The sequence below is a fragment of the Urinicoccus massiliensis genome, assembly GCF_900120405.1.
Lineage (GTDB): Bacteria > Bacillota > Clostridia > Tissierellales > Peptoniphilaceae > Urinicoccus > Urinicoccus massiliensis.
Genome location: NZ_LT635493.1, coordinates 955,314 through 1,011,982, shown reverse-complemented (window position 1 = coordinate 1,011,982; position 56,669 = coordinate 955,314). Strand labels below are relative to the sequence as shown.

The 56,669-nt window shown below is 46.3% G+C and carries 55 protein-coding genes and 1 tRNA gene (2 of these 56 cut by a window edge); 9 read left to right on the top strand and 47 right to left on the bottom strand.

From position 1 onward, the window contains the following. The 5 genes from BQ7400_RS09385 to BQ7400_RS09365 all read right to left on the bottom strand — a co-directional run. Positions 1 to 1,542 carry the 5' portion of an ABC transporter ATP-binding protein/permease gene (locus tag BQ7400_RS09385; protein WP_072470293.1) on the bottom strand. Its footprint begins 177 nt before the window's first position, so the window shows 1,542 of its 1,719 coding nt (coding positions 1–1,542); it begins with the start codon at positions 1,540 to 1,542; its stop codon lies off the left edge, out of view. Beyond that, positions 1,535 to 1,909 carry a YbaN family protein gene (locus BQ7400_RS09380; protein WP_072470292.1) on the bottom strand — a complete coding sequence of 125 codons (375 nt, stop codon included), beginning with the start codon at positions 1,907 to 1,909 and terminating at the stop codon, positions 1,535 to 1,537. The genes BQ7400_RS09385 and BQ7400_RS09380 overlap by 8 nt, the downstream gene beginning before the upstream one ends. 315 nt (positions 1,910 to 2,224) lie before the next feature. Next, positions 2,225 to 3,139 carry a DMT family transporter gene (locus BQ7400_RS09375; RefSeq protein WP_072470291.1) on the bottom strand — a complete coding sequence of 305 codons (915 nt, stop codon included), beginning with the start codon at positions 3,137 to 3,139 and terminating at the stop codon, positions 2,225 to 2,227. A gap of 105 nt (positions 3,140 to 3,244) precedes the next feature. Further along, complete coding sequence (locus tag BQ7400_RS09370) at positions 3,245 to 3,658, bottom strand: PaaI family thioesterase (protein WP_072470290.1); 414 nt, start codon at positions 3,656 to 3,658, stop codon at positions 3,245 to 3,247. Positions 3,659 to 3,667: 9 nt separating this feature from the next. Continuing rightward, on the bottom strand, positions 3,668 to 4,708 hold the full coding sequence (locus BQ7400_RS09365; protein WP_083553325.1) for a DNA polymerase IV: 1,041 nt from the start codon (positions 4,706 to 4,708) through the stop codon (positions 3,668 to 3,670). Between the two features lie 159 nt (positions 4,709 to 4,867). On the opposite strand from BQ7400_RS09365, the gene BQ7400_RS09360 reads away from it, so the two are divergent. Both BQ7400_RS09360 and BQ7400_RS09355 read left to right on the top strand, forming a co-directional pair. Beyond that, a complete protein-coding gene (locus BQ7400_RS09360) occupies positions 4,868 to 5,482 on the top strand; it encodes an HAD family hydrolase (protein ID WP_072470288.1) in 615 nt (204 codons plus the stop codon). Between the two features lie 61 nt (positions 5,483 to 5,543). After that, positions 5,544 to 5,619, top strand: a tRNA-Thr gene (locus BQ7400_RS09355). Positions 5,620 to 6,137: 518 nt separating this feature from the next. On the opposite strand, the gene BQ7400_RS09350 is transcribed toward BQ7400_RS09355, so the two are convergent. From BQ7400_RS09350 to BQ7400_RS09205, 30 genes are all read right to left on the bottom strand, one after another. Then, a complete protein-coding gene (locus tag BQ7400_RS09350) occupies positions 6,138 to 6,569 on the bottom strand; it encodes a type II toxin-antitoxin system HicB family antitoxin (RefSeq protein WP_072470287.1) in 432 nt (143 codons plus the stop codon). A 31-nt stretch (positions 6,570 to 6,600) separates the two neighbouring features. Continuing rightward, positions 6,601 to 6,795 (bottom strand): type II toxin-antitoxin system HicA family toxin, encoded by a 195-nt coding sequence (locus BQ7400_RS09345; protein WP_072470286.1) that lies wholly within the window; start codon positions 6,793 to 6,795, stop codon positions 6,601 to 6,603. Positions 6,796 to 6,898: 103 nt separating this feature from the next. Next, entirely contained in the window at positions 6,899 to 7,891 is a 993-nt protein-coding gene (locus BQ7400_RS09340; protein ID WP_072470285.1) for a hypothetical protein, read from the bottom strand. Between the two features lie 45 nt (positions 7,892 to 7,936). Then, positions 7,937 to 8,563, bottom strand: coding sequence for a metal-dependent transcriptional regulator (locus BQ7400_RS09335; protein WP_072470284.1), 627 nt, complete (start codon positions 8,561 to 8,563; stop codon positions 7,937 to 7,939). Between the two features lie 116 nt (positions 8,564 to 8,679). Beyond that, positions 8,680 to 9,513 carry an ATP-binding cassette domain-containing protein gene (locus tag BQ7400_RS09330; RefSeq protein WP_072470283.1) on the bottom strand — a complete coding sequence of 278 codons (834 nt, stop codon included), beginning with the start codon at positions 9,511 to 9,513 and terminating at the stop codon, positions 8,680 to 8,682. Next, positions 9,506 to 10,444: an ABC transporter ATP-binding protein gene (locus tag BQ7400_RS09325; RefSeq protein ID WP_245759431.1), complete on the bottom strand. Its 939-nt coding sequence runs from the start codon at positions 10,442 to 10,444 to the stop codon at positions 9,506 to 9,508. Before BQ7400_RS09325 ends, BQ7400_RS09330 begins: the two co-directional genes overlap by 8 nt. After that, entirely contained in the window at positions 10,444 to 11,289 is an 846-nt protein-coding gene (locus tag BQ7400_RS09320) for an ABC transporter permease (protein WP_072470282.1), read from the bottom strand. The genes BQ7400_RS09325 and BQ7400_RS09320 overlap by 1 nt, the downstream gene beginning before the upstream one ends. 5 nt (positions 11,290 to 11,294) lie before the next feature. Then, positions 11,295 to 12,224 carry an ABC transporter permease gene (locus BQ7400_RS09315; protein ID WP_034437792.1) on the bottom strand — a complete coding sequence of 310 codons (930 nt, stop codon included), beginning with the start codon at positions 12,222 to 12,224 and terminating at the stop codon, positions 11,295 to 11,297. 76 nt (positions 12,225 to 12,300) lie between these two features. Further along, positions 12,301 to 13,845 (bottom strand): ABC transporter substrate-binding protein, encoded by a 1,545-nt coding sequence (locus BQ7400_RS09310; RefSeq protein ID WP_072470281.1) that lies wholly within the window; start codon positions 13,843 to 13,845, stop codon positions 12,301 to 12,303. Continuing rightward, positions 13,832 to 15,061, bottom strand: coding sequence for a M20 metallopeptidase family protein (locus BQ7400_RS09305; RefSeq protein ID WP_072470280.1), 1,230 nt, complete (start codon positions 15,059 to 15,061; stop codon positions 13,832 to 13,834). Before BQ7400_RS09305 ends, BQ7400_RS09310 begins: the two co-directional genes overlap by 14 nt. Further along, positions 15,043 to 15,807, bottom strand: a complete 765-nt coding sequence (locus tag BQ7400_RS09300) for a gamma-glutamyl-gamma-aminobutyrate hydrolase family protein (RefSeq protein WP_072470279.1) — start codon at positions 15,805 to 15,807, stop codon at positions 15,043 to 15,045. The genes BQ7400_RS09305 and BQ7400_RS09300 overlap by 19 nt, the downstream gene beginning before the upstream one ends. Before the next feature lie 360 nt (positions 15,808 to 16,167). After that, positions 16,168 to 16,890, bottom strand: a complete 723-nt coding sequence (locus tag BQ7400_RS09295) for a DUF6612 family protein (protein WP_072470278.1) — start codon at positions 16,888 to 16,890, stop codon at positions 16,168 to 16,170. A 144-nt stretch (positions 16,891 to 17,034) separates the two neighbouring features. Beyond that, entirely contained in the window at positions 17,035 to 17,280 is a 246-nt protein-coding gene (locus BQ7400_RS09290) for a hypothetical protein (RefSeq protein WP_144019933.1), read from the bottom strand. A 138-nt stretch (positions 17,281 to 17,418) separates the two neighbouring features. Continuing rightward, on the bottom strand, positions 17,419 to 18,681 hold the full coding sequence (gene murA / locus BQ7400_RS09285; protein WP_034437788.1) for a UDP-N-acetylglucosamine 1-carboxyvinyltransferase: 1,263 nt from the start codon (positions 18,679 to 18,681) through the stop codon (positions 17,419 to 17,421). A gap of 166 nt (positions 18,682 to 18,847) precedes the next feature. Beyond that, positions 18,848 to 20,194, bottom strand: a complete 1,347-nt coding sequence (locus tag BQ7400_RS09280) for an S-layer homology domain-containing protein (RefSeq protein ID WP_072470276.1) — start codon at positions 20,192 to 20,194, stop codon at positions 18,848 to 18,850. A gap of 165 nt (positions 20,195 to 20,359) precedes the next feature. After that, on the bottom strand, positions 20,360 to 21,046 hold the full coding sequence (locus BQ7400_RS09275; protein ID WP_034437786.1) for a V-type ATP synthase subunit D: 687 nt from the start codon (positions 21,044 to 21,046) through the stop codon (positions 20,360 to 20,362). A gap of 1 nt (position 21,047) precedes the next feature. After that, positions 21,048 to 22,448, bottom strand: coding sequence for a V-type ATP synthase subunit B (locus tag BQ7400_RS09270; protein ID WP_034437785.1), 1,401 nt, complete (start codon positions 22,446 to 22,448; stop codon positions 21,048 to 21,050). Then, complete coding sequence (locus BQ7400_RS09265; RefSeq protein WP_072470275.1) at positions 22,441 to 24,213, bottom strand: V-type ATP synthase subunit A; 1,773 nt, start codon at positions 24,211 to 24,213, stop codon at positions 22,441 to 22,443. The genes BQ7400_RS09270 and BQ7400_RS09265 overlap by 8 nt, the downstream gene beginning before the upstream one ends. Before the next feature lie 11 nt (positions 24,214 to 24,224). Next, positions 24,225 to 24,533, bottom strand: a complete 309-nt coding sequence (locus tag BQ7400_RS09260) for a V-type ATP synthase subunit F (RefSeq protein ID WP_072470274.1) — start codon at positions 24,531 to 24,533, stop codon at positions 24,225 to 24,227. Continuing rightward, on the bottom strand, positions 24,526 to 25,536 hold the full coding sequence (locus BQ7400_RS09255; protein WP_072470273.1) for a V-type ATP synthase subunit C: 1,011 nt from the start codon (positions 25,534 to 25,536) through the stop codon (positions 24,526 to 24,528). Before BQ7400_RS09255 ends, BQ7400_RS09260 begins: the two co-directional genes overlap by 8 nt. An 8-nt stretch (positions 25,537 to 25,544) precedes the next feature. Then, a complete protein-coding gene (locus BQ7400_RS09250; RefSeq protein WP_034437781.1) occupies positions 25,545 to 26,099 on the bottom strand; it encodes a V-type ATP synthase subunit E in 555 nt (184 codons plus the stop codon). 8 nt (positions 26,100 to 26,107) lie between these two features. Beyond that, positions 26,108 to 26,587: a V-type ATP synthase subunit K gene (locus BQ7400_RS09245; RefSeq protein WP_072470272.1), complete on the bottom strand. Its 480-nt coding sequence runs from the start codon at positions 26,585 to 26,587 to the stop codon at positions 26,108 to 26,110. Between the two features lie 18 nt (positions 26,588 to 26,605). Further along, a complete protein-coding gene (locus tag BQ7400_RS09240) occupies positions 26,606 to 28,519 on the bottom strand; it encodes a V-type ATP synthase subunit I (protein ID WP_245759430.1) in 1,914 nt (637 codons plus the stop codon). Positions 28,520 to 28,533: 14 nt separating this feature from the next. Continuing rightward, on the bottom strand, positions 28,534 to 28,860 hold the full coding sequence (locus BQ7400_RS09235) for a hypothetical protein (protein WP_144019932.1): 327 nt from the start codon (positions 28,858 to 28,860) through the stop codon (positions 28,534 to 28,536). A gap of 94 nt (positions 28,861 to 28,954) precedes the next feature. Next, a complete protein-coding gene (locus BQ7400_RS09230; RefSeq protein ID WP_072470270.1) occupies positions 28,955 to 29,188 on the bottom strand; it encodes a hypothetical protein in 234 nt (77 codons plus the stop codon). A 147-nt stretch (positions 29,189 to 29,335) separates the two neighbouring features. Then, complete coding sequence (locus BQ7400_RS09225; RefSeq protein WP_034437776.1) at positions 29,336 to 30,178, bottom strand: 3-hydroxybutyryl-CoA dehydrogenase; 843 nt, start codon at positions 30,176 to 30,178, stop codon at positions 29,336 to 29,338. Positions 30,179 to 30,222: 44 nt separating this feature from the next. Then, positions 30,223 to 31,002 (bottom strand): enoyl-CoA hydratase-related protein, encoded by a 780-nt coding sequence (locus BQ7400_RS09220; protein WP_072470269.1) that lies wholly within the window; start codon positions 31,000 to 31,002, stop codon positions 30,223 to 30,225. Between the two features lie 35 nt (positions 31,003 to 31,037). Then, complete coding sequence (locus BQ7400_RS09215) at positions 31,038 to 32,222, bottom strand: acetyl-CoA C-acetyltransferase (RefSeq protein ID WP_072470268.1); 1,185 nt, start codon at positions 32,220 to 32,222, stop codon at positions 31,038 to 31,040. A gap of 379 nt (positions 32,223 to 32,601) precedes the next feature. Then, positions 32,602 to 35,172 (bottom strand): ATP-dependent chaperone ClpB, encoded by a 2,571-nt coding sequence (gene clpB / locus BQ7400_RS09210; RefSeq protein ID WP_072470267.1) that lies wholly within the window; start codon positions 35,170 to 35,172, stop codon positions 32,602 to 32,604. Between the two features lie 14 nt (positions 35,173 to 35,186). After that, complete coding sequence (locus BQ7400_RS09205; RefSeq protein WP_034437772.1) at positions 35,187 to 36,122, bottom strand: J domain-containing protein; 936 nt, start codon at positions 36,120 to 36,122, stop codon at positions 35,187 to 35,189. A 196-nt stretch (positions 36,123 to 36,318) separates the two neighbouring features. On the opposite strand from BQ7400_RS09205, the gene BQ7400_RS09200 reads away from it, so the two are divergent. Next, a complete protein-coding gene (locus tag BQ7400_RS09200) occupies positions 36,319 to 37,245 on the top strand; it encodes a nitronate monooxygenase (protein WP_034437771.1) in 927 nt (308 codons plus the stop codon). Positions 37,246 to 37,308: 63 nt separating this feature from the next. Here the strand turns inward: BQ7400_RS09200 and apt are convergent, their stop codons facing one another. The 7 genes from apt to gap are packed head-to-tail and all read right to left on the bottom strand — an operon-like array spanning position 37,309 to position 44,043. Continuing rightward, positions 37,309 to 37,821: an adenine phosphoribosyltransferase gene (gene apt / locus BQ7400_RS09195; protein ID WP_034437770.1), complete on the bottom strand. Its 513-nt coding sequence runs from the start codon at positions 37,819 to 37,821 to the stop codon at positions 37,309 to 37,311. 8 nt (positions 37,822 to 37,829) lie between these two features. Then, positions 37,830 to 38,246: a SixA phosphatase family protein gene (locus tag BQ7400_RS09190; RefSeq protein ID WP_072470266.1), complete on the bottom strand. Its 417-nt coding sequence runs from the start codon at positions 38,244 to 38,246 to the stop codon at positions 37,830 to 37,832. Continuing rightward, positions 38,243 to 39,523, bottom strand: a complete 1,281-nt coding sequence (gene eno / locus BQ7400_RS09185) for a phosphopyruvate hydratase (protein ID WP_034437768.1) — start codon at positions 39,521 to 39,523, stop codon at positions 38,243 to 38,245. Before eno ends, BQ7400_RS09190 begins: the two co-directional genes overlap by 4 nt. After that, entirely contained in the window at positions 39,520 to 41,022 is a 1,503-nt protein-coding gene (gene gpmI, locus BQ7400_RS09180) for a 2,3-bisphosphoglycerate-independent phosphoglycerate mutase (RefSeq protein ID WP_342741521.1), read from the bottom strand. The genes eno and gpmI overlap by 4 nt, the downstream gene beginning before the upstream one ends. A gap of 7 nt (positions 41,023 to 41,029) precedes the next feature. Beyond that, positions 41,030 to 41,791, bottom strand: coding sequence for a triose-phosphate isomerase (tpiA, locus tag BQ7400_RS09175; RefSeq protein WP_072470264.1), 762 nt, complete (start codon positions 41,789 to 41,791; stop codon positions 41,030 to 41,032). Continuing rightward, positions 41,784 to 42,974 (bottom strand): phosphoglycerate kinase, encoded by a 1,191-nt coding sequence (locus tag BQ7400_RS09170; RefSeq protein WP_072470263.1) that lies wholly within the window; start codon positions 42,972 to 42,974, stop codon positions 41,784 to 41,786. The genes tpiA and BQ7400_RS09170 overlap by 8 nt, the downstream gene beginning before the upstream one ends. Positions 42,975 to 42,984: 10 nt before the next feature. After that, positions 42,985 to 44,043, bottom strand: a complete 1,059-nt coding sequence (gene gap, locus BQ7400_RS09165) for a type I glyceraldehyde-3-phosphate dehydrogenase (protein ID WP_034437764.1) — start codon at positions 44,041 to 44,043, stop codon at positions 42,985 to 42,987. 249 nt (positions 44,044 to 44,292) lie between these two features. Here gap and BQ7400_RS09160 point away from each other — a divergent pair, with 249 nt between their 5' ends. From BQ7400_RS09160 to BQ7400_RS09150, 3 genes are read left to right on the top strand one after another with little or no spacing between them, the layout of a single operon-like run. Next, entirely contained in the window at positions 44,293 to 45,012 is a 720-nt protein-coding gene (locus tag BQ7400_RS09160; protein WP_034437763.1) for a hydrolase, read from the top strand. A gap of 12 nt (positions 45,013 to 45,024) precedes the next feature. After that, positions 45,025 to 46,125, top strand: coding sequence for an AI-2E family transporter (locus tag BQ7400_RS09155; RefSeq protein ID WP_072470262.1), 1,101 nt, complete (start codon positions 45,025 to 45,027; stop codon positions 46,123 to 46,125). Positions 46,126 to 46,179: 54 nt separating this feature from the next. Beyond that, on the top strand, positions 46,180 to 47,202 hold the full coding sequence (locus BQ7400_RS09150; RefSeq protein WP_072470261.1) for a polysaccharide deacetylase family protein: 1,023 nt from the start codon (positions 46,180 to 46,182) through the stop codon (positions 47,200 to 47,202). A 47-nt stretch (positions 47,203 to 47,249) separates the two neighbouring features. Here BQ7400_RS09150 and BQ7400_RS09145 read toward each other — a convergent pair whose 3' ends face one another. Continuing rightward, positions 47,250 to 47,855 carry a hypothetical protein gene (locus tag BQ7400_RS09145; RefSeq protein ID WP_072470260.1) on the bottom strand — a complete coding sequence of 202 codons (606 nt, stop codon included), beginning with the start codon at positions 47,853 to 47,855 and terminating at the stop codon, positions 47,250 to 47,252. Positions 47,856 to 48,071: 216 nt separating this feature from the next. Between BQ7400_RS09145 and BQ7400_RS09140 the strand changes: the two genes are divergently transcribed. Next, positions 48,072 to 50,591 carry a DNA-directed RNA polymerase subunit alpha C-terminal domain-containing protein gene (locus BQ7400_RS09140; RefSeq protein ID WP_072470259.1) on the top strand — a complete coding sequence of 840 codons (2,520 nt, stop codon included), beginning with the start codon at positions 48,072 to 48,074 and terminating at the stop codon, positions 50,589 to 50,591. Positions 50,592 to 50,646: 55 nt separating this feature from the next. Here BQ7400_RS09140 and BQ7400_RS09135 read toward each other — a convergent pair whose 3' ends face one another. Continuing rightward, on the bottom strand, positions 50,647 to 51,969 hold the full coding sequence (locus BQ7400_RS09135) for a sodium-dependent transporter (RefSeq protein ID WP_072470258.1): 1,323 nt from the start codon (positions 51,967 to 51,969) through the stop codon (positions 50,647 to 50,649). 230 nt (positions 51,970 to 52,199) lie between these two features. On the opposite strand from BQ7400_RS09135, the gene BQ7400_RS09130 reads away from it, so the two are divergent. Next, on the top strand, positions 52,200 to 52,865 hold the full coding sequence (locus tag BQ7400_RS09130; protein ID WP_034437755.1) for a response regulator transcription factor: 666 nt from the start codon (positions 52,200 to 52,202) through the stop codon (positions 52,863 to 52,865). Then, entirely contained in the window at positions 52,855 to 54,153 is a 1,299-nt protein-coding gene (locus tag BQ7400_RS09125) for a sensor histidine kinase (protein ID WP_072470257.1), read from the top strand. The genes BQ7400_RS09130 and BQ7400_RS09125 overlap by 11 nt, the downstream gene beginning before the upstream one ends. Positions 54,154 to 54,221: 68 nt before the next feature. Here the strand turns inward: BQ7400_RS09125 and BQ7400_RS09120 are convergent, their stop codons facing one another. The 3 genes from BQ7400_RS09120 to BQ7400_RS09110 form a co-directional block, all read right to left on the bottom strand. Next, the gene (locus BQ7400_RS09120) at positions 54,222 to 54,743 is read right to left on the bottom strand and encodes a GNAT family N-acetyltransferase (protein WP_072470256.1); all 522 of its coding nucleotides are present in this window, start codon (positions 54,741 to 54,743) and stop codon (positions 54,222 to 54,224) included. Between the two features lie 273 nt (positions 54,744 to 55,016). Next, positions 55,017 to 55,601: a uracil-DNA glycosylase family protein gene (locus BQ7400_RS09115; protein WP_094230618.1), complete on the bottom strand. Its 585-nt coding sequence runs from the start codon at positions 55,599 to 55,601 to the stop codon at positions 55,017 to 55,019. A gap of 27 nt (positions 55,602 to 55,628) precedes the next feature. Beyond that, positions 55,629 to 56,669 carry the 3' portion of an NCS2 family permease gene (locus tag BQ7400_RS09110; RefSeq protein ID WP_034437748.1) on the bottom strand. Its footprint extends 285 nt past the window's final position, so the window shows 1,041 of its 1,326 coding nt (coding positions 286–1,326); its start codon lies beyond the right edge, outside the window — the gene reads right to left on this strand; it ends in the stop codon at positions 55,629 to 55,631.

Sequence of the window (56,669 nt, the reverse complement as noted above, 5' to 3'; positions counted from 1 at the left end):
GATAATATTCGTATTTTTCTTTAACTTTTCTAAAAGCTCCAGAATGATTTCTTCACTTTCTGCATCAATGTTGGAAATAGCTTCATCTAAAACTAAAATCCTGGCACCTTTTAAAAGAACTCGAGCAATTGCGAGTCGTTGTTTTTGTCCTCCAGATAAGTTGCTGCCACTTTCACTAATTTTTGTATTTAAGCCTTCTTGTTCTTCGAAATAATCAGCTAAGCAAAGTTGGTCTAAAACTTTCCATAATTCATCTTCACTGGCATTTGGTTTAGCTATTCTCAAATTATAAGCTAGGCTTCCTGTGAAAAAATAAGGAGTATTATCTACATAGGCAAGAGATTCTAGAAGATCTTGGTTTTTTGGATTCGTCTTTTCTCCATAGTAAATTTCTCCTCCTTTCGCCTCAATTTGACCCATAACCAGCTTAGCTATCGTTGATTTTCCAGATCCTGACCTTCCAACCAGGGCTGTAATGGCATTTTTCTTAAAGTTTAAGTTGAGTTTGGTCATAAATGTTTTTTCCGTATAAGAAAAATCTAATCTTTCAAATCTTACCCCTAGCTCACCTGCCTCTAAATGATTTTCGCCATCTCTTTTTTCTTCCATTTCTAGAACAGTGTAGAGATCTTCTGCCGCTGATATTCCTGTCATAGCCACATGAAAAAGGGACCCTAGTTGGCGTAAGGGCGTAAAAAATTCTTGTGATAGAAGAATGAAAATCAAAGAATTCCGTAAATTCATTTCCCCTTTTAAGAAAGCTAAAATAGATAGAACAATTCCCAGACCCGTTCCTAAATATGCCACCAAATCCATTGCTGTAATATTATTAAGTTGAACTACTAAGAGCTTCATCGTCTTTTTACGAAAATCTTCTGCCAAACTGTTTAGTCGTTGATTTTGATCCTCATCTACTTCAAAAATTTTTAACGTTGTCATCCCATAAAGAAAGTCAATAAAAACTTCTGCTAAGTTTGTGTAGGATTTCCAATACGATTTAACAACCCTAGAAGCTAAAGCTTGCACTAAAAGAATTGCTAGAGGAATTGCCGGTATAACAGCTAAAAGAGTTAAAGAAATACTTTTATTCATGGGATAAAGAAGCATAAATAGCAAAAGGGGAGCTAGGATGGAATAAACAACTTGAGGTAACATCTCTGCATAAAAAAGATTCAGTTGTTCAATTCCTTCCACGCTGGTCTGTATGACCTTGGCTATAGACACTTTTTGACCAAAATTTTGTTTAAATCCATAAACTTTTTCAAAAAGAGCCTTACGCAATTTCCCCTTGATTCGAATAGATACAAAATAAGAAACATAAGAATACAAACGAGTAAACAGATAACCAGTTAACATTATGACAACCACTTTACCTGAAAAAACTAAAAATTCTTCTTGTCCCTGAGTTATTTGCATCACAAAATCAGCTAGGACAAAAATTAAGGCAACATTTAAGCCTAAAATTCCTAACTTAAGCATACACAGAATAAAGATGAGTATTTTTTCTTGATCAATTTCTTTTAAAAGTCTTCGATTAAACATACTCTTCCTCCGTTCTTGTTTTCACGCAAAAAAGGAAGTAAACATAATGAAAAATGAGCACCAAAATAAGAGCCAACCTAGCATGAAAATGGTTGACAAAATAAAATGAAATGCCTAAAAAGAAAGTTACCATCGCTAAAATTTTTATCTTTTTTTTGCGAGTGAACCCCTCTTTATTTTTAAGGGGCTCTATGTTTTTTTTGTATAAATTTGTAGATTTAAACCACTGATCAAATTTTTTAGATCCTTTGGAAAAGCAACCTGCCGCTAATAGGAAGAATGGTGTTGCGGGTAATAGGGGTAAGTAAACACCAAGAATCCCTAGACCCATAAAAATAAATCCTAAACAAACAAAAATAGGTTTCACAAAAATCTCCTTTCTGCCGGGTAGACAGAACCTATTTTGCTTTTATTATAGCAAAGAAGATTTTTTATGTAAAGAATTTTGATTCCTCCTATCACTTTAAGACCATTTTATTTTTTGACTTCTACCCAAGCATAGGATATATTTATCCTCTATACTATCACCTGCTCATCTTAACATGACAGGATGTGGTATGTTTTATCCATACAATCCGCATAGAACGAATGTTATGTAATAACAAAATCGAGCAAGCGAAATGCTTACTCGATTAGGTCCAACTTTATGGGGTCACTCTAAAAACGGGTAGTTATGGTTAGCTTAATTTAGCTTGCCAAGCTTCTTTTTTTCAGGAACTTGGGCATAGACAATGGCCGCCATCATAATGGCACAGCCAATGAGCTCTCTTGGAGTCATTCTCTCGTGGAGGTAGATGGCTCCGGAAATAGCTGCAAAGACACTTTCCAGACTTAAAATCAAGGATGCCACCGTAGGGTCTGTGTCCTTTTGGGCCACAATTTGTAGGGTGTAGCCAATTCCTGAGGACAGGATCCCCACATAGAGAATGGGAATAGCTGATTCTAAAATGTTGGCAAAAACCACATTTTCCCTTACCAGGGCCAGGACCAAGGAAAAAAATCCAGCGACAAAAAATTGGATACAGCTCATCTTAACCCCGTCTACCTTGGGAGAAAAATGGTCGATAACCAGGATGTGGACCGAAAACAAGACGGCGCAAATTAAAAGTAGGATGTCCCCCTTGCCAATGTCAAAGCCACTTTTAAAGCTCAATAAGTACATACCAATGGCTGCAATAACTACGCAGGCCCACATCTTCAAGGTCACCCGCTTGCCGATAAAAACCCCCAGCAAGGGGACGATGACTATGTAGAGGGCAGTAATAAAACCGGCCTTGCCAGCAGTGGATTCCATAATGCCGATTTGTTGGAAGGTCATGGCGAAAAATAGGGCCAGGCCACAAGAAATTCCTCCTAAAAGCAGGGTTTTTTGGTCCCCCTTGTCTGGAGCCACGCCATTGTTGGCCTTTTTGTCCCTATTGGATAAAAAGGGAATCACAATAATTAAAAGGAAAAATCCTGCCACCATGTTTCTGGAAAAGTTAAAGGTAAAGGGTCCAATGGAACTTTGCCCTCCCAGAACCTGGGCCACAAAGGATGTCCCCCAAATAAATGCCGTTAAAAATAATAGCAGGTTACCATAAAATTTCTTGCTCATAAAATCCTCCTCTCTCTCTTCTTAGTATAGCATAGGTGATTTTCACCATGCAATCGTTTTTCCAATCTTTTTAAAGAAAGACACAAGTCCCCTTGTGCCCCCTTCCTACCTCTGTGTTCTTACATAAAAATTATAAATTCCGTAGGCAATCCGTCTTTGGTCTTGTTCAATGCTAACTTCCAGTAAAACTGTTTTTTTAGTCTTGTGGATCAGGCTGGCTGTGGCGTAAATCTTCCCCACCTGGCCCGGCCGTAAATAGTCCATACTCCCCTTAAGGGTCACAGACCCCCGACCCACTGCCATGGCAAAGACCCCGGCAGCCTGGTCCCCAATGGTAAAGAGGACACCACCATGGATATTGCCCAGGGGGTTTAGCATTTCATGACCACAATCCAGGCTAATGGTTAAATGGTCGTCTGTGAGTTCTTCAAATTGAAAGTTAAAAAACTCGTAAAAACCCACCTGTCTTTTTTTAAACCGCTCTCGAACTTCTGCTTCTGTTAAGACTAATTGTCCCATAGCTCCTCCTTATAAAAAGGTTAATTGCCGGATGGACCGGTCCATTAAATTGGACAGGCTCACGCCGACCAAGCGATAGCTTTCTGTTTTTTGGTAGACCTCGGGAAACAAGTCTTCCAAAACCAAGACCATGTCTTCTGCCCGGTAGATGGGAAGTTCCAAGGTCCTGGACCGGGTATGGGTTTTGAACTTTCCCGTCTTGACCTTGAGGGTCAGGGTGTAGCCCTGGATATTTTTGTCCAGGCAGTCCCCTTCCAATTCCCGGCAGAGGTCCAGGATATAGGTCCATAAGACTTCCGGATCCTGGCTGGCCCTTTCCAGGGTGGTTTCCGTTCCCAAGCTCTTTCTTTTTCCCGACGGACTGACCTCTCTGGGGTCAATCCCCCGGATCCGATCGTACCATTGGATCCCCGCCTTGTTAAAGTGCTGGTAGAGGAAGGCCCGGTCCAGTTGGTAGAGGTCCCCAACAGTATAAATCCCCAGGGCCTTTAACTTTTCTGCCGACTTTTGCCCCACCCCATGGACCTTTTCCACCTTTAAAGGAAGGAGGAGGTCCGGAATATCCTCGGGACCAATCATAAAAAAGCCGTCGGGTTTCTTCCAATCGCTGGCTAATTTTGCCAAAAATTTATTATAGGACAGGCCCACAGACAGGGTCAGCCCCGTCTTGTCCTTAACCGCTTTTTTGAGGTCCCAGGCCCTTTTTTCATAGTCCCCAGGCCAGTGGTCAATGGCCAGATAGGCCTCATCAATGGAAACCTGCTCCACCAGGGGGCTAAAGGTCTTTAAAACTTCAAAGACCTCCCGGGATTTTTCCAGGTACTTTTCCCGGTGAAGGGGGAGGACCTTGAGTTGGGGACAGAGACTCTTGGCCATAAAAACTGGCATGGCCGAATGAACCCCGTAGGCCCTGGCGGCATAGTTGGCCGTAGTCAAAATCCCATCGTCCCTTTGGCCCCCCACAGCCATGGGCTTGTTTTTATATTCAGGATGGTCCAATTCCTCAACCGATGCATAAAAGGCATCCAAATCCACATGGAGAATCTTCATCATTCACCTAAATTCTAACTGGAATCCAGCACAAGTTAAAAGATACTTACCTAACTAGTATACTACAAGTCCCGGCCTTTTAAAACCGGTAAGACCGGCCAAAACTTTCCCTTCTATTCCCCCTAAAGTGTGGTAAAATAAAGACCATGGAGGTATAGGATGAAAAAAATTGCCCTTTTTGATTTTGATAAAACCATTACCCAGGAACATTCCATTGGAAGCCTGTTAAAATTTATTTTTAAAAATCACCCCCTGCATGCCCTCCCCTTTGTCTTGCGCCTGGTCTTTTCCCTGGTCCACTCCCTACTTGCAGGGGACTACCGCCACTTGAAAAATTCCGTTTTAAGCTACTATGACCTCTTGACCCCGGAAGAAAAAGACATTTTTTTACACCAGGTCATGCCAAAAAAATACTACAAGGACGCCCTGGAAGAACTTTCCCGGAGAAAAAAAGAAGGCTACACCCTCTTTCTCGTCAGCGCTTCCATGGAGGCCTACCTGGTGCCCCTGGGTAGGGACCTGGGCTTTGACTACATCCTGGGAACCCGGTTTATTGACGGCAAGATCCGGGGCCTCAACCATGCCAAGGAAGAAAAAGTCCGCCGGCTCAAGGCCCTTTTTGACAAAGAAAAGATCCCCTATAGCCAAGCCACCACCGTGGCCTATAGCGACTCCTACAAGGACGACAAACCCATGCTGGACCTGGCCCAAGAGAGGTTTTTAATCAACTCTCCCGTCCATGCCCCAGGCTATCAAAACCTAACCTGGAAGTAAATTCTCCAGCCTAGGCCTTCTTGACAGGGGGATTCCCCCGCTGTAAAATAGGACTAGACTTGCTACCGTGGCTCAGTCGGTAGAGCAGCAGATTCGTAACCTGCAGGTCGGGAGTTCGATTCTCCCCGGTAGCTCCATAAAAAAATTTCCATGCTAGAATGGCTTGTTTTCAAGGCTTAGCATGGTTTTTTTATTGCTTTTTCCACCTAGGGTTGGCCTTCCTTGGAATTAACTCTTGATTTATCTTCATGTTAAGTCAGGAGAATACGGACCTTAAGGGGGTGAGAAAATGAAACAAGATAGGCCTCGTTGACCTCCCCCTCTATTGTAGATCCCTTCTTTTCCAGCTAACTTATAAATTCAAGCCCCAATAAAAAACACAGCGAACATTTCATTGTTCCTGTGCTTTTCGTCTTTGAGGATTTCAAATTTTTCTAAACCATATAGCAGTCTTCTTTAGTGTTACCAATAATCCAACTCCCATTTACAAATCCGCCACAGATGATAAGTTCCTACATTTCCTCTTGGGATTCTTTTCGATAAAGGACACCCCATAAATTTTCTGCCCCTCTTCATAACCATTTGACAAAGTGGATTAACTTTCCATTCTTTATAATAATCTGCTTTAATATGGATAGTTTCTAACCAGCAGGACCTAATCAATGTCAAATTCAGCTTTTAAAGCATCTGTTAGTACTTGAGAAAAGTTAATATTTTCATTTTTCCCCATTTCATTTAGATAGCTTGGAATAGTCAAGGTTTTCTTCACATTTTTACAAGCTACTTTTTTTACATAGGCAGCTAAATCTATACCTATCAAACTAAGGAAACTTCCCTTTTGAGAGAAATATTCCTTATCTTCGTCATCTATTTTTGTCGTTAAGTTGACTATATCACTGGAACTTGGCATGGGTTTTCTATCGACATAAAATTCATACAAATAAGTCCCTAAAACATCTTGGGCCATGTGCATACTCTCATTCTCATCTTTTCCACAAGTTACACATCCCTGTAAATCTGGAAATACCACAGTATAGCCTTCTTCCTCTAGGTTTTTATAAAAAATAGCTGGATACGTCACAAACATAAAATCCCTCCTTATGTAGGTAAGGAGGGGCTTATTTCAGCCCCGCTTGTTTCAAGATTAGGTGTTCCAAGGGTTTTGGTAAATCCTTGGATCCATGGTCAGGAACAGTTGTTATCCTTCCTGTCTTGAAATTCTTAAATTTCTTATGGGAACCATCTCCACTTTTAATATAAGTAAAGCCGTTCTTTTTAAGAAATTTAATCATCTGCTTAGACGTCATTGGCATGATGATTCCTCCTTACAAGATTAATCATACGTGCTAATACGTATTTAGTCAAGGCTTTTTAACGTTTCTATAGAAAAAGCGTGAACACCCAGTTCACGCTTTTTTATTCTGCATCTTCACTTGTTTTTTGGGCCTGGTCTTGGCTTGTTTGACCTGGCACATAGTCTCCGTCATGGCGGACATAGACCATGTAGACATTCTTGTCGGACTTGTATTCTCCCATAAATTGGGGCTTGTACTGCTTGTCTGTAGCCCTGGTAATTTCAAAGGCCGGGACTTGGTAGTAAAAGTCGATTAAGTCATAGTTGTCATTGATGCCGCCGATGTTTTTACCCAATTGCCGGACCAGTTTTTTAATGGCTGTCTCCTTGGACCAATTGGGCTTGTAGGCCAAGGTCAAGGGGTTTCGTTTCCCATAGGACAGGTAGTGGACCAGGCGGTGGTTTTTATCCATGACCACTGTGGCCTGGTTACCAGAAGACCGAATGTCTCCATCAATGTATTCCCTAAAATAATAGGCAGTTAAGTCGCTGTCCTTGTATTTTTTTGCCCAGATCAGTGTTGGATAAAGGGCCGCCCCTTCAAAGCTCTTGTCCTGGGACAGGCAGGTGTTAATTTCTGTCAAATAGTTGAAGTAGTCCAGGGCGTAGCCCAGGTCTTCCTGGCTGGGGGTGACTGCTTCGGCCTTTGTTTCATAGCGGTGGGGCTTGTCCTTTAACAAGAGCTCCCGGATCATACTGGCCCCCATTTCATAGTCTACCAGGTAGTCTCCCACTTCTGTCAATTGGCTCAGGTCTTTGCCTCCACTAAAGTCATTGACGCCTTCAATCATAAGGCTGGGGTCTTCCAGGTGGTTGCCCGCTTCATGAAAGAGGTCTACCCCATTGACAGACCCCACCACTCCCTTGGACAGGGGGGTGTCGTTTTGGACTTCCTTTATTTTTGTAAAAATGGATTTTTCTTTATTCTTTTTGCTTTTGCCTTCCTGGCTGGATTCTTTCTGGAAAAAGTCCTTGGCTCTTTCTAGGCCTGGCTCCAGGCTTGAACAAGCTGTCAGGCACAAGCTCAAGGAAACTAGCAAGATTAGTTTTTTCATGGCTCCTCCTATCTGTGTTATTTTACCACAAATTAGGCATCTTGACTATTTTTTTACCACCAGAATATTTTCCGCTTCTTTTTTACTCAGGGTGGCATTTTTCCCTTCCAGTCTCACAGTCATATTTTCAGAAAATTTTTTCCTCAACTCCAGTTGGGCGCCAGGCAGTAGGCCCCGGCGTTCATAGTGGTTGTAGTTGAGTTCATCAATAATTTGCAGGATTTCAAAGGGCCCCTGGTCTTCCTTGTCCCACAAGGATTCTGCAACTTCTTGGCCCCCATTGACATAGATGGGGCCTCCATGGGGACAGGTTTTGGGATAGGCCAGGTACTTGTTTAGTCGGTCAATGAGCTGGCCGTCAGAAGCATGCTCCAAACTTTCCGCCAGTCCATGGACCTTGTCCGGAGGATAGTCCAACTTGGTCAACAAAAAGGTCTCCCAAAGCCGGTGGCGGTCTAAGAGGTTCTTGACCCGGTCCTCCCCTTCCGGTGTAAGGGTAATCTTATGAAAACTCACTTGGACCCAGTTATTTTCTTTTAACTTACGGATCATTTCTGTTACAGAAGCAGGAGCCACATTTAAATCTTCTGCAATTCTTTTATTGCTGGCATGGCCATAGCGAAGCATAAGGTCGTAAATGACCTTTAAGTAACTTTCTTGTTGTCGACTCATTTTTCCTCCCTCCTAATTTGGTCGGCCTAAATTGATTCATGTTCTCATTATACACCAGTTCCCGGAATTTTTCCACGAAAAAAGCAGAGATTTTGACAACCTCTGCTTGACTTGTCTTAATTTTCTTCCTGGGCACAAATAAAGCTGGCTTTCCTTTTTGAGGGATGGTCAACGGGAATGGCCCTTAGGAGTTTTTTGGTGTAGTCCTCTTGGGGGTGGATAAAAATTTCATCCCGACTCCCCCTTTCCACAATTTTTCCCTTTTCCATTACAGCCACATGGTGGCAGAGGTTGGCCACAACAGCCAAGTCATGGGAAATAAAGAGGTAGGTGAGGGAAAATTCCTTCTGGAGGTCCTTTAAGAGGTCAATGATTTGGGCCTGGATGCTGACATCCAAGGCCGAGGTGGGTTCATCTAAAATCACCAGGTCCGGTTGGGTCACCAGGGCCCGGGCAATACTGATTCTCTGCCTTTGGCCTCCGGAAAATTCATGGGGGTAGCGGTTGTAGTAGCTGGAAGATAGGCCACAAAGTTCCATGGTTTCTTTGACCCTTTCCCGGGGGTCTCCTTGGACCCTCCCAGGCATATTTCTTAGGCTTTCCAGGATCATATTGCCTGCTGAAAAGCGGGGGTTTAAGGATGAATAGGGGTCTTGAAAGACCATTTGGATTCGGGGCCTCACCTTGCGAAAGTCTTTTTTAGACAGGGTCACCAGGTCTTGGCCGTCAAAGAGGATTTTCCCTTGGACTTCCCGGTAGAGGCCGATGATGCACCGGGCCAGGGTGGACTTACCGGACCCCGACTCACCAACAATTCCCAGGGTTTTTCCCTGGTCCAGGCTAAAGGATACATTGTCCACGGCCAAAAGTTCTTCCTTTTGACCAAAAAGTTTCTTCCCCAGGGTGAATTTTTTTGTTAAATTTTCCACTTCTAATAGGCTTTTAGTCATGGTCCACCTCCTGGTGGTTGGCAAAGATGGAAACCATATGGCTTTCCGATAGCCAAATTTCTTCAAAGGGCTCTTCTTGGTCAATTTCCTCTTGGGAGGCTTGGACCCGGATGCTTTCCACATGGCTTTCAATGCCGTCTGCATGAATGTTTATGCTGGGTCTTGCCGCCAAAAGGGCCCGGGTATAGGGGTGGGCAGGTTGGTCAAAAATCTCAAAAACGGTTCCCCTTTCCACCACCCGGCCATGGAACATGACCACAACATAGTCGGCCATTTCCGCCACCACGCCCAGGTCATGGGTAATGAGGAGGATGGCCGTGCCGGTTTTTTTCTTAAGCTGGTCCAAAAGACAAAGGACCTGGGCCTGGATGGTTACGTCCAAGGCCGTTGTAGGCTCATCAGCAATTAGGAGCTTGGGCTTGTTGGCCAGGCCCATGGCAATCATGACCCTTTGCCTTTGGCCCCCGGAAAGTTGATGGGGGTAGGCCTTTAAAATTTTTTCAGGTCGCGGCAGGTCCACCATTTTTACCAGGTCCAGGGCCCTTTGCCTGCTTTCTTTTTTCCCCAGGTCCTGGCCGATTTTCAAGGCCTCTTGGATTTGGTAGCCAATGGTCAGGCCGGGATTTAAAGAAGTCATGGGTTCTTGAAAGATCATGGCCATTTCCCTCCCCCTCATTTGCCTTAATTGGCTGGGGGACATCTTTAAGAGGTCCTGGCCGTCAAAGAGGATTTCCCCTTGAACTACTTCTGCTTGCTTCTTGGGAAGAAGGCCCATCATGGACAGGGCGGTCACACTCTTCCCCGACCCTGACTCTCCAACAAGGCAGGTGGTGGAGTGGGCCGGTATGGAAAAATTGACTCCCTGGATACTCTTTACCAGGCCTTGGTCTGTATGAAAATAGGTGTGTAAATTTTTAATTTCAATAAACATTAGGCCCTCCTTTGCTTGGGATCAAAGGCATCCCGAATTCCATCTCCCAGGACATTTAAGGCGAAGATGCTCAAGGCAATGGCTAGACCTGGAAAGAGGGTCAGGTGGGGATAGTCTCGAATATAGGCCCGACCAGTAGAGAGCATGGCTCCCCATTCCGGTGTAGGTGGGGCAATGCCCACCCCGATAAAACTTAAAGAAGCTGCCGATAAAATAGAGACCCCTACACCTAAGGTTGCTTGGACAATTAAGGGGCCCAGGCAGTTGGGTAAGATGTGGACCAACAAAAGTCGTCCCAGGCCGGCCCCTGTCGTTTGGGCCGCTTCAATGTACTCTTGCTTCTTCACCGACAAAACACTAGCCCGCATAATCCGAGCATAGCCCGGAAGACTGGAGATGGATACGGCTAAAATGACATTGCCAATCCCTCCCCCCAAGGCTGCTGCAATGGCTATGGCCAAAACCAATTGGGGGATGGCCAAGAGCATGTCCATAATCCGCATGATAAATGCATCCAGGGGGCCTTCAAAAAATCCTGCTAGGGCTCCCAAAAAAGTCCCGGCGATTAAAGAAACCACCATGGACCCCAGGCCAATTAAAAAGGACAGGCGGCCACCATAGAGGATCCGGCTCAGGATGTCGCGACCAAATTCATCGGTTCCCAGGATGTGGCTAGCGGAAGGAAGTTGGAAACGGTCCACCAGGGCCTGGTCTGCATAGCCATAAGGCGTCAAAACCGGGGCCAGGATGCAAAAAAGGATCATAATCCCCAAAAGGGCCAGGCCAAAGACAGCCAGTTTATTTTTTTTAAATTGTCGCCAAAAATCTTTGGATCTTGAATGCATCTTTGTCACCTGCTCTTACTTCTTATTTTGGGGTCAACTACGGAATAGAGAATGTCAACCAAGAGGGAAATCAAACAATAGGCCAGGGCAATAAAGAGGACCCCGCCCAGGATCAGGGGGTAGTCCCTGGTCTTTATGGATTCCACCATAATCCGGCCAATGCCGGGAATGGAAAAAATTGTTTCCGTCAAGACAGACCCCCCTAGGAGGCTGCCCATTTGGAGGCCGATACTGGTGATTACTGGCACCAGGGCATTTCTCAAGGCATGGATGATAATGACCCTGGATTCCTTGACCCCCTTGGCCCGGGCTGTTCGAATATAGTCCTGGTCCAAGACATCCAGCATGGAGGACCGGGTTTGCCTTAGAATGACGGCTGTGGACTGGAGTCCCAGGGCCATTCCCGGCAAGATCATGTACTTAAAACCCATAAAACCCGAGGAAGGCAAAAGTCCCCAACGGACAGAAAAGAGAAGAATTAAAAGCAATCCCGACCAAAAGATGGGCATGGCCAAACCAATGAGGCCAAAAACCATGGAAATTTGGTCCCAGACTGAATATTTTTTCACTGCACTGAAGATCCCCAGGCCAATGCCGAAAAAGAGGGCAATGGACAGGGAGAAAAAGGCCAGCTTCAAGGTGTTGGGAAAGACTTGGGCCAGGGTGTCTGTGACAGAATTTCCCGTAATGTAGGACTTACCCAGGTCAAAATGCAAGAGGGCATTTTTTAAAAAACGACCGTATTGGATAAAGAAGGGGTCATTTAAACCCAAAGACTCCCTGGCGGCCTCCATGGCCTCCTTGGGTGCTGTGGCCCCCATGGTGGCTGTCACCGCATCTCCAGGGGTAAAATACAGGAGGGTAAATACAATAAAACTCACACCAATCAGGGTGGGTATCAGGGAAAGTATTCTTTTGAAAATATACTTCAACATAGGCTATCCTTGTCCTTTATTAAAAGACAAGTTCCCACAAGTCGTGGGAACTCGCCAGCTCTTCATTTATCCTATCTTATTTTTCAATGGTCCATAGGGCTTGGGAGGTCCCGGCCAGGATATCAAAGTTTTTGACAGCCTTGCTGGCTCCCAGGACTTGTTCTCCATTGGCAATGTAGATCCAGGGGTGGTCCTTGTCTACCACTTCTTGGGCTTGCTGGTAGAGTTGTTCCCTATCTGGGCCGTTATCCAATTGGATGGCGTCAGACAAGAGCTTGTCCACTTCCGGATTTTGGTAGAACATGAAGTTGGGTCCTTCTCCTAGGTTCTTGGAGTGGAAGGGAGAGAACATGGCATAGTGGATATCTTGGATGGATGGGTTCCAACTCATGATAAACATGTCGTGTTCCTTGTTTTTCACCGCATTCATATAGACGCCCCATTCCAGGGTGGTAATTTCTACATTGTAGCCCAGGTCTTGCAATTGGGCTTGAATAATTTGGGCCATGTCTTGTCTTTGTTGGTTGTCGTTGACATAGAGCTTAAAGGTGTGGCCCGGTTCAATGCCTGCCTCTGCAAATAATTTTTTGGCCAGGTCAGGGTCGTATTTTCTAGCTTCCAACTTGTCAGAAATACTGTAGGGGAATTCAGGATTGACAGGTCCTGTCGCCACCTTGCCCACTCCTTGGAAGACGGTCTTTACAATTTCTTCCATGTTAATGGCATGGGCCATGGCTTCTCTGGCCTTGGGGTTAGCAAAGGCCCCATCTTGGTCACAACGTAGACCTAAGAAGTGGATGGACCGGTCCAGGCGACGGAAGACTTGCAGATTTTCATTTTCTTCAATTTTTTGAATGTCCTTGGGGGCCACTTCATAGGCCAGGTCAACCCCGCCACTTTCCAATTCAATAACCCGGTTGTTGGCTTCAGGAATAATCCTTAGGACCAGGTTTTTTATCTTGGCCTTGTCGCCAAAGTAGTCATCAAAACGGCTCAGCTTGATTTCTTGGAGTTTGGTCCAGGAATCAAACTTGTAGGGGCCAGTCCCAACAGGGGCCTTGTCATAGCCATCTCCGGCTTCTGTTACAGCCCTTTCACTTAAGATGGCTGCAGAGGGATGGGCCAGGGCAGCCAGGAAGGACCCGTCTGCTTGGTTTAGCTTAAATTCTAGGGTCAAGTCATCTGTGGCCTTGAGGCTTTCAGGGATAATCTTGCCAAAAATGTAGCTGTAGCCATCGCTGTTAATGAGGCGTTTCAGACTAAAGACTACGTCGCTGGCCTTCAAAGTATCTCCATTGTGGAATTTAACTCCGGGTTTCAAGTGGACGATAAAGGTCTTGGCGTCAGGTTGGTCTATGGATTCTGCCAGACTTTCCACCAGCTTTCCATCCTTGTCCACGTCCATGAGCTTGTTGTAAATTTGCTTCATAACATTTTCTGAATAGACGTCGTTGTATTTTTCAGGATCCAGGGTAATGGCATCCGAGGCCACCGCCACTCTTAGGGTGTCGGGATCTTGACTTGCGCCAGCTGGGGCCTCTTTAGACCCTCCAGATCCTCCACAGGCGGTAAGAACTAGGACCAGGGCCAGGGCCAAAAGGCCTAATTTAGTTTTCTTCATCTCTCTCCTCCTCATGTGTTTTCAATAGTTGTATCGATAGGCTCACCATAAGACGGGTCATATAGACCAGGCAATTTTCATTAATCATAAATTGATTATTGTGAGCTTGGGGTCCAAGGCCCGTTCCAATCCAGAGAAAAAGACTGGGAACTTTTTGGCTATAAAAGCCAAAATCTTCTGCTCCAAGTTCCGTCCCGGGGTCATCCATCAAATAATCTTGTATAGACATAGAATTTATACCCAAATTCAAATCTTTTATAAGATTTTTAAGGCTATTTTTTAAATAATCCAGGGCATTTTTTTGTAAGCTCGGGTCATTATAGACACTGGGGTAGCCTTCCTTGAAGGTAAATTCCCCCCGTCCTCCATAGAGCTGGGGAATTTCCCGGACAATTTTTTCCACCATCTCCTTTAGGTCCTGACGAACTTGGGGGTTCATGGACCGAATCATGCCGTCAATGTGGATGTGGTCCGGCAGGATGTTAATGGCCTGGCCCCCATGAATTTTTCCCAGACTCAGGGTGTATTGGTCTTGGGGGTTAAAGAGCCGGTCTTTTAGGCTGTAGATGTGGTCTAAAACTTTAGAGCTGATAAAAAGAGCGTCCACCCCCTCCTTGGGCCGGGAGCTGTGGGAGGCCTTGCCATAAATATCTAGGCCAATGGCATCGGAATAGGCTGTGGTGTAGCCCTTTTGGATGCGGATTTTCCCCTCCGGAGCCACCCAAACGTGAAAGCCCAGGGCCAGGTCAACGTCATCTAAAAGGCCACTTTTGACGATTTCTCGCCCGCCTCCTCCGGCTTCTTCCGCCGGTTGAAAAATCAACTTGACCCGGCCGGGAAGTTGGTCTTTTATTTGATTTAAAACCTTGGCCACACCCAAGAGGTTGGCTGCATGGGCATCATGGCCACAGGCATGCATGACTCCTGGATTTTTAGAGGCAAAGGCCAGGTCTGTTTCCTCCTGGATGGGCAGGGCGTCCATGTCTGCCCTAAGGGCCAGGGTGGGGCCGGGAAGGCCTCCTTGGATTTCTCCCACCAGGCCTGTCTTGGCCACCCTCTTGCAAGGAATGCCCCAGGCCTGTAACTTTTCCTGAATGAAGGCCCTTGTTTCCACTTCCTGAAAGGAAAGTTCCGGGTGCTCATGAAATCTCCGGCGGTAGCTGATGACTTCCTCCTGGCCTTGGTCCACCAGGTCCATTAGTTTTTCAAAATCCATGGTTCACCTCCCACCATAACTTCTATAAAATAGCGAAACAATTCATTCATGTAACTTGTTTTTCCACCACCCACCATGTCTTCCGGGTGCCATTGGACACCCAAGAGGGGCTGGTCCACCCCTTCAACGGCTTCCACCACCCCGTCCTGGGTCCGGCCGGTAATCCGTAAGGCCTGGGGAACAAAGCGACAGGATTGGTGGTGGATGCTGTTGGTGTAAATACTCTCTTGGCGGAAGATTTTTCGCATCAAGGACCCCTCCAGTAGGTCCACCCGGTGGTGGGGGTAGGACCGGTCAATGAATTGATGGTGGCTCAGGGTACTTTTCTTCCTCTTGCTTAAGTCCTGGTAAAGACTCCCACCTAAGAGGACATTCATCAGCTGCATCCCCTTGCAAATGGCCAGGATGGGTTTTTTCAAGACAATGGACCCAGTCATAAGCTCTGCCAAATATTCATCCGTTTCCGGATCAACAGGTCCCAGGTCTTTTGTGGGTTCTTCATTATAGAACATGGGGTTGAGGTCCGTGCCCCCGGGGAAAATCAATCCATCACAAAATTCCAACATCCGCATCCCGTCTGTGGCCCGTTTGGAAAAGGGAATCATCAGGGGGGCTCCCCCATTGTTGGAGACAGATTCCACATAACATGAATTGATATAGGTAATCCACTTTTCCCCAAAGGGCGGGTCGTCTCGGCGACACCTGGTGGCTACAATGCCAATAACCGGTCGATCTTTTTCCTTCATAGGTCCTCCTTTTTTGGTCTTCTACTTCTTCCTGTCCATTTCCCTATAAAAAAGGGAAGCTATACAAATAGCTCCCGGACAAATGACATAACCCCTATTTAATCTTCATGATAAGAGGTTAAGGGCCGGCAAGTCATGGCAAAAGGAGTCCAAGATTCTAGCCCAGTCATAGGACATGTCCTAGAGGCTGGCGGTCTTTGCGACATACAGACTTCTTGATCCATGGCTTATCGCCCCCTTCCATGAAAAGCAGGTCCTTCCTGCTTAGTTTTTACCATAATAGCAGCTTCTCTAACTCCTGTCAACAAAAAAATGAAAAGCCTCCCTAGCCCAACCAAGAAGACTTTTCACTCTTTCCAATCATTCCTTTATGATTTCTTCCTTAATCTCATCAGGAAGTTCAAGGCCTTCCAATTCATTCACTCTACTATACTGCCCCTTTTGCTGGATGGTCCTTTCTTCCTTAGATTCCTTATTGTAAACCTGAGCTTCCCAGTCATAAGACAAGGGAAACCCCGTCTTTTTATCAAAGCTAAAGGTCACCTTTAAAGACATTAATTCATCAAAACTTTCTTTTCCTTGGAGGATAGTTTTGATTTCCTGGATATTTTCATCCCCTGATGCCAAAGTCAAAATATAGGCATCTCCCTCTTCTTTGACCTGGTAAAATCTTTCTAAAGGTCTTAAAAGAGTTTTGGTACTAAGCTCTGTCTTAGCCTTAAATTGACTACCTTCCATTGGGGATCTTTTTTCCCAGGACCCATCTGTTTTTTTATGAAAGATGGAATCATCGAGGCGAAATTCTTCTCCTTTTTTTATCTTATCCCCCTCTTGACTTTCCCATTGAATGTGGGAAATATTCGGCTCCTTCATGGCTTCAATTTGAGAGATTATTTCATAAGAGTCCCCTTGCGCCCTTGTTTCTAAGCAGTAGGATCTTAGGTCCCCCTCTTCTTTGATTCGGCTAAAAATCTTCTCCTGATTTTGGCTTTCATGGTCTTTACTAGAAGGACTATTCTCTACTTGACCACAGGCCATTAAGCAGACAAGAAGACCTAGCCCTAGCAAGATTTTTCTCTTCATTGGATTTTCCTTTAATCTAAAAATATACTTACAAATAAACTTAACTTATTTATAAAACAAGATAGATTCAAAAGCTTAAATTGTATTCAACGATTCTTTCATCTCTTGCTCTATTAAACAAGTTTGTTTTACCCGCTTCTTATCTTATTTCCTTTTTCCTCCCCTATTTTTTGGCCCTATAAATAAATTGTACAAGGGAATCGCACCTCCTACAAGGGCAATGGCTACAGCGATTTTTTCATTGCCAACTATATGGGCCCCTTCACCATTCAAATAGCTTAAGACTACCCCAACTACAGCACATATAAGCACTGCGATAAAAAGATTTCTCCACTTATTTTTCATAAAAATCTCCTCTTTTCTTGGCCATCCTTGAAACTCTTTATCCAAGGCTCGAGAATCAAAAAGTTTCTAGTCCCAAGTAAAATAGCCCTCTTAGTCTTTCTTTTATACCCAATTTTTACCAAAAAAAGCATGCTCTTAAATTTTTCTACAAAAATAGAGGTGTCTCCACCCCTATTTTAAAATTTATTGGTCTACTTGGACCCTTTGAATATTGGCCCCCAGACTCCTAAATTTTTCTTCGATATTTTCATAGCCCCGGTCAATATGGTAGATTTCTCCCACCTCAGTGACCCCATCGGCTACCAGGCCGGCTAGGATTAAGGCGGCTCCGGCTCTTAAGTCCGTGGCATTGACCTTGGCTCCCTTGAGCTTTTTACCCCCGCTAATCATGGCCACCCGTTCATCTACACTGATGTCCGCCTTCATTTTTTTCAGCTCATCTACGTGCATAAAGCGGTTTTCAAAAACAGTTTCAATGGCCGTACTGGTTCCCTTGCACTGGGTCATAAGGGCGATAAATTGGGCCTGCATGTCCGTAGGAAAACCCGGATAGGGCAGGGTCTTGATGTTGATGGCCTTCAGGTCTTGGCCCCCCTTGACCCGGACTGCATCGTCAAATTCTTCCACCAGGCAACCAGCTTCTTGGAGCTTGGCTATAATGGGTTTCATGTGGGAGGGAATGATGTTTTCAACCAAGACATCCCCACCGGTAATGGCTCCGGCCACCATAAGGGTACCGGCTTCAATCCGGTCGGGAATGATGCTGTGCTTGGTGCCTCCCAGCTCCTTGACCCCTCGAATCCGGATGGTGGACGTTCCAGCTCCGGTAACCCGGGCCCCCAACTTGCCTAAAAAGCTGGCCAGGTCCACAATTTCCGGTTCCATGGCGGCATTGTCAATGATGGTTTCTCCCTCGGCCAAAACAGCCGCCATCATGATATTTTCTGTAGCCCCTACAGAGGGGAAGTCCAAATAAATCCGCCCCCCCTGTAAGTGGTCTGTATAGGCTAAAACATTTCCAATGTCCTCTTCCACTTCCACACCCAGGGCCCGGAAGCCCTTTAAGTGGAGGTCAATGGGTCTGGACCCGATGTTGCAACCCCCAGGCAGGGAATTTTCCGTCCGGCCCAGACGGCCCAAGAGGGGACCCATGACGAGAAAAGAGGCCCGCATCTTACTCATGAGCTCATACTTGGTCTTATAGTTGTTGATCTTGCTGGCATTGATCTTCAATTCTCCAGGCCCCAAAGGTTGGACATCCGCCCCCAGGCTTTCCAAAACCTGGCACATAATTTTCACATCTTTTAAGTCCGGAACCTCTTCTAGGTAAATATCCTCTGTCCCCAGTAGGGATGCTGCAATGATGGGAAGAGCCGCATTTTTTGCTCCACTAACCCGGACCTTGCCTCTTAGGGGTCCGCTGGAAGTGACTTGAATTTTTTCCACTCTACCTCTCCTTTATTTTAATCTCTTTATTTTTAATTTTATTCTTTTATTATACCATAGGAGGGCCTGTAAATAAACCAAGCCTTTTCCAATCCAATTCCTACTTTTTCCCATAAGAAAAAGCTCCAGGCTTAGCAGGAAAGCCTAGAGCTTTGTCATTGGCATTCTATGATTTTTTCTCCACTTGGTCTCTTAAGTTCAACATCATCAGGCTGGCTTCCTCCCGGCTGGCTGTCCCCTGGGGAGCGAAGAGGCCCCCACTGCGGCCATGTAAAATTTTACGCGCTGTTAAACCCGCCACGGCCTTGCGGTATAGGGGGTGGATTTTTTCCCAGTCCTTAAAGGAAGGATCCACAGAGGAGTCATCATAGCCCATGGCGGCGTAAACCATCCGGGCCATTTCCTCACGACTGATGAGTTTTTCCGGGCGGAAGATACCCTCTCCGTACCCATCCACTAGGCCGGCCTTTTTGGCGGCAGCAATGGCCTTGGCATAGTAGGCATCCTCCGGGACATCCCTAAATTCCGTCTGGCCTTCCTCCATGGGCAAGGCCAGGGTCAGGGCCATCAATAGGGTAAATTCTCCCCGGCTCATGGGTTCTCTCCCCCGAAAAGTTGCCAGCCCCTTGTAGGCGGCCGTGTTCATATTCTCCCGGTCGGCACGTTTAGGAACATCTTTTGCCCAGGGGGAAGTGGTGGAAAGTTCGCAAGCATAGTTTATTATCTTCATGGTGTCATAGTAGCGCCGGTCCTTGCCCTGGGAACCCATGACCACAGAGATCAACCGCCTGCCCCGGCGGGTACAAGTTGTGGTGAGACATTGGCCCGAATAGGGAGCCGACCCTGTTTTAAAACCGTCCACGCCTTTGAAGTAACGAAAGTCTCGATAAAATTTGTTGGTGGACCGGTAGACCTGGTCTTTAAACCGGGCCTGGTGCTTGGACGTGGTCTTTAAAATCTCCGGATATTCCTTGATAATGGACCGGGTCAAAAGCGCCTGGGCCCTGGCTGTCACTTGGTTGGGCTTGAGGCCGTTGGCCTCCGTATAATAAGCATCCAGCCCCAGGTCCCTGGCCTTTTGGTTCATTAGGTCCACAAAGCCGTCCTCCGAACCACCACCCATGTATTCCGCAATAGCAATCCCCATTTGGTTGTTGCTCCGAACCATGTAGGGGTCAAACAAGTCTCCCAAACGCTCCTCTTCAGCAAAGGGAGTTTTGTCCCAAGGAGATTGGGTCCGGGCCTTGTCCGAAATCGGAATCATCGTATCCCAGCTAAGGTCTCCCCGGTGGATGGCGTCCAGGATCAAATAAGCCGTCATCACCTTGGCCATGGAGGCCGAAGAATAGGCCTTGTCCGCATTTTTTTCATAAAGGACCTGGCCTGTGTCATAATCCATAACAATGGCCCCTTTTGCCGTAATTTTCGGCTCCTCCATGGCAAAGGACGGCCCCGGTGTCAAGACCACGGCAAGAATTAACATCCCCACAAGGACTTGTTTCAATCTTTTCATTACATCACCCTTCAAGTCAAATTTACCTTTTATTATAACAAAATCTCGGCCAAGAATCTCCTCTTACGAAAATTTTTCCCTAGCTCTGATATGGCCATAGGAAAGGAGAATAGTTCCTTAGTAAAAAGACTAAAGAAAATGCCAAAGGCAACCTTTGGCATTTTTTCAAGCTTCTAATTCTTCAATTCTTCTTTTTCTTTTTTCTTCTTTTTCCTCTTCCTTGGAAATAATGTCCTTGACCTTCATCAACCTGGTGATGTTGGCCCGTTCATTTTCATCCAACTTGGCCCGGATGTATTTAATGGTGTCTTCCAGGTCGGGGATGGTTCTAAATTCCAAGGCGTTGACCCGGCGTCTGGTCTTTTCAATTTCATCGGCCATAAGCTGGGCGGCTTTTTCCTTTTGGGCCAGGTCCAAGAGTCTTTGGAGGACTTGGTTTAATTTCATCATGGCCTCGTCTAGGTCGGCTGTTGTTTCCAAATAGCCATAGGGCAGGCCGGAATCATTGACTGCAATGTCCTCGGTTTTAAAGGTCATCTTGGGAACCTGGACACTCATGACATTTTCCACTTGGATATCCAGGTAGGTCCTCTTGATGGGGATGGAGATGGCAGCTTCCAACATTTCCGGACTCATAAGGGCCGAGGCCAGTAAAAAGTCTTGGAAGGAAAGGGCCAATTCTCTTTCTACCTCTCCCCTGAGGCGTTTGTTTTCTTTAATCAGGTCGATAAATTGCCGCATGAGCTCATCCTGCTTGTCTTTTAAAAGTTTGTGCCCCCGGGTGGAGGTGGACAATCTTTTTTTCAGTAGGGAGAGGTTCATCCGGGTAGGATTAATATTTAAAACAGTCATATTATTCCTCTTCTTCTATCTCTTGACTTCCTTCATCCTGGCCTAGGTATTTTTCAATGAGCTTATCATCAATTCTCTTGAGCTCGGTTCTGGGAATGTAACTCAAGAGCTCCCAACCCAGGTTCAGGGTTTCTTCAATGGACCGGTTGGTGTAAAAGCCTTGGGATACATAGCGTTTTTCAAACTCGTCGGCAAATTTGGCAAAGGCCTTGTCTGCCTTGGACAGGGCTGTTTCCCCCAAGATGGCGGACAATTCCTTGGCATCCTTACCAGCTGTATAGGCTGCATAGATTTGGTTCATGGTGTCGGCATGGTCTTCCCGGGTCTTGCCTTGACCAATCCCCTTGTCTTTCAACCGAGACAGGGATGGGATGGCATTGATGGGAGGTTCTAGACCTTGCTTGAAGAGTTCTGTGGACAGGATGATTTGTCCTTCTGTAATATAGCCTGTCAAGTCAGGAATGGGGTGGGTGATGTCCCCTTCTGGCATGGTTAGGATGGGGATTTGGGTAATGGATCCTTCCCGTCCCTTGATTCGGCCGGCCCGTTCATAGATACCGGCTAAGTCAGTATAGAGGTAACCGGGGTAACCCCGACGACCAGGAACTTCCTTCCGGGCTGCGGAAACTTCCCTTAGGGCTTCTGCATAGTTGGTCATATCGGTCATGACAACTAAAACGTGCATGCCCAGGTCAAAGGCAAGGTATTCGGCACAAGTCAGGGCCATTTTTGGTGTGGCCAACCGTTCAATGGCAGGGTCATCGGCCAGGTTCATAAAGAGAACGGACCGGTCAATAGCGCCTGTTTCTGTTAAGTCATCGATAAAGTATTGGGCTTCTTCAAAGGTAATCCCCATGGCTGTAAAGACAACAGCGAAGTCTCCTCCTCCCAATACCTTGGCTTGCCGGGCAATTTGGGCGGCCAGGTCATTATGGGGCAGACCTGCTGCTGAGAAGATGGGGAGTTTTTGCCCCCGTACCAGGGTGTTTAATCCATCAATAACGGAAACTCCTGTTTGGATAAATTCCGAAGGATAGTCCCGACTAACGGGGTTGATAGGGGTCCCGTTGATATCGATTTTTTTATCGGGAACAATCTTGGGGCCATCGTCAATGGGACGGCCCAGGCCGTCAAAGACCCTGCCAATCATGTCCTTGCTGACACCAAGTTCCAAGGGACGACCCAGGAAACGGACAGAGGTGTCCTTTAGGTTAATCCCACTGGATCCTTCAAAGATTTGCACCATGGCCTTGTCTTGGTCGATTTCAATAACCCTACCTCGGCGGTGCTCTCCTGTTTGCATTTGGATGTCCACTAGTTCTTCATAGTTAACACCTTCTACGCCTTCCACCATCATCAAAGGGCCCACAACTTCGTTTACAGACTTGTATTCTTTAAGCATTCATGTCACCCCTCTCCCGGTATAGAGCCTTGGTTTCTTGGTCGATGCTCTCATTGATGGCATCAATCTCTTCCAGGTCACATTCACAAACATATTTCATTCTGGAAATTTTTTCCACAACATCTAATTCTTCAATTTCTTCCAGATATGCTCCATTGTCCAAGGCCTTGAGGCCCTTATCGTAGAAGTTCAAGATGGTGTAGAGCATCTTGTATTGCTTTTCTAGGGAGCAATAGGTGTCCACATCATGGAAGGCATTTTGTTGGAGGTAGTCTTCTCTCAAAGACTTGCTAATGTCCAATTTAAACTGGTCTTTTTCAGACAGGGTGTCCCGTCCAACCAGGCGGACAATTTCCAAGAGGGATGTTTCCTCCTGTAAGAGGGCCATGGCTTGTTTCCGGTAGTTGGAAAAGTCCTTGTTGACGTTTTGGTCCAGGTACTTGTCGATTTTCCCTTGGTAGAGGGAATAGGAATCAATCCAGTTAATGGCAGGGAAGTGGCGTTGGTAGGACAGGTCGTAGTCCAGACGCCAGAAGATCTTTACAATCCGCAGGGTGTTTTGGGTAACGGGTTCAGAAATATCCCCTCCTGGTGGAGACACGGCTCCAATGACGGAAAGAGCTCCTTCTCTTTGGTCTTGACCCATACATTCCACCCGGCCAGCTCGTTCATAGAATTCAGCAATCCGAGATGCCAAGTAGGCTGGGTAACCTTCATCACCAGGCATTTCTTCCAAACGACCACTCATTTCCCGCAGGGCTTCGGCCCAACGAGAGGTGGAATCTGCCATCATGGCTACGGAATAACCCATGTCCCGGTAGTATTCGGAAATGGTAATCCCTGTATAGATGGAGGCCTCCCGAGCGGCTACTGGCATGTTGGAGGTGTTGGCAATTAAAACCGTCCGCTTCATAATGGATTCGCCAGTTTCTTGGTCAATCAATTCTGGGAATTCCATCAATACGTCAGTCATTTCATTTCCACGTTCTCCGCAACCTACATAAACCACAATTTCAGCATCGGCCCATTTTGCCAATTGATGTTGAACCACTGTTTTCCCAGATCCAAAGGGTCCTGGAATAGCTGCAGTTCCCCCTTTTGTAATGGGGAAGAAGGTATCAATAACCCTTTGTCCTGTTACCAAAGGAGTGTTGGGGTCAACCTTCTTTTGGTAGGGCCGGCCGCGACGGACGGGCCACTTTTGGATCATATTTAATTCTTTTTTGCCCTTTTCTGTTTCTAAAACAGCAATGGTTTGGTCAACGGTAAAGTCTCCTTCCTTAATTTCAAGAATCTTCCCTGCCACCCCATTGGGCACCATAATCTTATGGACAATAACTGGTGTTTCTTGGACCTGGCCTAGGATGTCTCCGGCTTCCACTTGGTCCCCCACCTTGGCTGTGGCCTTAAAGGTCCATTTCTTTTCCCGGTTTAAATGGTAGGCTGTGACGCCTCTTTCTAAAAAGTCTCCTGCCAGGTCTTGTAAGCTTTGCAGTGGTCTTTGAATTCCATCAAACATCTGCTCTAAAAGTCCGGGTCCCAGCTCTACAGACAGGGGCAAACCTGTTGTAACAACCACATCTCCAGGGCCTATCCCGGTGGTTTCTTCATATACTTGGATGGAGGCCTTGTCCCCCCGCATTTCTATAATTTCACCAATGAGTTTGTTATCTGAAACCTCCACAACGTCATAGACATTGGCATCTTCCATGCCCGATGCCACAACAAGAGGGCCGGATACTTTTATTATCTTTCCTTGTTTCAAAAAAGTCCCCCTTACAATATATTTGCACCAACGGCTTTTTCAACATTTTTGTTGAGCTTGTCCATGCCAATGCCAAGGCTTCCCTTGTTGGATGGAATTAAAATAATCGCCGGTGTCATTACTTCGTCGTATCTTGCAATGGTTTTTGGTATCTTTTGGGCCAGGTCTTCGGTGATGAAAATCACCCCGTATTGGTCCTTGGCCAAACCATCAATTTGATCTCTCGCCTCTTCTGCTTCGTAGGCAATATACACATCAATTCCCAGGGCTTTAAAGGCCGTTACCGAATCCTTATCTCCAAGAACTGCGATCCTATACATAACTATCACGTAGCCTTTCTTTTATACTTTCACTGGGAATGTCATTGGCCTTGGCAATTAAAATCAAGCGCAAGTTTTTGATTTCCATTTCCTTGGCCAGGCCATAAGAAAAAATTACTTCCGGCCCATAGGTCATGGTCTTGCTTTGTTTAATCAAGTCCATGCAATACCGGTTCAGTTCGGCTTCCAGTTGGCCCAGGGAGTTTTTCTCATCAAAAACGTCCAGGCCTCGCCGGACATACTTGGCAATTTTCGTCTGGGTAAAGATCTTGCTGTCACTATCCAGTTCTGCATTTAGGTAGTCGTAATAGTCTTTTTTGGGAATTTCCCCGCCATCATAAAGGACCTTTTGTAAAAACTTTAAGTCCATAACCTTGGTCTTGTTCCGGAAGAAGGTCCCTATGTTGGAAAAGTCAATATAGGCCTTTATATAGTCCCGAAACATGTCTACGTCCATTTCATCCACCAGCTCTTGCATCCTCTGGATTTGTGCCCGGTCGATGTAGAGGTCAATGTCCTGAGGATCTGACCACTCTTCATAGATGGCCATGGCCTCTTCCACGATTTTTATGGCCCTAGACAAACTCTTGGAGGCAATCTTGCCTTCATGGTTGTTTAAAAGGTCCTGGGCCTTTTTAATATCCAAAAGCCCCAGGGAAACATAAGAGGTTTCCAAGTCTTGCTGGGTCATGCTTTCCTTGGCCAAGACCTTGAGGTTGTGGTAGTAGTATTCCACGGACAAGAGGTCCACAGGCCCTGGGTCCGGTGAAATTTCATACAGGTCCTTAAAGGTCTTGACAAGCTCTTGTTTCAAGACATATTCATAGTCCCGGTCATTTCCCAGGGAATGGATGGCTGTTTGGTAGACTGAGTCGGACAAGATGTGCAGGGCCTCGCTTAGACTTTTGCTTTCCACCAGCCTTTGGTAGCTGGCCTGGTTTAAAAGTTTTTTCTCTAAGACCCGAATCCTTGCAGAAGCTTGGATGAATTTACTTCTATCCATTTTTCCTCCTATTTTTCAAACAGCTGGTCTGAAACCATCTTTTCCAATTCGTCCTTTTTAGACTCTATCAAGTTATCAAAGCTGCCGTTATAGATAATATTTCCAGAAGATAAGACAAATCCTTGGTCTACAAAATCTTCCAGAAGCCTTACAGGGAGGTTTTCCTTTTGAACCTCTTGGTAGTATTTTTCCGGAACTCTTAAAGAGTAGGCTTGGCTGTCGCCCACTTGGGCCAGGGCTTTTTTTAGATAGCCTATAAAGCTCTGGCTATCCATGGCCTTTAACTGGTCCTTAACCCGGGCCAGGACGGCATCTACCACTTCTTCTTCCTTGGCAAGAATCCGGTCTCTGGACTTGAGGCTGTTTTTAGACTTGACCTTTTCATAGGCCACCTTGGCTTCTTCTTCAGCCTTTTTAAGGATCCTATGGTAGTCGTCTTCCCCCTGTTTTTTCTTTTCTGCCAGAATGGCTTCTTTTTCTCTATTGGCTTGGTCTAAGATAACTTTAGCTTCATTTTCTGCATCGGCATGAATTTTTTCTAAAATGTTATCTAAATTCGACATAGGTCCTCCTAGGCTTGCATCATGATGAAGAAGGAAATAGCAAAGGCAAGAATGGCGTACAATTCAACCATAACTGCGTAGATAATTCCCTTAACTTGTTGTTCTTCATTTTTGGCCAGGATGTTGATCCCGCCAACGGCCACCTTACCTTGGGCAATGGCTGAGAATAAACCGCCTAGGCCAATGATGCCCCCGGAGATCATGTACATAAAACCTGTACTTACTTCCAGTTCTGGCTTAAGGTTCAAGAAGATAAAAAAGCCAATTACAAAGCCGTAAAGACCTTGGGTTCCTGGTAACAATTGTAGAACCAAAGACTTACCGAATTTTTCCGGTTCTTCAATAACGACGCCAGAAGCTGCTTCCCCGGCCATTCCTACACCCTTGGCTGAGCCAATTCCAGCTAGGGCCACTGCGAACAAGACACCAAGTGCCCCCAATACTAAACCACCATTTGCTGCAAATAAATCTGTTAATGCTACTGTCATTATTCTTTCCTCCTTAAATTATTTCACATTGAAATATTCAGAATCTTCAACAAACTTCCGGAAGGGGCGTCCTCCCCCTTCATAGAACTTATTAAACATTTCTACATAAGTCAGTCGGGCCGTATGGACATAGGCTGATAGATAGGATAAAAATGCATTAAAAAGTTGGAAAACTAAGAAAATAACTAGGCCAAAGAGAATTCCTAAAATTCCCTTGCCAAATAAAATACCTGAAATCATGTTGACGGCAACGGCAATAAAAGAGCCGGATAAAACCAAGGCCATGAGCCGGAAATAGGAGGCAAAGTCTCCAATGTAGTTGGCCAAACCGTAGAGAGAGTAAACCCCCCAGCCAATCTTGCCACCAATGCTTTTTTCCGCCCGACCTCCCGTCAAGAGGATCCCTACCATACCGATAATCATGGTGACAAATAAAATTTTTGCCACCAGGGGTTGGATGGTTAGGACCTTGGAGATTCCTGTTCCAATAGCCCCTACCAGGGTCATATACCAAAAACCTACGTCATACAAGGCATCCAGGGGTTTGTGGTCCCGGATGTCCATATAGGCTTGGAGGCCCAGGCCAAAGAAGAGGTGGATACCTCCCAGGACCATGGATAAAAGAACCATTTCCATAACCTGGTTGGCCGGGTCAATTAAGGACGGCAGGGGGACAATTCCTCCCAGGAAGGAGCCGAAAATCAAGCCCCAAATCATGGTCGAAATGGATAGGTAGTTAAAAAATTGAATAAACTGCCGTTTCCCCTTGTCCAGGTTGAAACACTTCAGGGCCAAAAGGGTCCCGATAAAGACCAAAAGTCCATAGCCCAAGTCCCCAACCATAATTCCTGCAAAGAGGAAGTAGAAGGGGGCGAAAAAGGGCGTGGGGTCAATTTCATTGTATTTTGGATAGGCATACATGCTGGTTAAAAGCTCAAAGGGCTTTACCAGCCGGTTGTTCTTTAAGAGGATGGGAACTTCTTGAGAATCCCGGTCCGCATCCTGGGTCAAAAGATAGTAGTCTTGACCTAAAATCTTTTGGACCCTGTCTTCAAAGTCTGTCAAGGCAGGACTGGGAACATAGCCTTCAATTAAGTCCATGTTTTTCGTCGTTAGGAATTTTTCCGAAGAGGCAAGTTTAAAGCGCTCATTTTTTAAGTAGTCATGGTAGACTTGAAAATCTTCCAAATAGACAGTCATCTTGTGGGCATCTTCCTCAGCCAGGTGGATTTCTTGGTCTCTTTTTTCAATTAAGTCCTGGCTTCTTTGAATCATATCCCGAACCCGACCCTTGACTTTTAAGTCTACTGAAGAAAATCCCAGCCTTTTAAAGAGGTCTGCTGCTTCTTTTTCTTGGGATTTTTCCACCACCACCAGGTAGTAGCTGTAGTCCTTGTCTTGGTAGACCCTGTCCAGGTAGACATAGTCCAGGTCCAGGATCTTTTTTTCAAATTCTTGGTAGTAGCGACTGGGGACCTGGCCGGTTATGGCCTTGACCCTGGTGAACTTATCTAGGTCTCCCGGGGCCACAGGAAGTTTTTCCCAGGGCTTGAGTTCTTCAATATGACCGGAAATTTTCTCTATGGCCATATGCCCATCTTCAATTCGGTGGTAGATGTCTAGGACCTCTTCATAGTGGTCCTGGTAGGGAAAAATTTGGGCCCTTTGCCGGATTTCTTCCAGGCTAAGGGTCTTGTTTCCGTCAATGAGCTCCCGGAGCTTGGGCTTTTCCTCCTGGTAGCCTTCTAAAAAGTCAATGATAAACTTGACCTGGTGGATGGCCGCATCGGTGCTGACAATGTCCTCCCTGTTGTAGGTCAGGTCTTCTTTTTCAGACTTACTTTCAATTAAATACACATCTTCAAAGTTTTGCAATTCATCTAAAAGCTGGCGTCTCTTTTCCTTAAAGGAAAAAAGGCGGAACTTTTTCATCTTGACAATAGCCACTAAACCACAACCTTTTCTACAATCGATTTCACCAGGTCCGGAAAATCCTCTTTCTTCATGTCTTCCAGCCTTTGGACTTGGCTATCTGTTTTGGCCAGGAGGTCTTGAGAATCTTCTTGGGCCTTTTTTTCCATGTCCCGAATCTTCTCCTCTTCCATCTTTCTGGCGCGGTCTATAAGGTCTTTATATAGAGAATCTGCTTCTTCCCTGGCCTGGTCCAAGATTTCCTTGCTCTTGGCCCTACTGGCAGCCAATAGGTCTTCTGCCTCTTTTTCAGCCAATTGAATTTTTTCAACAGCAGCATCACTCATATCCTTCACCCCCATTTTTAAATCGTTGATTTTTCATACTTTTTATTTATACCCAATTTAAAGCCGGTCTAGTTAAAATTCACACAAAAAAGGAGTTTAGCAGTAGAGCTCACAAAGAAACCCCTAAAAGGGCCCAGTGGTCATCTTTTATCCCCCGGCGACTTTCTCCCCGGAAGGGTCTGCATAAACTCCTTGGTTTATTTTGGTGTTTTCTAAAGAAACGGCTCTTATGGACTTGTGGACAAGGGTCTGTTAGATACTTGTCATGGTTGAACTTGGACAAAACAAGCTCCTGATAGCCTTGTTTTTCAAGTCCAAGTCCTTTGAAGATTTTCCCAACCATGATTTTCACTCCATTTCTTGTCTATAGTTTTATTTTACATAATTTCATGGCGGTTTTCAATATCTTTTCTTTTTTTCTCCCCTTGGAGGCCCTTTTGGACAGAAAAAAACTGCAGGCTAACCGAAGTCAACCTGCAGAAAAGTTCTTTTATTTGCTGTAGTCGTAGAAGCCTTGGCCGGTCTTGCGACCCAGGCGTCCAGCCCTGACCATCTTCTTTAGAAGTGGATGGGCCCGATACTTGCTGTCCCCAAATTCTGTATAGAGAACATCCATAATGGCCAGACAAACATCCAGACCAATAAGGTCCCCAAGTTCCAAGGGTCCCATGGGGTGGTTGGCCCCAAGCTTCATGGCTGTATCAATATCTTCTGCACTGGCAATGCCATCTGCATAGATGCCAATTCCTTCGTTGATCATTGGAATTAGGATCCGGTTTACAACAAAGCCGGGAGCTTCTTCTACTTGAACAGGAGTCTTGCCGATTTCCTTGGCAATGTCAATGATTTTTTGGTTGGTTTCGTCGGAAGTAAGCATTCCACGAATGACTTCAACCAATTTCATCATGGGCACCGGGTTAAAGAAGTGCATACCAATGACCTTGTCGGGTCTTTGGGTTGCTGCTCCAATATCTGTAATGGATAGGGAAGAAGTGTTGGATGCCAGGATGGTCTTTTCATCGCAAACTTGGCAGAGTTCTGTAAAAATTTGTTTTTTAATTTTTGCATTTTCTGTTGCTGCTTCAATGACCAGGTCACAATCTTTGACATCTTCAAGCTTGTCTGTGGTTTTGATGTTTGCCAGAACAGCTTGTTTTTCTTCTTCTGTCATGCGTTCTTTTTTAACACTACGGCTTAAGTTTTTATCAATGGTTTGAATTGCTCTTTCCAATTGTTCTGGAGCAATATCCCGAATAATCACTTCGTGCTTGCTGGCTAATGTTTGGGCAATGCCAGATCCCATGGTTCCTGAACCAATCACACCAATTTTCATATGCTATTTCCTCCTAACACATCTTAGAGAGCTTGCCGACAGGGTTAACGCCCCTTAAACTCCGGTTTTCTCTTTTCCAAAAAGGCCTTCATGCCCTCTTTTTGGTCCTCTGTTGCAAAACACAGGGCAAAGTTGGCTCTTTCGATATCCATTCCTGTATCAATGTCTGTTTGCAGGCCATCATTAATGGCTTGTTTGGCATAGCGAATCGCCAATTGGGACTTGGATGCAATTTCCTTGGCCATCTTCATGGCTTCGTCCATTAAGTCTTCCGCTTCCACAACCTTGTTGACCAGGCCAATTTCCAAGGCTTCATCGGCCTTGATGTTGTTGGCTCTGAAAATCAATTCCTTGGCCTTACCCGGTCCAATGGTCCGTGCAAGTCTTTGGGTGCCACCAAAGCCGGGAGTGATTCCCAGACCCACTTCCGGTTGTCCCATCAGGGCCTTTGTCGAGGCGATACGGATATCACAAGCCAGGGACAACTCGCACCCTCCACCGAGGGCGAAGCCGTTAATTGCAGCAATAACCGGTTTGGACAACTTTTCAATCAAGAGGAAGGTGTCCATGCCCTTTCTGGCAAAGGAATTGCCTTCTGTTGCATCGAGGCTGGACATTTCTGCAATGTCTGCCCCGGCAACGAAGCTCTTTCCTTCTCCAGTCAGAATGACCACTTTCACCTCTTGGTCCTTGTCCAGCTTCCTAAAACAATCATTGAGTTCTGTAATCACTTCACTGTTTAAGGCATTTAAACTTTCGGGCTTGTTAATTTTTACTAGGGCAATTGCATCATTTACTTCTGTAATTAAATACTTGTAGGCCATGTCCTCACTCCCTTTCAGCTTTGTTTGAGACCCTATTAGTCACGTTCTACAGTAAGGGCTGTACCCATACCTCCACCGATACATAAGGTTGCAAGACCCTTCTTGGCGTCTCTGTGTTTCATGGCATAAAGTAGGGTAGTTAGGATACGGGCTCCACTGGCTCCAATGGGGTGACCAATGGCAATGGCTCCACCGTTGACATTTACCTTGTCCATGTCTAATTCTAATTCTTCAGCAACAGCTGCTGCTTGAGCTGCAAAAGCTTCGTTTGCTTCAATTAGGTCTACATCCTTAACTTCCCAACCAGATTTTTCAAGAGCTTTTCTTGAAGATGGAATTGGGCCGGTTCCCATGATGCTTGGATCCACACCTGCGGAAGCGTAGTTTACGATAGTTGCTAGGGGTTCTACACCAAGTTCTTTTGCTTTTTCTTCACTCATGATCACAAGCATAGCAGCTCCATCATTGATACCAGAAGCATTAGCAGCAGTAACAGAACCTGTGCCATCTCTTAAGAAGGCTGGTTTTAAACCGGAAATACCTTCTAGAGTAACTCCGTCACGGATGTGTTCATCTTTGTCGATAACTTTTGTTTCTTTACGTCCCTTAACTTCTACAGGTACGATTTCTTCGTCAAAAGCACCTTCAGCCCGGGCTTTTTCAGCACGGTTTTGACTAGTTACAGCAAGTTGGTCTTGCATTTCACGAGTGATGTTAAATTTCTTAGCAATGTTTTCTGCAGTCATACCCATGTGGTAATCGTTGAAAGCGTCCCAAAGACCGTCTTTAATCATTTCATCTATGATTTTTTTGTCGCCCATACGAGCTCCCCAACGTGCATCAGGAATAAGGTAGGGAGAACAGGACATAGATTCAGTCCCACCGGCTAATACAACGTCAACATCTCCAGCCTTGATCATTTGAGCTGCTAGAGAAACAGACCGTAAACCAGAACCACAAACCTTATTTAAAGTCATAGCTGGTGTTGTAATGGGGCATCCTGCTCCTAGAACAACTTGACGGGCAATGTTTTGGCCAAGACCTGCTTGTAAAACATTTCCGATAACTGCTTCATCAACTTGGTCAGGTGTAATTCCTGCACGTTTGATGGCTTCTTTTGCTGCAATAACCCCTAGTTCAACAGCCGGAACAGTCTTAAATGCTCCTCCGAAAGAACCTACTGGTGTTCTGGCTGCACTTGCAATGACTACTTTTTTCATAGTAACATACTCCTTTTTACACTAACTATTCTAAACTACAGTCGTACAAATGATGCATTGCTTGATCCCGCTAAACCGTTTGCAATGTTCATTACTATTATACTGTAATTCTTCTTAAAATGTCAATATGTCAGAAAGTTGACGAAAGGCCCATGCTTTGTAAAATACAAGCTTTTAGGTCTTTTTGACCCCTGAATTTATCCGGGAAAGTTTTCCTTGTTTCTTGGATTTTTCCCTTTTTTGGCCTTTTAAGAAAAATTTTGGAAGAGCCTGCTCCTTAGGGCGGCACATTTCCTTCCATAATAAGCATACCCAAGGAAGATGCTTTTAAACGACTTGCTTAAAAACTTTCCTTGGGTAGTTTTTTATCTCTATTCTTTTAACTGTGGACAATTTCCAGGTCATCTTGACCCTTGACCACCTTGAGATTGTCGTTGTCTTGGACATCTCCTTGGATGATCAAACGGCTGAGCTTGGTTTCCAGGGTCCTTTGGATATATCTTTTTACAGGTCTTGCCCCGTATTGGATATCAAAGGATTGGTCTACAATATAGTCCACGGCATCTTCGTCAATGCTTAAGTGGATGTTGCGGTCTTTTAATTGGTCTGCAATGACTTGGACTTGGAGACGGACAATCTTGTCCATTTCTTCCTTGCCCAGGGGCTTAAAGAGAACAATATCGTCAATCCGGTTTAAAAATTCCGGCTTAAAGGCAGCCTTTAATTGTCCTTGGACTCTTTCCTGAGCTTCTGGAGTGATTTCCCCGTGGTCTTCAATGCTTTCAATAAGGTCCAAAGACCCAATATTGGACGTCATGATGATAACGGTATTTTTAAAGTCCACTGTCCGGCCTTGGTTGTCTGTCAACCGACCATCGTCCAAGACTTGGAGAAGGATGTTAAAGACGTCGGGATGGGCCTTTTCAATTTCATCAAACAAGATGACACTGTAGGGAGCCCGGCGGACGGCTTCGGTTAATTGTCCTCCTTCGTCATAGCCCACATATCCTGGAGGAGACCCTACCAGGCGGGAGACGGAGTGCTTTTCCATATATTCACTCATGTCAATCCGGATCATGTTGCGCTCATCGTCAAAGAGGAGTTCTGTCAGGGCCTTGGCTGTTTCTGTCTTTCCAACCCCGGTGGGGCCCAGGAAAATAAAAGAGCCAATAGGACGGTTTTGAGCCTTGAGACCTGCCCTTGCCCGTAAGACGGCATCGCTAACGGCATCAATGGCTTGGTCTTGGCCAAAGACCCGTTTTTTCAAGAGGCTATCCATTTGCAGGAGCTTGTCTCTTTCTGTTTGGGCCAACTTGGCTACGGGAATCCCTGTCCACTTGCTGACGACTTGGGCAATTTCTTCTTCTGTAACTTCTTCTTTTACCATGGAGTTTTTGGGTTTTTCATTCCCCATACTGGCCTTTAATTCTTCTTGAAGTTTGGGAAGTTCCCCATATTTTAATTGGGACAATTCTTCCAGGTCATAGCGTCTTTCTGCATCTTCAATTTGGTGTTTAACCCGGTCGATTCTTTCCTTAATGGTCTTTTGGCCATCCAGGGCCTTCTTCTCATTTTCCCATTGGGCCTTTAAGGCGTCGTACTTGGCCTTTTCTTCTGCCAATTCATTTTCTAAATTTTCCAGACGGCGTTTGGACCCCTCGTCTGTTTCCTTTTTCAAGGCTTGGGCTTCAATCTCCAATTGAAGAATCTTGCGACGGACTTCATCGACTTCTGTCGGCATGGATTCAATTTCTGTCCTTAACATGGCACAGGCTTCGTCCATAAGGTCAATGGCCTTGTCGGGTAAAAATCGGTCTGTGATATAGCGGTCAGACAGGGTAGAGGCTGCAATGACGGCCCCATCTGAAATGCGGATTCCATGATAGATTTCGTATTTTTCCTTGAGACCCCTGAGGATGGAAATGGTGTCCTCTACGCTGGGTTCTGCCACCATGACCTTTTGAAAGCGCCTTTCCAAAGCCTGGTCGCTTTCAATATACTTTCGGTATTCGTCCAGGGTTGTGGCCCCAATCATGTGGAGTTCTCCCCGGGCCAAAAGGGGCTTTAAGAGGTTGCCGGCATCCATGGCTCCTTCGCTTTTCCCAGCACCAACAATGGTGTGGATTTCGTCAATGAAAAGCAAAATTTGCCCTTGGGAGTCCTTAACTTCATTTAAAACTGCCTTGAGTCTTTCTTCAAATTCTCCACGGTACTTGGCTCCGGCAATCAGGGCCCCCATGTCCAGGGAGTAGATGGTCTTATCCTTTAAACCGTCTGGCACATCCTTGTTGATGATCCTTTGGGCCAGGCCTTCTACAATGGCCGTTTTTCCTACACCAGGTTCCCCAATTAAAACAGGGTTGTTCTTGGTTCTACGAGATAAGATCCGGATGACATTACGAATTTCATCATCCCGACCGATGACAGGATCCATCCGGCCCTGTCTGGCATCTTCTGTCACATCCCGGCCATACTTTTGCAGGGCTTCATAGCTGGCTTCGGGATTGTCTGTTGTCACATGTTGGTTGCCTCGAATCTTCTTCAGGGCCTTTAAAAAACCGTCCTTGTCAATGCCGTATTTTTTAAAGATGGACTTGTCCTCTCCATCCATCAGGGCCAGGTAGAGGTGTTCTACGCTGACATAGTCGTCCTTAAAGTCCTTGGCAATTTTTTCAGCATCTTGCAGGACCTTTTGAAAATCTGCCGAAGGATAGACAGACCCACCCCTTTGCTTGGGCAGGCGGTCCAGACCGGCAATAAGGTCTGCTAGGACTGCATCTGGAGAGATATTCATATAGGTTAAAATTTTTGGAATTAAGCCTTCCGGGTCTTCCATCAAGGCCTTGTGCAGGTGGATGGGTTTTATTTCAGAGTTGCCATAGTTTTGGGCACTGGTTTGGGCCCCTTGGACCCCTTGAAGACTTTTTTGGGTAAATCGTTCAAAATTCATGATACCCGCCTCCTTTATTTACTTGTATTTTTTTCTAATTTTCTTAATTCTTCATAACACTTTATTTCTTCCGGCGATAACTTGGCCGGCAGGCTGATTTTAAATTCAATATAGAGGTCGCCCCTCTTTCCCTTCATATCCTTAAAGCCCTTGTTGGGGACCCTGAGTTTATGACCGGATTTTACTTGGCTGGGGACCTTGAGTTTGATTTTTCCATCCAGGGTTGACACGGTAATGTGGTCTCCTAGGGCTGCTTGGGCCGGTGTGATTTCCACAAGCTTGGTTAGGTTAACCCCCTTTAGGGATAGGTTCATCCCATCCATAACGTGGATTTTAAAGAGGACTGACCCCGGCAGGCCATACTTGGCCCCATTGATCCGAATCTTCTTTCCATCGGTTATCCCCGCGGGAATTTTTACATCCATATCAATGGTTTTGCCCTGGTAGTTCAGGCCCAGGGACCGGGTGGTTCCCTGGTAGGCATCTTGGATGGATACCGTTAGGTCACTTTCGTAAATGTCTTGAGGTTTTTTGCTCCCCCGGCCTCCTCGACGGCCTCCAAGGTCGGAAAAAATATCCGAAAAATCAAAACCGCCGGATCCGCCACTGGCCTTTTTCTTGGACCCTCCAAAGATGAGGTCAAAAAAGTCAGAAAAATCAGACCCGTTTCCTGTTGAACTGTAGCTGTAGCCATATTGACTTGGGTCGAAGTTTGCGCCCCCTTGGAAATTGTAGTTGGAACCAAAAGTATCATACTTTTGTCTCTTTTCCGGGTCGGATAAGACCTCGTAGGCTTCAGAAACTTCCTTAAACTTTTCTTGGGCCACCTTGTCATCAGGATTCAAGTCCGGATGGTATTTTTTTGCCAACTTCCGATAGTGGGATTTTATGGTTTTTTGGTCCGCCTTCTTATCGACACCAAGTATTTTATAATAATCTTTATATTCCATAAGCATTCTTCCTTTCTGCGTCAATAAGATTTATTGACCATCTTTGACCTTAAATATAGTATACACATTTCCCAGGGAAAATGCAAGTCTTTATCGGTAAAATTTATTGTTTTTTCCCGGCGGAAGCCTACCATCTTTTCTCCTTTTCTTGTATAATTTGTATATAAGATAATACAGACATGCTAAAGGAGTTTTTATGAAATTAACAAGCTTATTAAATATAGACTATCCCATTATCCAAGGCGGTATGGCCCATATCTCTAGGGCAGACCTGGCCGGAGCTGTCTCCCAAGCTGGAGGCCTGGGCGTTTTAGCCAGCGGTGGCTTGTCCTTGGAAGAAATTCGCGAAAATATCCGCCGGATAAAAGAAATCACCCAAAAGCCCTTTGCCGTCAATGTGGTCTTGCTCCATCCCCAAATCCGGGACCTGGCCCAATTGGTTATTGACGAAGGCGTGGAATACATTACCTGTGGTGGCGGAAACCCCCTGCCCTATTTTGATTCTTGGATCAAGGCTGGTATCAAGGTCCTGCCCTTAATTGGCAATGTAAAGATGGCAAAAAAAGTCCAAGCAGCTGGAGCCCTGGCCTGTATCTTTGAAGGGGCTGAAGCTGGTGGCCACATTGGCAGTCTAAACACCATGGCGGAACTTCCTGCCATTTGCGATGCCGTAGACATTCCCGTTATTTCCGCTGGAGGAATTTACACAGGCCGGCAAATCCTGGCTGCTGAAATTTTAGGTGCCCAAGGGGTCCAAGTGGGATCCAAGTTCCTCTTGGCAGAAGAATGTCCTGTCCACATCAACTACAAAAACTACCTCATTAACGCCCTTGATTCAGATACCGTTGTGACCGGGGCCTCCTTTGGCCATCCTGTCCGGGTGGTAAAAAACCGCCTCACAGACCAATTGCAAAAATTAGAGGCAGAAGGGGCCTCCCAAGAAGAATTTAATGCCATGGCCCGGGGAGCTGGTGGCCTGGCTTGCGACCAGGGAGATACCGAGTGGGGGTCTGTCATGGCCGGTCAAGGCCTGGCTTATTTGGAAAAAATCCAACCTGCCCGGGAAATCATCCAAGACCTTATGAACCAATACAAGGAAGCCAAGGCCTCCTTGCTAAAATAAGACTAGAAAAAAAAGGCTTGTGGAAACTATTTTTTAGTTTCCACAAGCCTTTTTCTTTTTTCTTTAATATTGGAGGACGGAATAGACCGGTGTGGGTTCCACCCTCTTGCGGCCATCCAGGTCCTTTAATTCAATTAAATAACAAAAGGCAACCACTTGGGCCCCCAGGGCCTCTACCAAGTCCTTGCTGGCCTCGGAGGTTCCCCCGGTGGCAATAAGGTCATCTACAATTAAGACCTTGTCTCCCGGATCCAGGGCGTCCTTTTGAATTTCCAGGCTGTCTTGTCCATATTCCAGGCTGTAGCTTTTTTGTATGACTTCCGCCACCAGCTTGCCGGGTTTGCGCACTGGAACAAAACCGCACTTTAATTCATGGGCCATGGCTGCTCCCAAAATAAAGCCCCTGGCTTCCACCCCTACAATGTGGTCAAAATCTATGTCCTTGACCTTGGCCACCATTTGGTCCAAGGCTTCTTGGAAGGCCTTGGGGTCTTTTAAGAGGGGGTTTATATCCCGAAAGGTAATCCCCTCTTCCGGATAATCTTTAAGTGAGCGTATTGATTGATATAAGTCCATTTTCTCTCCTACTGGTCTATCTCTATTTTATGGATGCTCCCCATGGGGACCCTTTCATTTCTCTTGGCCAGGTCCCAAATCATTTGTGAAATATAGGGCTCATGGCTAATGACGCAGACAATTTTCTCCCGGACTTCGTCTAGGCACTCTTGTAAGTAGAAGGCCTGGGTTACCTCCTGAAACGTCTTGACTTCCACCGGCAGCCCAAGGACTTCATGGAGGACCTTGGCTGTTTGCCGGGTCCGATAATAGGGGGAGGTGAAAATTCGGCATTCCTCTCCTTGGATTTCTTCCCTTAAGGATTCAAAACTTTCCCTTAGCTCTTCCAAGCCCTCTTGGGAAACATAACGACCCTTGTCCCCCAGGGGCCGGCCCTTTTCATCAAAGTCCACCGTCTTACCATGACGGATGAGGTATAAAATCACCGAACCAACCGTTCTTTTCCAACATAGTGGCCCAGGCCGGCAAGTTCGTGCTCAATTCTTAAGAGCTCATTGTACTTGGCCAGGCGGTCACTACGGCAGGGTGCTCCCGTTTTGATTTGTCCGCAACCAACGGCTACAGCCAAGTCTGCAATGGTGGCATCTTCTGTTTCCCCACTCCGGTGGCTGATGACGGCAGTCATGCCATGGCGGTGGGCCAGGTCAATAGCTGCCATGGTTTCTGTCAAGGTACCGATTTGGTTTAACTTAACCAGGATGGAATTAGCCACATGGTTGTCAATCCCCTTTTGGAGGCGTTTGGTGTTGGTAACAAAGAGGTCATCTCCCACCAATTGGACTTTTTCTCCCAAGGCCTTGGTAAGGACTGCCCAGCCTTCCCAGTCGTCTTCGTTTAAGCCATCTTCAATGGAGACAATGGGATATTTTTCAATTAATTCCCCATACCAGTCCACCATTTCTTGGGCTGTTTTTTCCTTGCCTTCTCCTTCTAACTTGTAGGTCTTGCTAGCAGGGTCATAGAGTTCAGAAGCAGCCACGTCTAGGGCCAGGTAGATATCTTCTCCCGGCTTGTAGCCTGCCTTTTCAATTCCCTTGACAATATATTCCAGGGCTTGTTCATTACTTTCAATATTTGGAGCAAAACCGCCTTCATCTCCAACAGCTGTAGATAGGCCGGCGTCTTTTAAAACGCTCTTGAGAGCATGGTAGACTTCCGCTCCCATTTGCAGGGCTTGGGCAAAAGTTTCTGCCTTTAGGGGCATAATCATAAACTCTTGGATGTCCACATTATTGTCTGCATGTTGACCCCCATTTAAGATGTTCATCATGGGTGCTGGTAGGACGCGAGCACAGGGCCCACCCAGGTATTGGTAGAGGGGCAGTCCCAACTCATCGGCCGCTGCCTTGGCTGCTGCCAGGGAAACTCCCAGGATGGCATTGGCACCAAACTTGGACTTGTTTTCTGTCCCATCAAGTTCAATTAAGGCTTGGTCAATCCCCAATTGGTCTGTTGCATCAATGCCGTACAATTCATCGGCCAAGATGGTGTTAATCCCTTCAACGGTTTTTTCCACTCCCTTGCCATTGTATCTTGACCCGCCATCTCTTAATTCAACGGCTTCGTGACTTCCTGTAGATGCTCCTGAAGGAACAATGGCCCGACCCAGACCTCCTAGTTCAGTGATAACTTCGACTTCCACTGTTGGATTTCCCCTGGAATCTAACACTTCCAAGGCATCAATTGATACAATTCGACTCATATTTCCTCCATTCTTAGGCTGGTCCCGGTCATTTCCTCAGGTTTTTCCAGTCCCATGATATCTAAAATTGTCGGCGCCAAGTCGCATAGGGCGCCATCTTTTAATCTTCCATTGACTTTATAGCCCACCAGGGGAACTGGGTTGGTGGTGTGGGAGGTCATGGCTTGACCCTTTTCATCCACCATCACTTCACAATTTCCATGGTCCGCCGTAATCAAGGCCTGACCATCCACTTGGTCCAGGGCCCTTAAAATTCTTCCCAGACAAGTGTCCACAGTTTCCACTGCCTTGACAGCTGCAGAAACCACCCCTGTATGGCCCACCATATCGGGGTTGGCAAAGTTCAACAAGATAAAATCATACTTGCCGCTTAAAATGGCCTCCACCAACTTGTCCGTTACCTCCACCGCACTCATTTCTGGTTTTAAATCGTAGGTCGCCACCTTGGGAGAGGGAACCAAGATCCGATCTTCATTGGGATTTGGCTCTTCCACCCCACCATTGAAAAAGAAGGTGACATGGGCGTATTTTTCCGTTTCCGCAATCCGCAACTGCCTTTTCCCACAATGGGCCAGGTAGGCTCCCAGGGTGTTGGCAATTTTTTCATCCCGGTAGATGACGTGAACTCCTTGGATTTCCTTGTCATAATTGGTCATGGTGGCAAAATAGCCCCGGTAGTGGATGGGGCGGTCAAAGGCAGAAAAGTCCGGATCCACAAAGGCCCGGGTCAACTGTCTGGCCCGGTCCGGCCGGAAGTTGAAAAAGACGATGCTGTCTTCCGGGTCCATGCCGGAATAGTCCTGGGCCACCATGGCTTGGACAAATTCATCTGTTTCTCCCTCTTGGTACTTTTCTTCCAAACTTTTTATAAAGTCGCCGGTTTTTTGACCCTGCCCCAGGCAAATAGCCCGGTAGGCCTTTTCAACCCGGTCATAGCGTTGGTCCCGGTCCATGGCAAAATACCGGCCTGTTACAGAGGCCAACTTGCCCAGGCCCAATTTTTCCATCTCTTCTTGTAAACTTTTTAAGTCTTCCAAGCCGTCATGGGGAGACACATCCCGCCCATCTAAAAAGGCATGGACATAGACCCGGTCCAGACCCATGTCCTTGCAAAGTTTCAAGATGGCAAAAAGGTGCCTTTGGTGGGAGTGGACCCCGCCCTTGGACAGGAGTCCCATTAAATGAAGGCTCTTGCCCTTGTCCAGGGCTTCTTGAATGGCCTGTCTCAAAACAGGCTTCTGGTAAAAGTCCCCTTGACCAATGTCCCGGTCAATCTTGGTGAGACTTTGGTAGATCACCCGACCGGCGCCAATATTCATATGGCCCACTTCCGAGTTGCCCATTTGCCCCTGGGGCAGGCCTACATATTGGCTGGAAGCCTGAATTTTACTTTGGGGCCACCGAGCCATTAAGGCATCTAAGTTTGGCGTTTTCGCCAGGCTAGCAGCATTTCCCGGCCCCGGCCCAGCTAGGCCGAAGCCATCTAAAATAATTAACATAACTGGACTAGGCATTTTGCACTCCCTCAATTAAGGCGTAAAAATCCTTGGCCTTTAAAGAAGCTCCCCCCACCAGGGCCCCGTCAATATTTTCCTTTTCCATAAAACTGACAATATTGTCCGGTTTGACAGAACCCCCATAGAGGATGCGGATTTTCTCTGCTAGGTCAGACCCGTATCCTTTTTCAATCCATTGGCGGATGGTCAGGCACATGTCTTCTGCATCTTCAGGACTCGCTGCCTGGCCGGACCCTATGGCCCAAAGGGGTTCATAGGCAATCACCAGGTCTTGAAGGTCCTCCTGGTCCAGGCCTACCAGGGCCCGGTGGACTTGTCCTTCAATGCGTTTTTTGGCTTCTCCTGCCTGTCTTTTTTCTAGGCTTTCCCCCACACAGAGGATGGGTTTAATTCCAGTTTTAACAGCCTTCCTCAACTTCTTTTCAATTTGGCTGTTGTTTTCCAAGTAAAGGGTCCTTCTTTCCGAATGACCAATAATGCAATAGGAAACCCCCAGGTCCTTTAACATGTCCCAGGAAATTTCCCCGGTAAAGGCCCCCTGGTCTTCACTAGACATGTTTTGGGCTCCCACTTGGTAGCCAGTGCCCTTTAACTTGTCTGCCAAAAGGGGGATGCAGAGGAAGTTTGGAAGCAAAATGGATTCCACAGACTCCGGAGCCTTACCCAGGCTCAAGAGTTCTTCCACCATGGCCTCAGCTTGGTGGTAGGTTAGGTTCATCTTCCAATTGCCAGCAAGAATGGGTTTACGCATGGCGGCTCCTTTCAACGGCATCAATCCCCGGTAGGGTCTTGCCCTCTAAAAGTTCCAGGCTGGCACCTCCCCCGGTGGAAATATGGTCGATTTCCCCGGCCAGGCCCAATTGTTCTATGGCTGCAGCAGAATCTCCGCCTCCAACAATACTAAAGGCGGGACTTTCAGCCAAGGCCTTGGCAATGGCCTCTGTTCCCTTTTCAAAGGGTTCCACTTCAAAGGCCCCTGCCGGTCCGTTCCATACCACGGTCTTGGCCGTCATTAAAAGTTTCTTAATCCGTTCAACTGTTTGGGGTCCAATGTCAAAACCTGCCAATTCAGGATCAATGTCTTCTATGGCTACCGGTTTGGAGGGGGTATTGGCCTTTAATTCCTTGGCCACAACTACATCCATGGGAAGGATGAAGTCAATGTCCCTGTCGGCAATTTTTTCCATAATGTCTCGAGCCAGGTCCAACTTGTCGTCTTCCACCAAGGACTTGCCCACTTCCAGGCCCATGGCTTTTAAAAAGGTAAAGGCCATGGCTCCAACAATAATAAGACCGTCAACCTTGTCCACCAACTCTTGCAGGATGCCAATCTTATCACTGACCTTGGCTCCACCCAGAATGGCCACATAGGGTCTTTCTGGTTCTGTCAAAACAGGTTGGAAGGCCTTGAGTTCTTCTTCAACCAGCCGTCCCAGGTAGGAGGGCAGGCGGTTGGCCAGGCCCACATTGGAGGCATGGGCCCTGTGGCTGGTGCCAAAGGCGTCGTTGACATAGAGGTCTCCCAGGCTGGCCAGTTGGTCTGCAAAGGCATCGTCATTGGCTTCTTCCCCCTTGATAAAGCGGGTATTTTCTAAAAGGGCCACTTCCCCTTCCTTTAATTCCTTGACCCACTTTTTCACATCTTCCGAAACCACTTGGTCATCCTTTAAAAATTGTACGGGACTATCTAAAAATTCAGCTAATTTTTTAGCCACTGGAGCCAGGGACATGGCCTCTTGGGCTTGGCCCTTGGGTCGGCCAAGATGGCTTAAAAGGACAATCTTTGCCCCCTGGTCTCTTAGGTATTGGATGGTTTCCAAGGACCGTTCAATCCGTGTGGTGTCTGTAATGGCCCCATCCTTCATGGGCACATTAAAGTCCACCCGCACCAAGACGGTTTTTCCTTTAAAATTTCCTTGATCTAGTGTCTTCATAGACCCCCCTTTATAGCTTCTTGGCTACCATTTCTGTCAAGTCAATGACTCTTTGTGAATAGCCCCATTCATTGTCATACCAGCTGACCAATTTTACCAGGCGGTCCTTAACTAAGGTTAATTCCGCATCAAAAATGGAAGAGCAGGGATCCTTAATAATATCTGAGGAGACAATGGGTTCTTCTGTATAGGCAATGATGCCCTTGTAGGCATTTTCAGAGGCATCCTTAATGGCCTTGTTGATTTCTTCCACACTGGCTTCTTTAGAAAGTTCGAAGGTCACATCCACAATAGATCCTGTTGGAACGGGAACTCTTAAGGCAAAGCCTGTCAGTTTGCCTTCGACTTCCGGAATGACCTTGCCAACAGCCTTGGCAGCGCCTGTTGTGGTGGGAATGATATTTTCCGCTCCGGCCCGGGCCCTGCGCATGTCTTTTTTGTGGCGGTTGTCTTGGATGTTTTGGTCGTTGGTGTAGGCATGAACTGTAGTCATCAGGCCTCTTTCAATACCGAATTCATCTAGGATAACCTTGGTAATGGGAGCCAGACAGTTGGTAGTACAGGAAGCATTGGAAATAATGTCGTGTTTTGCCGGGTCGTATTTTTCATGGTTGACGCCCATGACAATGGTGATGTCTTCCCCCTTAACCGGTGCGGTAAAGACGACCTTTTTGGCCCCAGCTGCCAGGTGTTTTTCGCCACCCTCCCGGGTGTTAAAGGCCCCGGTGGAATCAATAACAAGGTCTACCTTTAAGTCCTTCCAGGGAAGGTCTTGGGGGTTGTCCCGGTCTGTAACACGAATTTTCTTTCCGTCAATGACCAGACCATCTTCCCAAATGTCCACTTCCTTTTCAAACCTACGGTAAACCGTATCATATTTTAGCAAGTGAGCCATTTTTTTCAGGTCGTCTGCATCGTGGTGGCCCCCGTCTGTTGCCGGTTGCTTGGTGTTTTTACCCCTCCAGTTGATGCAAACTAGGTCAAAGTCCACATGGTCTCTTTCAAAGATTCCCCGGACAACATCCCGTCCGATTCGTCCAAATCCATTTATTGCTACACGAATTGTCATTGCTTCCTCCTTTTTTGCTTAAAACGCATGCTAAAAAATCGAATATTTTCCTCTTTTCATACTACCATATGATGGACTTTTGTCAAGGTTTTATGGGCTTTTTGCCCCCTGGCTCCCCCTGGAAAAATTTAAAATCCCCCCTTCCTTTTTCCCGTCTTTTCTTCTTTTTCATTCTGTTCACTTTCTATTCCTACTGTGAATTTTTTCCGGCCCTATGTTAGAATAGGTATATGAAAGGAAGGTTATCTTATGTCCGAAAATTCATTTACTACAAAATCCAATAAATTTATCCCTGAAGTCAAGGGTCGCTTAAAGGAAAAAATCGTCACCGTTCCGGAAACCATCTACCGGGCCAGTGGCATTAAGGTTTTAGGAACCCGCTTTAAGTCCTTGATCTTTTCCACAGATGTGGCCATTCTTGAAAACCACAATGCCCAGGCCGTCATGGCAGTCTACCCCTTTACTCCCCAACTCTCCATTATTGATGCCATTTTAAATGTCAGCCAGGTTCCCGTCTTTGTGGGAGTGGGAGGAGGCGTCACTTCCGGTCAAAGAACCGTCAGCATTGCCCTCCATGCCGAACTCCACGGGGCCCATGGGGTGGTAGTCAATGCCCCCATTAGTAACGAAACCATCCGGGACCTCTATGACATCCTGGACATCCCTATTGTGGCTACTGTTGTCAGTAGCTATGATGATATTGCCGGCAAGGTAGAAAGCGGCGCCCGGATTTTAAATGTTTCTGGAGGAAAAAACACTGCCAAGCTAGTGAAAAAAATCCGCGGCATTGTAGGACCTGAATTCCCCATTATTGCCACTGGGGGAGATGATGAAGACCAAATTTTAACCACCATCCAGGCCGGGGCCAACGCCATTACCTACACCCCCCCTACAACAGCTGTCCTCTTTGGCGAAATTATGACAAAATACCGCCAAGAAAAGAAGGAAGAATTCTCTGAAGAAGATTAAGAAAGGGAGATTATGAAAGAATCCACGAATCAAGTCACAAAAGTTTTATTGAATATCAGCCTAGTTTTGGTGATTATCCTCCTTCTAGGCTTAACCAAGGACTTCCTAAAGCCCCTTTATAGCGTCATCCTCTATATTTTAGGGCCCATTATCCTGTCGGTGTATATCTACTATGCCCTAAGGCCCTTAAAATTGTTCTTAAACCGCTACATCCGCAACGAAACCCTTTGTGCGGTTATTAGTTTTCTTGTCTTCTTGCTTTTAATTGTCCTTTTATTTAGCCTCCTGTCCAATGTCATTATCAGCCAGGTCCGCCAGCTCATGAACTACAACCTCAACCTGGACCAATTTTTAAAGGCCAACAACGAAGTGGTGACCTGGTTGCAAGACCATTTAAATATTGAAAAACACCTCCAAGACCTGGAGGCCAAGTTGCAAGAAGTTGCCGGCAACCTACCCGGCTACCTGGGCGGGGCCTTTTCCAGCGTATCCAGCTTTGCCACCCAATGCGTCATGGGACTTTTATGTATCTTCTACCTCTTGAAGGACGAGGCCCTCTTATCCCAATTGGTGGAAAAAGCCTTCCGGGGTCCCTACCAAAAACGCTTAAACCACATGGGGATCCAAATCCACGAAACCTTAAAGACCTACATCTCCAGCCAGCTCCTAGTGGCTTGCGTCCTGGGCACCATGACCTTTATCGGCTTTTTAATTATCGGCCTTCCCTATAGTGTTTTAATGGCCATCATTGCCCTCTTTACCAACTTCATCCCCTTTATCGGCCCCATTATCGGCTGTGTCCCTGCCGTTTTGGTGGCCATGTCTGTGGACTTTTCCATGGTGGTTAAGGCCATCCTGGTTACTGTTGTGGTCCAACAATTGGAATCCAACCTCATTACCCCCAACATTATGGGCAACAAGATGGACATCCACCCCTTTGTCGTTATAGTGGTGGTTTTAATTTCCATGAACCTCTTTGGAGTCCTGGGGGCCCTTATTGCCACCCCCCTCTACATGGCCATTAAAATTATCGTTGAGACCATCTTGGCCATCCGGGATGACCAAAAGAAACTTTGTCGGATTTCTGATAAAGACTTTTATCAAAAGAATTGACTTTTCTTTTCAGGAGACTATGTTGTATAATAATTATCAGAAAGTAGGGATTTGATGAACGAAGAACAATTAAGACGCCGTCGTCACCTCCGTAGAGAGCGGCAAAGAAGGCGACGCCGTCGATTATTTTATATCCTCTGTATTCTTTTTATTGTCATTATTTTTACAATTTTAAGGGGACTCCTGGTCCACCTGAGCCGGACCAGCAACCAGGCCCAGGCCAATGTGGCCCTGTGGTATATCCAACAAATGGACCGGGAAAAGGCTGGAAATCCGGACAGGTCCAATGTTTCCTACCACTCTATTGCCGAACTTTCCAACATTGCCCGGGACAAGCTCACGACCTTTGGCTGTGACCTGGTGAAAAATTCCAACCACATTAAGTCCGCTGACAAGTATGCCTATTCTGCCAAGAAGATTCGTGAAATTACCGAGGGCAAGCTGGCCTACAAGGGCAAAAAAATTGCCTTTTTAACCTTTGACGACGGCCCCAACAACACCATTACACCCCAAGTTCTGGACACCCTAAAGGACCGTCATGTTCCGGCCACCTTCTTCTTGGTGGGACGAAACCTGGGGAAAAAACACGAAGACATGCTCCGCCGGATCCTTCGAGAAGGCCACGGCGTTGCCATCCACAGCCTAACCCACGACTATACCCGTCTCTATCCAGGTCGGGTTGGCGACACCAACCGGATTCGCTATGAGGCTGAAGAAACTCAAAAACTTTTAAAGGACTACCTGGGACCTGATTTCCACGCCGGCGTTTGGCGCTATCCCGGTGGCCACCAATCTTGGAAGGGTCTGGAAGGCGGAGACGAGGCCTTGGCCAAACTCGGTATCCAATGGATTGACTGGAACTGCCTGGTAGGAGATGCCCAACCCAAGTCTGACCGCCCCACCACCGTGGAAGGCCAGGTAAGGTATATGGACAAGTCTCTAAAACTCAACAAGCACACCCGGATTGCTGTAGTTTTGGCCCACGATGCCGAAAACAAACAATTGACAGCCGATTCTGTAAGTAAGCTTATTGACTACTTTAAGGAAAATGGCTATGAATTTGGAATCTTAAAATAAAAAAAGAACCTAACTCTAGGACTGAATCCCAGGGCTAGGTTCTTTGTTTATGGGCGAAAACTTTTTAGGACCATACTGCCTGTCTTTTCATAGTTTTCCAGGTGGTTTTTTAAGATGTCTTGGTGGATCCTCTTGCGTTCATAAGTAAAGCCCTTGCTTTCAAAGGACAGGTCGTAAAATTCTCCCGCCAACTTGGTGACCTTGAGCTTTTGGACCTTGGAACTCGAGGGTAGGTCCAGGCTTTCTCCTTCCCTTAATAGGGCCAGGTCTCCAAAACGAATGGGGGCTTGGGGCTTGTCCGTCAGGTCTTCTTGGACCGGGGCCTCTTCTTGGGGACCTTCTTCTGGCGCCTTATCCTGGTCCTCTTGGTCTGGTTTAGGATCCAAGAGACCCTCTTCCTTGGGACTCTCGCAATCCTGGTCTTCTTTTTTCTTCTCTAACAGGTCCAGGTCTTCTACCAGGTCTGCCACTTCTTCTTCAGGATCTGGTTCCTCTTCTTCCTCTGTCAGGCTGGATAAAAGAACCCCTTCTTCTTCCAGCGCCTTCCGTCTTTTTTCCTCCTGCTTCTTGTCCTCTTCTTGCCTTTCCCGGCGTCTTTCCTCCAGGTCTGCTTCCTTGTTCTTATGCGGAAATAAGAAATCAAAAAAACCCATAATATCCTCCCTTTAAACTTATTTTTAGGATATATACCCCCAGGGGGAAAAAACTATCAAAGTTTATGGTCTTTCTTGCTGGAAGGGCTAAATCTTGCTTTTTTCCAGAGGATATCTTATAATATTTTCTAGATATTTTTCTAAGGTGAATTGTTAAACTATAGGCAAGCCCCCTAGGGTAACTTGCAGAAGCTTTTTTGTTAGGAAGGAATTTGTATGGCTTCTATTAACCAAAATCTTTCTATTCGCTCCTTACACTTGTCCACAAGGTCTGTGAATGCCTTAAAAAATTACGGGGTCCACAGGGTCAAGGACCTCTTGACCATGCCCATGTTTGACCTGTTAAAGGTGCCAAATTTAGGGGCCGGTTCCATTGCCGAAGTCTCTGGGGCCATCCAGGCCTTAAAAACATCCTTGCGGGAGGAAGGAGACGATTATTTCTTTTTAGATGGCCAGGGTTATCTACATACTGACTTTATTCTTTCCGACCTGGCCCTGTCCAACCGCTGTCTTCGGGGCTTGAACTCCATCGGCATCTACTCCCTAAAGGACCTGGTTAATTCCAGCCTAATGGACCTTAAGGGGATCCCCCACTTTGGCAAAACGTCTTTAAGGGAACTGGAAGACCTCCTGAAAAAGTTCAAAATCATCCACTTTAACCAAAAGGGTCCCTTGACAGCAGAGGGCTTTGCCAGTCAATTTATTCTTCACTTAAACCGGGCCCTGGAAAAATCCTCCCAGGCCCTCTACCGAGACCTCTTGGTCCTTTCCGGTAAATTTCTAAATGATGGCTCCGGCCCCCTGACCTATCTTGACATTTTAAACCAGCCCAAGTTTTTACAAGAAGTCTATGGCCTGACCTCCTTTAAAATCGCCCTGGAAAGCCATGTCCTGGTCCAACTGAGACAAAACCGCTGTGGCCTAACTTTTAACCAGCTGGAAGACCTGTGTCCCTCCCTGGATGGCTTTGGAGCTTTTCTTCAAGACCTCCTGGTCTTCCTGGTCCAGGAAAAAAAGATCCTCTTTCACCGGGGTCTCTACTACCCCACCTTCCCCTCCATCTTGTCTTGCCTAGACATCTTTTTCCAAGAAAGGGACCGTCAGCTCTACCAGCTCCGCATCCAAGGATTCACCCTGGAAGAGATTGGCAAGGAATTTAAACTCTCCCGGGAAAGGGTCCGACAAATCATCAAGGAGATGAATGACTTTTTAACCCGGGAACAGATTATCTGCCAGGAGGACTCCTACCGCTACTTTATCCAAAACTATGACCTGTCTGCCCAGCAGTTTGAAAAAATCTTCCAGGACCCCCTGGCCTATGGCTATATCCAAACCCGTTTTAACTATCCCAAGGGTCAGGGCCGCCCCCTAAAGGAACTTTTTTTAGACCCCAAGCTTCCGGACTATGCCCTGGATAACTTAAAGTCCCTCTTAAATTCTAGCTATATCCAGGTGGAAGATGACATGGTGAAAAAGTCAAAATTTGTCATCCACCGCTACCTCTTAACCAGGTATGCCCTGGACCAAATTAGTTTTTTGGACTATTTTTCCATCTACAAGCAATTTATGACCCAACATAAACTGGAGGGCCACCCCTCCTTATTTGTCCTGCCCCATAATTTAATGACCAAGCTATCAGCCTCCAAGGAAATTCTCTGGAGCTTTGGGCGAAAACTCCGCTACTACCCCTTTTACAGCTATGATTTTTCCAAGCTCTTAAAGGGTCTGGCCCTGGACCGCTACAAGGATGTGGAATATTCCACCAGGTACTTTTTCACCCGCCACCCCCAATTAATGGAGGCCTATGACCTGAGAGATGAATACGAGCTCCACAACCTCTTGCGAAAAATTTGTCCCCCGGAAGACTACCCCCAAATTCAATTTTTACGCATGCCCAATATCCGCCTTGGCAGGGGCCACCGCAAGGCCCAAATGTTGGAGCTTTTAGACCTCCACTCCCCCATTTCCAGCCATGACCTAGCCCGGCTCTATGAGGAAAAATATGGGGTCAACCGCCAGTCAGTTATTGCCACCTACATGAAGTGCCTGGAACCCTACTACTACAAGGGAGTTTATGACAAGGAAAAAAAGATCCTGCCGCCGGAGATTCTGAAGGACTTCCAAGGGCAAGTCACAGAAGACTTTTACTTCCTCCAAGACCTCCGGGACCAATTTCAAGAGGCCTACCCCCACTTGGACCCCGGCTATATCAATTCTAGGTCCATCCGCCAGTTGGGCTACAAGGTCTATCAAGACTACTGTATCTCCACAAAATACCGCTATGCCCAAGATTTTTTCCGGTCCATCCTGTCCAAGGAGGCCATGTATAGCGAAGACAGATTTAGCCGAAAATTTTGGTCCCTGGCCAATGTCATCAGCAATTTTTACTGGCTCAAGAAAAATTTTTCCATCTTCCACTATGACAGCACCACCATTGTCAACCTGGACTACCTCAAGAGCCTTGGTGTCTCCAGACAGTCCCTGGTGTCCTTCCTAGAAGCAGCAGACCCCCTCTTGATGAACAACCGGACCTTTACCATTGACGACTTAAAAAATCACCTAGGAGACGAAGAACTTTGCCAGAAAAACCTGCCAGACTCCTTTTTGGCCTACCTCCTTGAAGACCACCTAGACGGCATCTGCCTGGACCGTTTTTACAGCCAGGGCCTCATTTACCGGAGTAGCCGCCATCTCAGCCCGGAAGAATTTAAAAACTGCCGACCCCTTTGGCCTTAAAGTAAAAAAAGACATAAAAGTTCCCCTCTTGTTTGAAAGCAAGAGGGGAATTTTTTTAAAAGGCAATTTTAAAAACCAGGGCAATTAAACATAAGAGGATGGACAAGGGAACATAAATGTATTTACCTAGGGCGTACCAGGTCTTCCCATAGGGCTTCTTTCCTCCTATGCCCGTATTGATTTCGTCCAACAATTCATCCTTCTTAAGGATCCAGAACCAGCTAATGGCTCCCAGGGTTGCCCCCAGTGGGATGATGTAGATGGAGATCAAGTCCATCCAAGGCCCCCAGTGGACAATGTCCTCCATAAAAACCCCGGGGATAAAGGACACCAGACCAATCATCAACAAGACCAGCTTTCTGGACAGCTTGGGATGGCGGTGGAGGATGGATTCGCAAACTACCTCATACATATTTTGTAGGGAGGAAATTCCTCCAAATAAGACCGCTACAAAAAGGACAATGGCAAAAATTTGTCCCCCTTGGATTTCTTGCAAAATCTTGGGCAGGATAACAAAGAGCAGGTCCGGTCCACCAACTTGGTCTTGGTGGAAGGCAAAAAGGGCTGGAATCATAACCAGGGCAGCCACAAAGGCAGCAATGGTGTCAAAAATCGCTGTTTGCTTGGCTCCGGAAACAATGTCTTCTTCCTTGGACAGGTAGGCCCCACAGACAATCATCCCACTTCCTGTAATGGACAGGGAGAAAAAGGCTTGTCCCATGGCATTGACAATGGTGGTGGGGTCTGTCAACTCAGCCGGGTTGGGTGTAAAGATAAACTTATAGCCGGCCAAGGCATTGGGAAGCAAGGCCACTCGGATGGCTAAAAATACAAAGAGGACAAAGAACAAGGGCATCATGACCTTGTTGGCCTTTTCAATAGAATGGGCTCCGGTGATACAGGTTAGTAGGGTAATCAAGATGACAATAAAGTGGTAGGGTAGAACCTTAAAGCCCTCCAGGGCAAAAGATTGGAACCAGGCCAGGGTGTCTACCGTCATCAGGGTTCCCGTAAAAGAATCCACCAGGGATTTTAAAATGTAGGAAATAATTACTGCGTAGCCAATGGATATACAAATGGACCCTAAAAGAGGCAAGTAGCCGATGAATTTTCCCAGTCCATGTAATTTGTTTGACCGAAAGGCATATTCATAAGCACCCAGGGTTCCTGTTTCCGCCCGTCGGCCAATGGCGTATTCTGCCGATAAACCAACATAAGAAAATAGGGCAATAAACAAGAGATAATAGATTAAAAAACTTCCTCCGCCATTGCTGGATACCTTGTATGGAAAGCCCCATACATTGGCCATGCCCACAGCCGATCCAACAGAGGTTAATAAAAAGCCCCACTTGGACCTGAACTTCTTTTGTGTTTTCATGTGCATCTCCCTCCTTTAGAATTTTTTATGGCCTTGACCCCGCCGGGTTTGAAAGCCTCGTCTAGGTCCTGCCATTTTAGATACATGCTTCATATTGTAGCACAGTTTTTTACCGGGGTAAAGAGAAAGAGCCCTGGATTCCTATTTTCTTCACTTTTCTGCTATTAAAAGATTTTTTATAGGGATTTTGCTGGGGTCCTGCTATAATAAAATAAGGATAAGGAGGAAATATGGCAAAATTACTTATTTGTGATGATGAAAAAATTTTACGAGACAGCCTAAAACGCTATGCCGCCTTGGACGGCCACCAAGTCTTGGAGGCAGCCAACGGTCAAGAGGCCCTGGACCTCTGTCAAAAAGAAGACTTTGACCTCTTGATCCTGGATGTTATGATGCCCGTCATGGACGGTTTTACAGCCCTGAAAGAAATCCGGACCTTTTCCCAGGTCCCGGTCCTGATGCTGACTGCCAAGGGAGATGAATTTGACCGGATCATCGGCTTTGAATTAGGGGTAGACGACTATGTAGTCAAGCCCTTTTCTTCCAGAGAAATCATGCTTAGAGTCCAGGCCATCCTCCGTCGCAGCCAAAAAGCTAGCCCCCATGAAGTCTACCAATACAAGGACCTAACAGTAGACCTTACCAGCAAAAAAGTCCTGATCCAGGGGCAAGAAATTTCCATGGCCCCCATGGAATACTCCCTCTTGTTTTACTTTATTGCCCACAAGGGCATTGCCAAGTCCAGGGCCCAAATCCTGGAAGACCTTTGGGGCTACAAGGAAGAAGACGACCGGACCCTGGACACCCACATTAAACTTTTAAGAAAGGCCCTGGGGCCCTATGCCCAAAACATTGTGACCCTCAGGGGATATGGTTACCGTTTCGATGAAAAATAAACCCCTCCGCCAGCAAATCTTCCTCTTCTTTTTTGCCTTTAACCTCTTTCTTTTGGCCCTCTTGTGGGCCCTGCAAACCATCTTCCTGTCAGACACCTATGAGATGATTCGGGAAAAAGAAGTCCGGGAAGCCATCCACCTGGTGGGCCGCCACATTAACTCCCCGGACCTGCCTGTTGTCTTAAAAGAATTGGAAAAATCCAAAAATATTGTTGTCCAAGTTAGTAAGGACTTTGAAATCCCCTACCTTTTAGAAGACTACTTCCAACTGGACCCAGACCCCAAAATTTTAAAAGAAGACCATATCTACACCCTGAAGGACGGGTCTCAAATCTCCCTGACCTTTTACGCCCTCTTAAGTCCTGTGGATGCCACCATCTCCACCCTCCGCTACCAGCTGCGTCTAGTTTCCATCATTATGCTGGTTCTTTCCAGCCTGGCAGCCTTCTACCTTTCCAAGATGATTGCCCGGCCCATTGTCCGCCTCAACCGGGAGGCAAAAAAATTGTCCAAGGGATTCTACCAGGGCAATTTTCAAGAATCCGGCTACCGAGAAATTCAAGAACTCTCCCATACATTAACTACAGCCTCCAAGGACCTGGCCCTCTTGGACCAAGACCGGAGGGAACTTTTGGCCAATGTCAGCCACGACCTAAGGACCCCCCTGGCCCTGATCTACTCCCAGGCCGAACTCATCCACGACTTTCCCCAGGAAGTCACCCCGGACCAAAGTCAAATCATCCTAAGAGAAGTGACCCGCCTGTCCAAGTTGGTTTCCGATCTCTTAAACAAGTCCGCCCTGGAAGTCGGCCGCCTGCCCCTGGATTTAAGTAACTACAATCTTAGCCAGGCCATCCGGGATACCATCCACCAACTCCAGGCCCTGGACCCCGGTCGGAACTTGCGTTTTACCTTTCACTGCGACCAAGATATCTGGCTGGAAGCTGACGAAAATAAGATCAACCAGGTCCTCTACAACCTCCTGGTCAATGCCATGGCTCATAGCCCCCAAGACGGTCTGATCCAAGTTAACCAGGTCTTAGAAAAAAACCGGGTCCTGGTTTCCATCAAAGACCAGGGACCCGGCATCAAGGAAGAAGACCTCCCCTATATCTGGGACCGCTACTACAAGCTGGACAAGAACTTTTCCTCCAACATCCCCTCTACAGGCCTGGGCCTGTCCATTGTGAAAAAAATTGTCCTCCTCCACCATGGTAGGGTCTACGTATCCTCCACGGGAAAATCCGGCTCCACCTTTAGCCTGGACCTCCCCCTGAAACAAGGCTAAAAAAATCCCCGCCGCCAAGGTTTAAGCCCTGGAAGCGGGGATTTTGATTTCATTTGATTTGGATTGGTTTAGCCCTTTTGGCCTTCTTCAAAATCTCGGCTCATGTTAATCAGTGTGTCCCCATCAATTCGAAAGACCGTCCAGTCTACCATGTCTTCGGCATCTAAGCCCTTGTAGAATTGATAGGAGGGGGTGTTGGTATCCAGGCACCACCATTCAAAGCGCTTGCAGTTTCTGGAATGGGCCTTATGGGCTAGAAATTCTAATAATTTCTTTCCATAACCCCGATTCCGATATTCCGGTTGAATATAGAGGTCTTCCAGGTAGAGTCCCGGCCGCCCTTCAAAGGTGGAGAAGTTATAGAAGAAGAGGGCAAATCCGATGGGCTTGCCATCTAATTCTGCCATAACAACATTGGCTGCCCCTTCATCAAAGACGGATTGCTCAATGATTTCTTCTGTGGCCTTGACTTCATGTAAGAAGCCTTCATAGTCTGCCAAGTCGCGAATAAATTGCACAATTTGCTTGGTATCCTCCCGGTTTGCATCCCGAATGGTATAGCCCTTTAATCCTGTTTCATGAACTGACATTTTTGCCTCCTTAAATATCGGCTTATGCTATCTCAATCCTTAGTCTTAATCCCAATAATTCAGTTCCGTATGAACCTCTCCAATAAAAGTAAAGCGTTTTCTCATCTGAGCCTATTGTACTAAAATTGGGGAGTTTTGTCCAGCTATCGGAGGCTTTAAACCCGTTCATTAATTTATAGCTTTTCCCATAGAATTTTTGTCATTTTTCCCCTCCACTTTCTTTTCCCCGCAAGCAAAAAGGGAAGCCCCTTTAGCCTGGTGCTTCCCTTAAAACTATAAACTTAGAATTTCAGCTACCCTGGTTTGTAGGGCCGGGAGGACCTCTTTTGCAAACCAGGGATTTTTATGCATCCAAATTTGATTTCTTGGCGATGGGTGTACAATAGGGAAAAATTTCGGCAAGTAGTCCTTGTAATGTCGGACGGTTTCCGTTAAATTTTTTTGCACAGTAGATCCAAGATAAAAATCCTGCGCCCCCTTGCCAATGAGAATGAACAAGAGAATTTCCTTCATCTCTTTTAACAAAAGCGGGTGCCATTTTTTAGCAAAGCCCTTGCGAGGTTTTTTATCTCCATTAGGGCCCTTGCCCGGAAAATAAAAATCCATGGGTAAATGGGCAAACAAGGATGGGTTGAAAAAAGTAGCCTCATCCACAGCTAAAAATTTCATAAGTCTTTCCCCACTTTGGTCCTGCCAAAGCCTACCACTTTCTTGGGCCCGAATTCCCGGCGCCTGTCCTATTAGGACAATCCGAGCCTTAGGGTTTGCAGAGAACAAGGGTTTATAACCCATGGCTTTAAAATCTGCATTATCTGGGTCGTCTATAATTTCTTGGCGAATTTTTTCCTCGTAAATCAACTATTTCCCCTAAATTCTTAAACTTTTTTAAAAAACAAGTGGGCTTAAATATCTCAGCAAGAAAACAAGGGCCAAGATATACATAACTACTGATACTTCCTTGGATCGACCAGTAACAACCTTCATAATCACATAGGAGATCATCCCTACAGAAATCCCTTCGGCAATGGAATAGGCAAAGGGCATCATGGCAATGGTCAAGAAGGCCGGTACGGATTCCGTATAGTCACTGAAGTCAATTTCAGTAATGGGGCTCATCATGAAAAGACCAACCATGATCAAGGCTGCAGCAGTTGCTTGGGGTGGTACGATGGAGAAAAGTGGGAATAAGAAGAGGGAGATAAAGAAGAAAAAGGCTGTGGATAGGGAGGTCAACCCTGTCCGTCCCCCATCTGCTACCCCACTGGCTGATTCAACAAAGGTGGTAATGGTGGATGTTCCCAAAAGGGCACCACAAACTGTTCCAATGGCATCCGACAAGAGGGCCTTGCTAACGCCCGGCAGGTTTCCGTCTTTGTCAATTAAGTCCGCCTTGGTTGCCACCCCAGTTAGGGTTCCTACTGTGTCAAAAATATCCACAAAGAGGAAAGTGAACATGACGGAAAACATGTCAAAGGTGAGGATGTTGTTCCATTCCAGGTGGAAGGCCACATCCTTAATGGACGGGGGTAGGGAGAATAAACTTGCAATTCCCGGAAAATGGGTTACCCCTGTAATCAGGGCAATCACTGTTGAGATAATAATCCCGTATAACAAGGCTCCCCGAACTTGTTTGGCTGTTAAGATGGCCATGGTAAATAGGGCCACAATGGCAATAAAGCTTTCCTTGGTCAAGAGGTTGCCCATAGACAGGTAGGTTGCTTCATTGGCTACAATTAGGCCTGAACTGGTAAAACCAATCAGGGCAATAAAGAGACCGATCCCTACGGACACCGCCTTTTTTAATGAATAGGGAATGGCTGTAAAAATTGCTTCCCGGACATTGAAAAAGGATAATAGGATAAAAATAATACCTTCTAAAAATACAGCGGTTAAAGCAAATGACCAGTCATAGCCCATACCAAGACA

What these genes read in the sequence shown, in the direction of transcription:
- BQ7400_RS09130 (WP_034437755.1), top strand. Translation starts at nt 52,200, where the DNA reads ATGGCAAAATTACTTATTTGTGATGATGAAAAAATTTTACGAGACAGC.
- BQ7400_RS09245 (WP_072470272.1), bottom strand. Translation starts at nt 26,587, where the DNA reads ATGACAGTAGCATTAACAGATTTATTTGCAGCAAATGGTGGTTTAGTA.
- BQ7400_RS09335 (WP_072470284.1), bottom strand. Translation starts at nt 8,563, where the DNA reads ATGAGTCGACAACAAGAAAGTTACTTAAAGGTCATTTACGACCTTATG.
- BQ7400_RS09160 (WP_034437763.1), top strand. Translation starts at nt 44,293, where the DNA reads ATGTCCGAAAATTCATTTACTACAAAATCCAATAAATTTATCCCTGAA.
- BQ7400_RS09200 (WP_034437771.1), top strand. Translation starts at nt 36,319, where the DNA reads ATGAAATTAACAAGCTTATTAAATATAGACTATCCCATTATCCAAGGC.
- BQ7400_RS09235 (WP_144019932.1), bottom strand. Translation starts at nt 28,860, where the DNA reads ATGGGGGTGAAGGATATGAGTGATGCTGCTGTTGAAAAAATTCAATTG.
- BQ7400_RS09365 (WP_083553325.1), bottom strand. Translation starts at nt 4,708, where the DNA reads ATGAAGATTCTCCATGTGGATTTGGATGCCTTTTATGCATCGGTTGAG.
- BQ7400_RS09370 (WP_072470290.1), bottom strand. Translation starts at nt 3,658, where the DNA reads ATGGGACAATTAGTCTTAACAGAAGCAGAAGTTCGAGAGCGGTTTAAA.
- BQ7400_RS09205 (WP_034437772.1), bottom strand. Translation starts at nt 36,122, where the DNA reads ATGGAATATAAAGATTATTATAAAATACTTGGTGTCGATAAGAAGGCG.
- BQ7400_RS09170 (WP_072470263.1), bottom strand. Translation starts at nt 42,974, where the DNA reads ATGAAGACACTAGATCAAGGAAATTTTAAAGGAAAAACCGTCTTGGTG.
- BQ7400_RS09255 (WP_072470273.1), bottom strand. Translation starts at nt 25,536, where the DNA reads ATGGATAGAAGTAAATTCATCCAAGCTTCTGCAAGGATTCGGGTCTTA.
- BQ7400_RS09220 (WP_072470269.1), bottom strand. Translation starts at nt 31,002, where the DNA reads ATGGCCTACAAGTATTTAATTACAGAAGTAAATGATGCAATTGCCCTA.
- BQ7400_RS09325 (WP_245759431.1), bottom strand. Translation starts at nt 10,444, where the DNA reads ATGTTTATTGAAATTAAAAATTTACACACCTATTTTCATACAGACCAA.
- BQ7400_RS09125 (WP_072470257.1), top strand. Translation starts at nt 52,855, where the DNA reads ATGAAAAATAAACCCCTCCGCCAGCAAATCTTCCTCTTCTTTTTTGCC.
- apt (WP_034437770.1), bottom strand. Translation starts at nt 37,821, where the DNA reads ATGGACTTATATCAATCAATACGCTCACTTAAAGATTATCCGGAAGAG.
- clpB (WP_072470267.1), bottom strand. Translation starts at nt 35,172, where the DNA reads ATGAATTTTGAACGATTTACCCAAAAAAGTCTTCAAGGGGTCCAAGGG.
- BQ7400_RS09260 (WP_072470274.1), bottom strand. Translation starts at nt 24,533, where the DNA reads ATGTATAGGATCGCAGTTCTTGGAGATAAGGATTCGGTAACGGCCTTT.
- BQ7400_RS09340 (WP_072470285.1), bottom strand. Translation starts at nt 7,891, where the DNA reads ATGAAAAAACTAATCTTGCTAGTTTCCTTGAGCTTGTGCCTGACAGCT.
- BQ7400_RS09145 (WP_072470260.1), bottom strand. Translation starts at nt 47,855, where the DNA reads ATGGGTTTTTTTGATTTCTTATTTCCGCATAAGAACAAGGAAGCAGAC.
- BQ7400_RS09150 (WP_072470261.1), top strand. Translation starts at nt 46,180, where the DNA reads ATGAACGAAGAACAATTAAGACGCCGTCGTCACCTCCGTAGAGAGCGG.
- BQ7400_RS09300 (WP_072470279.1), bottom strand. Translation starts at nt 15,807, where the DNA reads ATGAAGGAAAAAGATCGACCGGTTATTGGCATTGTAGCCACCAGGTGT.
- BQ7400_RS09120 (WP_072470256.1), bottom strand. Translation starts at nt 54,743, where the DNA reads ATGTCAGTTCATGAAACAGGATTAAAGGGCTATACCATTCGGGATGCA.
- BQ7400_RS09275 (WP_034437786.1), bottom strand. Translation starts at nt 21,046, where the DNA reads ATGACTGTTTTAAATATTAATCCTACCCGGATGAACCTCTCCCTACTG.
- eno (WP_034437768.1), bottom strand. Translation starts at nt 39,523, where the DNA reads ATGAGTCGAATTGTATCAATTGATGCCTTGGAAGTGTTAGATTCCAGG.
- BQ7400_RS09230 (WP_072470270.1), bottom strand. Translation starts at nt 29,188, where the DNA reads ATGGTTGGGAAAATCTTCAAAGGACTTGGACTTGAAAAACAAGGCTAT.
- gpmI (WP_342741521.1), bottom strand. Translation starts at nt 41,022, where the DNA reads ATGTTAATTATTTTAGATGGCTTCGGCCTAGCTGGGCCGGGGCCGGGA.
- gap (WP_034437764.1), bottom strand. Translation starts at nt 44,043, where the DNA reads ATGACAATTCGTGTAGCAATAAATGGATTTGGACGAATCGGACGGGAT.
- BQ7400_RS09305 (WP_072470280.1), bottom strand. Translation starts at nt 15,061, where the DNA reads ATGGATTTTGAAAAACTAATGGACCTGGTGGACCAAGGCCAGGAGGAA.
- BQ7400_RS09320 (WP_072470282.1), bottom strand. Translation starts at nt 11,289, where the DNA reads ATGCATTCAAGATCCAAAGATTTTTGGCGACAATTTAAAAAAAATAAA.
- BQ7400_RS09215 (WP_072470268.1), bottom strand. Translation starts at nt 32,222, where the DNA reads ATGAAAAAAGTAGTCATTGCAAGTGCAGCCAGAACACCAGTAGGTTCT.
- BQ7400_RS09315 (WP_034437792.1), bottom strand. Translation starts at nt 12,224, where the DNA reads ATGTTGAAGTATATTTTCAAAAGAATACTTTCCCTGATACCCACCCTG.
- BQ7400_RS09155 (WP_072470262.1), top strand. Translation starts at nt 45,025, where the DNA reads ATGAAAGAATCCACGAATCAAGTCACAAAAGTTTTATTGAATATCAGC.
- BQ7400_RS09135 (WP_072470258.1), bottom strand. Translation starts at nt 51,969, where the DNA reads ATGAAAACACAAAAGAAGTTCAGGTCCAAGTGGGGCTTTTTATTAACC.
- BQ7400_RS09240 (WP_245759430.1), bottom strand. Translation starts at nt 28,519, where the DNA reads ATGAAAAAGTTCCGCCTTTTTTCCTTTAAGGAAAAGAGACGCCAGCTT.
- BQ7400_RS09280 (WP_072470276.1), bottom strand. Translation starts at nt 20,194, where the DNA reads ATGAAAAGATTGAAACAAGTCCTTGTGGGGATGTTAATTCTTGCCGTG.
- BQ7400_RS09250 (WP_034437781.1), bottom strand. Translation starts at nt 26,099, where the DNA reads ATGTCGAATTTAGATAACATTTTAGAAAAAATTCATGCCGATGCAGAA.
- BQ7400_RS09310 (WP_072470281.1), bottom strand. Translation starts at nt 13,845, where the DNA reads ATGAAGAAAACTAAATTAGGCCTTTTGGCCCTGGCCCTGGTCCTAGTT.
- BQ7400_RS09360 (WP_072470288.1), top strand. Translation starts at nt 4,868, where the DNA reads ATGAAAAAAATTGCCCTTTTTGATTTTGATAAAACCATTACCCAGGAA.
- BQ7400_RS09225 (WP_034437776.1), bottom strand. Translation starts at nt 30,178, where the DNA reads ATGAAAATTGGTGTGATTGGTTCAGGAACCATGGGATCTGGCATTGCC.
- BQ7400_RS09330 (WP_072470283.1), bottom strand. Translation starts at nt 9,513, where the DNA reads ATGACTAAAAGCCTATTAGAAGTGGAAAATTTAACAAAAAAATTCACC.
- tpiA (WP_072470264.1), bottom strand. Translation starts at nt 41,791, where the DNA reads ATGCGTAAACCCATTCTTGCTGGCAATTGGAAGATGAACCTAACCTAC.
- BQ7400_RS09270 (WP_034437785.1), bottom strand. Translation starts at nt 22,448, where the DNA reads ATGCTTAAAGAATACAAGTCTGTAAACGAAGTTGTGGGCCCTTTGATG.
- BQ7400_RS09350 (WP_072470287.1), bottom strand. Translation starts at nt 6,569, where the DNA reads ATGTTTGTGACGTATCCAGCTATTTTTTATAAAAACCTAGAGGAAGAA.
- BQ7400_RS09295 (WP_072470278.1), bottom strand. Translation starts at nt 16,890, where the DNA reads ATGAAGAGAAAAATCTTGCTAGGGCTAGGTCTTCTTGTCTGCTTAATG.
- BQ7400_RS09140 (WP_072470259.1), top strand. Translation starts at nt 48,072, where the DNA reads ATGGCTTCTATTAACCAAAATCTTTCTATTCGCTCCTTACACTTGTCC.
- BQ7400_RS09375 (WP_072470291.1), bottom strand. Translation starts at nt 3,139, where the DNA reads ATGAGCAAGAAATTTTATGGTAACCTGCTATTATTTTTAACGGCATTT.
- BQ7400_RS09345 (WP_072470286.1), bottom strand. Translation starts at nt 6,795, where the DNA reads ATGCCAATGACGTCTAAGCAGATGATTAAATTTCTTAAAAAGAACGGC.